At 57.3% G+C, this 56,736-nt stretch carries 57 protein-coding genes (2 of these 57 only partly in view); 36 read left to right on the forward strand and 21 right to left on the reverse strand.

The features are described 5' to 3' along the window. From rsfS to rplU, 9 genes are all read right to left on the reverse strand, one after another. Positions 1–199, reverse strand: partial view of a ribosome silencing factor gene (rsfS, locus tag IFT53_RS13525; protein ID WP_409233739.1) — the 5' portion only. The gene continues 260 nt to the left of window position 1, outside the view; only the first 199 of its 459 coding nucleotides appear in the window; it begins with the start codon at positions 197–199; its stop codon lies beyond the left edge, outside the window. A 76-nt stretch (positions 200–275) separates the two neighbouring features. Further along, positions 276–860 (reverse strand): nicotinate-nucleotide adenylyltransferase, encoded by a 585-nt coding sequence (locus tag IFT53_RS13530; protein ID WP_192065510.1) that lies wholly within the window; start codon positions 858–860, stop codon positions 276–278. Between the two features lie 41 nt (positions 861–901). Continuing rightward, positions 902–2,188: a glutamate-5-semialdehyde dehydrogenase gene (locus tag IFT53_RS13535; RefSeq protein WP_192065327.1), complete on the reverse strand. Its 1,287-nt coding sequence runs from the start codon at positions 2,186–2,188 to the stop codon at positions 902–904. Next, the gene (gene proB / locus IFT53_RS13540) at positions 2,181–3,350 is read right to left on the reverse strand and encodes a glutamate 5-kinase (protein WP_192065329.1); all 1,170 of its coding nucleotides are present in this window, start codon (positions 3,348–3,350) and stop codon (positions 2,181–2,183) included. The genes IFT53_RS13535 and proB overlap by 8 nt, the downstream gene beginning before the upstream one ends. Continuing rightward, positions 3,347–4,414: a GTPase ObgE gene (gene obgE / locus IFT53_RS13545; RefSeq protein WP_042620029.1), complete on the reverse strand. Its 1,068-nt coding sequence runs from the start codon at positions 4,412–4,414 to the stop codon at positions 3,347–3,349. The genes proB and obgE overlap by 4 nt, the downstream gene beginning before the upstream one ends. A gap of 177 nt (positions 4,415–4,591) precedes the next feature. Then, positions 4,592–5,167, reverse strand: a complete 576-nt coding sequence (locus tag IFT53_RS13550; protein ID WP_192065331.1) for a GNAT family N-acetyltransferase — start codon at positions 5,165–5,167, stop codon at positions 4,592–4,594. Continuing rightward, positions 5,164–5,796 (reverse strand): GNAT family N-acetyltransferase, encoded by a 633-nt coding sequence (locus IFT53_RS13555; protein WP_192065333.1) that lies wholly within the window; start codon positions 5,794–5,796, stop codon positions 5,164–5,166. Before IFT53_RS13555 ends, IFT53_RS13550 begins: the two co-directional genes overlap by 4 nt. A gap of 129 nt (positions 5,797–5,925) precedes the next feature. Beyond that, the gene (rpmA, locus tag IFT53_RS13560; protein WP_042620032.1) at positions 5,926–6,195 is read right to left on the reverse strand and encodes a 50S ribosomal protein L27; all 270 of its coding nucleotides are present in this window, start codon (positions 6,193–6,195) and stop codon (positions 5,926–5,928) included. Between the two features lie 41 nt (positions 6,196–6,236). Beyond that, positions 6,237–6,551 (reverse strand): 50S ribosomal protein L21, encoded by a 315-nt coding sequence (gene rplU, locus IFT53_RS13565; RefSeq protein WP_042620033.1) that lies wholly within the window; start codon positions 6,549–6,551, stop codon positions 6,237–6,239. 328 nt (positions 6,552–6,879) lie between these two features. On the opposite strand from rplU, the gene IFT53_RS13570 reads away from it, so the two are divergent. Further along, on the forward strand, positions 6,880–7,320 hold the full coding sequence (locus IFT53_RS13570) for a metallopeptidase family protein (protein WP_042620034.1): 441 nt from the start codon (positions 6,880–6,882) through the stop codon (positions 7,318–7,320). A gap of 28 nt (positions 7,321–7,348) precedes the next feature. Here the strand turns inward: IFT53_RS13570 and IFT53_RS13575 are convergent, their stop codons facing one another. After that, positions 7,349–7,555 carry a DUF1737 domain-containing protein gene (locus IFT53_RS13575; RefSeq protein WP_042620035.1) on the reverse strand — a complete coding sequence of 69 codons (207 nt, stop codon included), beginning with the start codon at positions 7,553–7,555 and terminating at the stop codon, positions 7,349–7,351. Then, on the reverse strand, positions 7,552–8,463 hold the full coding sequence (locus tag IFT53_RS13580) for an HpcH/HpaI aldolase/citrate lyase family protein (protein WP_192065335.1): 912 nt from the start codon (positions 8,461–8,463) through the stop codon (positions 7,552–7,554). The genes IFT53_RS13575 and IFT53_RS13580 overlap by 4 nt, the downstream gene beginning before the upstream one ends. A 111-nt stretch (positions 8,464–8,574) precedes the next feature. Here IFT53_RS13580 and IFT53_RS13585 point away from each other — a divergent pair, with 111 nt between their 5' ends. Both IFT53_RS13585 and ppa read left to right on the forward strand, forming a co-directional pair. Next, positions 8,575–8,811, forward strand: coding sequence for a hypothetical protein (locus IFT53_RS13585; RefSeq protein WP_192065336.1), 237 nt, complete (start codon positions 8,575–8,577; stop codon positions 8,809–8,811). A 159-nt stretch (positions 8,812–8,970) separates the two neighbouring features. Beyond that, positions 8,971–9,504 (forward strand): inorganic diphosphatase, encoded by a 534-nt coding sequence (gene ppa / locus IFT53_RS13590; RefSeq protein WP_192065338.1) that lies wholly within the window; start codon positions 8,971–8,973, stop codon positions 9,502–9,504. A gap of 83 nt (positions 9,505–9,587) precedes the next feature. On the opposite strand, the gene IFT53_RS13595 is transcribed toward ppa, so the two are convergent. The 6 genes from IFT53_RS13595 to hemC all read right to left on the reverse strand — a co-directional run bounded on the left by IFT53_RS13595 (position 9,588) and on the right by hemC (position 15,312). Further along, positions 9,588–9,878: a YggT family protein gene (locus IFT53_RS13595; RefSeq protein WP_244656326.1), complete on the reverse strand. Its 291-nt coding sequence runs from the start codon at positions 9,876–9,878 to the stop codon at positions 9,588–9,590. Between the two features lie 176 nt (positions 9,879–10,054). Next, positions 10,055–10,546 (reverse strand): tellurite resistance TerB family protein, encoded by a 492-nt coding sequence (locus IFT53_RS13600; protein WP_042620039.1) that lies wholly within the window; start codon positions 10,544–10,546, stop codon positions 10,055–10,057. 18 nt (positions 10,547–10,564) lie between these two features. Further along, positions 10,565–12,172 carry a heme biosynthesis protein HemY gene (locus IFT53_RS13605; protein WP_192065342.1) on the reverse strand — a complete coding sequence of 536 codons (1,608 nt, stop codon included), beginning with the start codon at positions 12,170–12,172 and terminating at the stop codon, positions 10,565–10,567. Between the two features lie 3 nt (positions 12,173–12,175). Beyond that, a complete protein-coding gene (locus IFT53_RS13610; RefSeq protein ID WP_192065344.1) occupies positions 12,176–13,564 on the reverse strand; it encodes a COG4223 family protein in 1,389 nt (462 codons plus the stop codon). 72 nt (positions 13,565–13,636) lie between these two features. Beyond that, positions 13,637–14,380 carry a uroporphyrinogen-III synthase gene (locus IFT53_RS13615; protein ID WP_192065345.1) on the reverse strand — a complete coding sequence of 248 codons (744 nt, stop codon included), beginning with the start codon at positions 14,378–14,380 and terminating at the stop codon, positions 13,637–13,639. A gap of 2 nt (positions 14,381–14,382) precedes the next feature. Further along, the gene (gene hemC, locus IFT53_RS13620; RefSeq protein WP_192065347.1) at positions 14,383–15,312 is read right to left on the reverse strand and encodes a hydroxymethylbilane synthase; all 930 of its coding nucleotides are present in this window, start codon (positions 15,310–15,312) and stop codon (positions 14,383–14,385) included. Positions 15,313–15,384: 72 nt separating this feature from the next. On the opposite strand from hemC, the gene tsaD reads away from it, so the two are divergent. The 21 genes from tsaD to lpdA all read left to right on the forward strand — a co-directional run bounded on the left by tsaD (position 15,385) and on the right by lpdA (position 36,430). Next, on the forward strand, positions 15,385–16,482 hold the full coding sequence (gene tsaD, locus IFT53_RS13625; RefSeq protein WP_192065349.1) for a tRNA (adenosine(37)-N6)-threonylcarbamoyltransferase complex transferase subunit TsaD: 1,098 nt from the start codon (positions 15,385–15,387) through the stop codon (positions 16,480–16,482). Next, positions 16,479–17,468: an NAD(P)H-dependent glycerol-3-phosphate dehydrogenase gene (locus tag IFT53_RS13630; protein WP_192065350.1), complete on the forward strand. Its 990-nt coding sequence runs from the start codon at positions 16,479–16,481 to the stop codon at positions 17,466–17,468. The genes tsaD and IFT53_RS13630 overlap by 4 nt, the downstream gene beginning before the upstream one ends. A gap of 21 nt (positions 17,469–17,489) precedes the next feature. Beyond that, positions 17,490–17,783: a YciI-like protein gene (locus tag IFT53_RS13635; protein WP_192065352.1), complete on the forward strand. Its 294-nt coding sequence runs from the start codon at positions 17,490–17,492 to the stop codon at positions 17,781–17,783. 5 nt (positions 17,784–17,788) lie between these two features. Further along, positions 17,789–18,232 (forward strand): EVE domain-containing protein, encoded by a 444-nt coding sequence (locus IFT53_RS13640; protein ID WP_192065354.1) that lies wholly within the window; start codon positions 17,789–17,791, stop codon positions 18,230–18,232. A 5-nt stretch (positions 18,233–18,237) separates the two neighbouring features. After that, complete coding sequence (locus IFT53_RS13645) at positions 18,238–18,900, forward strand: class I SAM-dependent methyltransferase (RefSeq protein ID WP_192065356.1); 663 nt, start codon at positions 18,238–18,240, stop codon at positions 18,898–18,900. Between the two features lie 365 nt (positions 18,901–19,265). Continuing rightward, the gene (locus IFT53_RS13650) at positions 19,266–19,559 is read left to right on the forward strand and encodes a hypothetical protein (protein ID WP_192065358.1); all 294 of its coding nucleotides are present in this window, start codon (positions 19,266–19,268) and stop codon (positions 19,557–19,559) included. Between the two features lie 7 nt (positions 19,560–19,566). Next, positions 19,567–19,959, forward strand: a complete 393-nt coding sequence (sdhC, locus tag IFT53_RS13655) for a succinate dehydrogenase, cytochrome b556 subunit (RefSeq protein ID WP_192065359.1) — start codon at positions 19,567–19,569, stop codon at positions 19,957–19,959. A 12-nt stretch (positions 19,960–19,971) separates the two neighbouring features. Next, positions 19,972–20,352, forward strand: coding sequence for a succinate dehydrogenase, hydrophobic membrane anchor protein (gene sdhD / locus IFT53_RS13660; RefSeq protein WP_192065361.1), 381 nt, complete (start codon positions 19,972–19,974; stop codon positions 20,350–20,352). Between the two features lie 5 nt (positions 20,353–20,357). After that, positions 20,358–22,202: a succinate dehydrogenase flavoprotein subunit gene (gene sdhA, locus IFT53_RS13665; RefSeq protein WP_042620052.1), complete on the forward strand. Its 1,845-nt coding sequence runs from the start codon at positions 20,358–20,360 to the stop codon at positions 22,200–22,202. 16 nt (positions 22,203–22,218) lie between these two features. Further along, positions 22,219–22,998 (forward strand): succinate dehydrogenase iron-sulfur subunit, encoded by a 780-nt coding sequence (locus IFT53_RS13670; protein ID WP_042620053.1) that lies wholly within the window; start codon positions 22,219–22,221, stop codon positions 22,996–22,998. 205 nt (positions 22,999–23,203) lie between these two features. Continuing rightward, the gene (locus IFT53_RS13675; RefSeq protein ID WP_192065363.1) at positions 23,204–23,737 is read left to right on the forward strand and encodes a protease inhibitor Inh/omp19 family protein; all 534 of its coding nucleotides are present in this window, start codon (positions 23,204–23,206) and stop codon (positions 23,735–23,737) included. Positions 23,738–23,782: 45 nt separating this feature from the next. Beyond that, a complete protein-coding gene (gene zapE, locus IFT53_RS13680; RefSeq protein WP_192065365.1) occupies positions 23,783–24,961 on the forward strand; it encodes a cell division protein ZapE in 1,179 nt (392 codons plus the stop codon). Positions 24,962–25,125: 164 nt separating this feature from the next. Next, the gene (mdh, locus tag IFT53_RS13685; RefSeq protein ID WP_042620056.1) at positions 25,126–26,088 is read left to right on the forward strand and encodes a malate dehydrogenase; all 963 of its coding nucleotides are present in this window, start codon (positions 25,126–25,128) and stop codon (positions 26,086–26,088) included. A 263-nt stretch (positions 26,089–26,351) separates the two neighbouring features. Next, positions 26,352–27,548 carry an ADP-forming succinate--CoA ligase subunit beta gene (gene sucC / locus IFT53_RS13690; protein WP_042620057.1) on the forward strand — a complete coding sequence of 399 codons (1,197 nt, stop codon included), beginning with the start codon at positions 26,352–26,354 and terminating at the stop codon, positions 27,546–27,548. A gap of 202 nt (positions 27,549–27,750) precedes the next feature. Continuing rightward, positions 27,751–28,653: a succinate--CoA ligase subunit alpha gene (gene sucD / locus IFT53_RS13695; protein WP_192065366.1), complete on the forward strand. Its 903-nt coding sequence runs from the start codon at positions 27,751–27,753 to the stop codon at positions 28,651–28,653. A 156-nt stretch (positions 28,654–28,809) separates the two neighbouring features. Then, positions 28,810–31,806: a 2-oxoglutarate dehydrogenase E1 component gene (locus tag IFT53_RS13700; protein WP_192065368.1), complete on the forward strand. Its 2,997-nt coding sequence runs from the start codon at positions 28,810–28,812 to the stop codon at positions 31,804–31,806. 55 nt (positions 31,807–31,861) lie between these two features. After that, entirely contained in the window at positions 31,862–33,082 is a 1,221-nt protein-coding gene (gene odhB, locus IFT53_RS13705; protein ID WP_192065370.1) for a 2-oxoglutarate dehydrogenase complex dihydrolipoyllysine-residue succinyltransferase, read from the forward strand. Between the two features lie 69 nt (positions 33,083–33,151). Continuing rightward, positions 33,152–33,565: an MAPEG family protein gene (locus IFT53_RS13710; RefSeq protein WP_192065372.1), complete on the forward strand. Its 414-nt coding sequence runs from the start codon at positions 33,152–33,154 to the stop codon at positions 33,563–33,565. Positions 33,566–33,575: 10 nt separating this feature from the next. Next, positions 33,576–34,220, forward strand: a complete 645-nt coding sequence (locus IFT53_RS13715) for a LysE family translocator (RefSeq protein ID WP_192065373.1) — start codon at positions 33,576–33,578, stop codon at positions 34,218–34,220. A gap of 25 nt (positions 34,221–34,245) precedes the next feature. Then, entirely contained in the window at positions 34,246–34,998 is a 753-nt protein-coding gene (locus tag IFT53_RS13720; protein WP_192065375.1) for an SDR family oxidoreductase, read from the forward strand. A gap of 25 nt (positions 34,999–35,023) precedes the next feature. Further along, complete coding sequence (gene lpdA / locus IFT53_RS13725) at positions 35,024–36,430, forward strand: dihydrolipoyl dehydrogenase (protein WP_192065377.1); 1,407 nt, start codon at positions 35,024–35,026, stop codon at positions 36,428–36,430. Positions 36,431–36,505: 75 nt separating this feature from the next. Here the strand turns inward: lpdA and IFT53_RS13730 are convergent, their stop codons facing one another. From IFT53_RS13730 to IFT53_RS13740, 3 genes are all read right to left on the reverse strand, one after another. Continuing rightward, entirely contained in the window at positions 36,506–38,500 is a 1,995-nt protein-coding gene (locus IFT53_RS13730; RefSeq protein WP_192065379.1) for a BCCT family transporter, read from the reverse strand. Positions 38,501–38,652: 152 nt separating this feature from the next. After that, entirely contained in the window at positions 38,653–39,744 is a 1,092-nt protein-coding gene (locus tag IFT53_RS13735; protein WP_192065380.1) for a TraB/GumN family protein, read from the reverse strand. A 121-nt stretch (positions 39,745–39,865) separates the two neighbouring features. Beyond that, on the reverse strand, positions 39,866–40,801 hold the full coding sequence (locus tag IFT53_RS13740) for a tyrosine recombinase XerC (RefSeq protein ID WP_192065382.1): 936 nt from the start codon (positions 40,799–40,801) through the stop codon (positions 39,866–39,868). Between the two features lie 177 nt (positions 40,802–40,978). Here IFT53_RS13740 and IFT53_RS13745 point away from each other — a divergent pair, with 177 nt between their 5' ends. The 12 genes from IFT53_RS13745 to IFT53_RS13800 all read left to right on the forward strand — a co-directional run bounded on the left by IFT53_RS13745 (position 40,979) and on the right by IFT53_RS13800 (position 55,456). Beyond that, on the forward strand, positions 40,979–43,210 hold the full coding sequence (locus IFT53_RS13745) for a primosomal protein N' (protein WP_192065384.1): 2,232 nt from the start codon (positions 40,979–40,981) through the stop codon (positions 43,208–43,210). 66 nt (positions 43,211–43,276) lie between these two features. Beyond that, positions 43,277–43,663 (forward strand): AGROH133_08824 family phage infection protein, encoded by a 387-nt coding sequence (locus tag IFT53_RS13750; protein WP_192065386.1) that lies wholly within the window; start codon positions 43,277–43,279, stop codon positions 43,661–43,663. A 260-nt stretch (positions 43,664–43,923) separates the two neighbouring features. Beyond that, positions 43,924–44,490 carry a F0F1 ATP synthase subunit delta gene (locus IFT53_RS13755; RefSeq protein WP_192065387.1) on the forward strand — a complete coding sequence of 189 codons (567 nt, stop codon included), beginning with the start codon at positions 43,924–43,926 and terminating at the stop codon, positions 44,488–44,490. Further along, on the forward strand, positions 44,490–46,019 hold the full coding sequence (gene atpA, locus IFT53_RS13760; protein WP_042620071.1) for a F0F1 ATP synthase subunit alpha: 1,530 nt from the start codon (positions 44,490–44,492) through the stop codon (positions 46,017–46,019). The genes IFT53_RS13755 and atpA overlap by 1 nt, the downstream gene beginning before the upstream one ends. Before the next feature lie 28 nt (positions 46,020–46,047). Further along, positions 46,048–46,926 carry a F0F1 ATP synthase subunit gamma gene (locus IFT53_RS13765; protein ID WP_042620072.1) on the forward strand — a complete coding sequence of 293 codons (879 nt, stop codon included), beginning with the start codon at positions 46,048–46,050 and terminating at the stop codon, positions 46,924–46,926. Positions 46,927–46,950: 24 nt separating this feature from the next. Further along, positions 46,951–48,408, forward strand: coding sequence for a F0F1 ATP synthase subunit beta (gene atpD / locus IFT53_RS13770; RefSeq protein ID WP_192065389.1), 1,458 nt, complete (start codon positions 46,951–46,953; stop codon positions 48,406–48,408). 69 nt (positions 48,409–48,477) lie between these two features. Next, entirely contained in the window at positions 48,478–48,888 is a 411-nt protein-coding gene (locus IFT53_RS13775) for a F0F1 ATP synthase subunit epsilon (protein ID WP_192065391.1), read from the forward strand. Positions 48,889–49,102: 214 nt separating this feature from the next. Continuing rightward, positions 49,103–49,927, forward strand: a complete 825-nt coding sequence (gene fdhD, locus IFT53_RS13780) for a formate dehydrogenase accessory sulfurtransferase FdhD (protein ID WP_192065393.1) — start codon at positions 49,103–49,105, stop codon at positions 49,925–49,927. A 114-nt stretch (positions 49,928–50,041) separates the two neighbouring features. Further along, positions 50,042–51,427, forward strand: a complete 1,386-nt coding sequence (locus tag IFT53_RS13785) for a sigma-54-dependent transcriptional regulator (RefSeq protein ID WP_192065395.1) — start codon at positions 50,042–50,044, stop codon at positions 51,425–51,427. Further along, complete coding sequence (locus tag IFT53_RS13790; protein ID WP_192065397.1) at positions 51,420–53,438, forward strand: sensor histidine kinase; 2,019 nt, start codon at positions 51,420–51,422, stop codon at positions 53,436–53,438. The genes IFT53_RS13785 and IFT53_RS13790 overlap by 8 nt, the downstream gene beginning before the upstream one ends. Before the next feature lie 146 nt (positions 53,439–53,584). Next, positions 53,585–53,785: a hypothetical protein gene (locus IFT53_RS13795; protein WP_192065399.1), complete on the forward strand. Its 201-nt coding sequence runs from the start codon at positions 53,585–53,587 to the stop codon at positions 53,783–53,785. Positions 53,786–53,800: 15 nt separating this feature from the next. Continuing rightward, positions 53,801–55,456 carry an OFA family MFS transporter gene (locus IFT53_RS13800; protein ID WP_192065400.1) on the forward strand — a complete coding sequence of 552 codons (1,656 nt, stop codon included), beginning with the start codon at positions 53,801–53,803 and terminating at the stop codon, positions 55,454–55,456. Positions 55,457–55,525: 69 nt separating this feature from the next. Here the strand turns inward: IFT53_RS13800 and IFT53_RS13805 are convergent, their stop codons facing one another. Next, positions 55,526–56,736, reverse strand: partial view of a methyl-accepting chemotaxis protein gene (locus IFT53_RS13805; protein WP_192065402.1) — the 3' portion only. It continues 550 nt past the right edge of the window; only the last 1,211 of its 1,761 coding nucleotides appear in the window; its start codon lies off the right edge, out of view; it ends in the stop codon at positions 55,526–55,528.

Consider the following 56,736-nt stretch of genomic DNA (forward strand, 5'->3'; position numbering starts at 1 on the left):
TTCCGGCAATGTTCAGGTAAACGACGTCTTCTGCTTTGGAGTCCTCGACACTGGTCAGGACGGTTCCGAGGGCACGACGGGCGGCATCAACGCCACTCTCCATGCTCTTTGGGATAGCGCTGAAAGCTCTTCCCTTGGTGTGCACTGTTGTCAGTTGTTTTCCTCTCAAAATGACAAACCAGATACTGTGGCATGCGATTCTGTGCGCCACAGAATAAAGGTGGCATCAAAGCGTTAACTTTTCAAGATGCGTGCAAAGGCTAGAATTTGCCTATTCAGCTTTGCGCGTTGCGCAGTGCCGTGGAGCTTAATGTGGAGCGCGGACCATGGATGAACATCCATGCAGGCGCTGTTTTCGTCCACAGAATGCCAGCATCGTCTTCATCCACCCGCGCCTGGCTATAGGCCTGCGCCATCGTAGAAGAGAGATAGGCGAGCGTGGCGCCCGGCCTGTCGATGACCGCGATGGGAAATGTCTCGGCGATCTTGCGCCAGTTCTGCCAGCGGTGAAAGCTGCGAAGATTATCCGCACCCATGATCCAGATAAACCGGGCAAGCGGGTTCTTCGCCTTGATGAGCCGAAGGGTATTGGCAGTATAGGTCACGCCGAAGGATTGCTCGAAGGCTGTTATCTTGATGCGCGGATCGGACACCAGCGCCTCGCAGGCCTTGATGCGCGTTGCCAGAGGCGCCAGCTCGGCCTTGTTCTTCAGCGGATTGCCGGGCGTGACCATCCACCAGAGCTGGTCGAGACCCAGACGCCGCAAGGCGATTTCTGCCACCAGCGCATGGCCCGCATGGGGTGGGTTGAACGAGCCGCCGAAAAGGCCGATCACCATGCCGCGCTCGGTGTGCGGCATGGTCAGGTAGCGCTTTTCGAGGCCATGATCCGCGGTCAATATCAGGTCCGTGTCTGGCCGGTGCCATGCACGCGGTATTTGAACGATGTCAGTTGCTCCACACCCACAGGCCCGCGCGCGTGCATCTTGCCCGTGGCAATGCCGATTTCCGCGCCCATGCCAAACTCGCCACCATCGGCAAATTGGGTCGAGGCGTTGTGAAGCAGAATGGCCGAATCGATCTCGTTAAAGAAACGTTCAACGACTTCAGGGTCTTCAGCGATGACAGCTTCGGTGTGGTTGGAGGAATAGGTGCCGATATGGGCGATGGCACCGGAGATACCATCAACCACAGCCACAGAAATGATCGCGTCCAGATATTCCGTGCGCCAGTCTTCCTCGGTTGCAGCCGTAACGCCGCTGACCGCATCCAGCACGGCCTGCGATCCACGAACCTCACAGCCGCCGTCGATCAGCACCTTGACCAGCGGCGCAAGATGCGTGGCGACAGCTGCGCTATCGATGAGCAAGGTTTCCGCCGAGCCACAAATACCGGTGCGGCGCATCTTGGAGTTCAGCACCACCTTGCGCGCCATGTCCAGATCAGCCGATTTATCGACATAGACGTGGCAGATGCCCTCAAGATGCGCAAAGACAGGTACCCGCGCTTCCGACTGAACACGAGCAACGAGGCTCTTGCCACCACGGGGCACGATGACGTCCACCGTGCCGCCAAGCCCGCCCAAAAGGCTGCCGACAGCGGCGCGATCGGTTACCGGCACGAGCTGGATGGCATGCTCTGGAAGGCCTGCAATCTTCAGACCTTCCACAAGGCAGGCGTGGATGGCACGCGATGAATATTGCGAGTCCGAACCGCCGCGCAGGATCACCGCATTGCCGGCTTTGAGACAAAGCGCACCTGCGTCAGCCGTTACATTCGGGCGGCTTTCATAGATGACGCCGATAACGCCGAGCGGCGTGCGAACACGCTCGATCTTCAGACCATTGGGCCGATCCCATGCCGCAATCACCTCACCAACGGGGTTTGGCAGTGCTGCGATGGAGCGAATGCCGTCGGCAATCGCGGCGATGCGCGAAGCATCCAGTTTCAGACGGTCGATGAAAGAGGCGGCAACGCCCGCAATTTCTGCGGCTGCGACATCCTTGGCATTGGCGTCGAGAATCTTCGCCTCGGACGCCTTGATTGCAGATGCCATAGCCAGCAAAGCCCGGTTTTTCTGATCGGTGCTGGCAATGGACAACGGTCGGGAAGCAGCTTTTGCCTGAGCGCCGATGGACATCATCAGCGTTTCGATATCATGGCTCTGCTTCACGGCCTGTTCAGGCATCGACCTCATCCTTATTTGCATATTTCACTTTGACGGACGCACCCGTCATCACAAGATCGTCGCGATGGATCATCGCGGCACGACCGACATAGCCGAGGATCGCTTCGATCTCGGTGGACTTGTGGCCATTGATCTGCCGTGCTTCGTCATCATCATAGCCTGCCAGACCACGCGCGATTTCCCGGCCTTGCGATCCGATAATGACAACTGCATCACCGCGACCGAAATTGCCCTTCACCAGCGTTACACCGGCGGGCAGGAGGCTTTTGCCATCATAGAGCGCCTTTTCAGCGCCGGCATCCACATGCAACTCGCCGACAGGCTGAAGCTGCCCGGCAATCCACGTCTTGCGGGCCGTAACAGGCGTCCCCGAAGGTGCAAACCATGAAGAACGTGTTCCGCTTTCAATAGCTTTCAGCGGGTTGAGCGTCTTGCCGGAGGCGATGATCATGCCGCAACCGGCAGCCGTTGCAATCTTGCCCGCATCGATCTTGGTGCGCATGCCACCACGCGACAGTTCCGACGCTGCGCCACCAGCCATGGCTTCGATGTCGGGGGTGATTTCGGCAATCGTTTCCAGAAACTGCGCATCGGGATCAAGATGCGGCGGTGCCGTATAGAGGCCGTCAATATCCGAGAGCAAGATCAGGAGGTCTGCGCCCGTCATGGTCGCCACGCGTGCCGCCAGCCGGTCATTGTCGCCATAGCGAATTTCCGTGGTCGCGACCGTATCGTTCTCGTTGATGATCGGGATAGCGCCGATTTTCAGCAGCTGGTTGATCGTCGCACGGGCGTTGAGATAGCGGCGGCGCTCTTCGGTGTCGGAAAGGGTCAGCAGGATCTGACCTGCGACAATCTCGTGCTTCGAAAGACTTTCAGACCATGCGCGGGCCAGAGCGATCTGACCCACTGCCGCTGCGGCCTGGCTTTCCTCAAGCTTCAGTGCGCCGGAGGGAAGGCCAAGCACGGTGCGACCAAGGGCGATGGCGCCTGACGATACGACCTGAACATCGGCACCATTGGCTTTCAACGCTGCAATATCTTCGCAGATCGCGTCGAGCCATTCCTTTTTCAGGCCACTCGCACGGTCAACAAGAAGGGCAGAGCCGATCTTGATGACAATGCGGTGATGGCTACCGAGCGGTTTTCGCACCGGTGTCATAGGCGGTCGTCTCCATCCTCTAGCTCGTCTTCAACCGGCATGGAGCGGTCTGGCATGGCGGTATCACCGCCACGGCTATCGGACACTATGATATCGCGCAGCTCGCGAAGAGTTTCGACCATGCCGATATGGGCAGCAGCAGACAGAAGAAGCGGCGGGCGGCCACAGGCCTTCTCCAGTTCCTTCGCCTTCTTCTTCAATTCCTTTTCGTCCAGCACATCGATCTGGGAAAGGGCTACGATTTCGGGCTTGTCGGTCAACCCACCGCCATAAGCAGCCAGCTCACGCTTGACGGTCTTGTAAGCCTTACCGACATTTTCTTCCTGAGCGGAAACCAGATGCAGCAGAACACGGGTGCGCTCAACGTGACCGAGGAAACGGTCGCCAATGCCCACGCCTTCATGCGCGCCTTCGATCAGGCCTGGAATATCGGCCAGCACGAACTCGCGCCCGTCAATGGTCGCTACGCCCAGATTGGGATGCAACGTGGTGAAGGGATAATTCGCTATTTTTGGCCGCGCCCGGGTGACCGTAGCCAGAAATGTGGACTTTCCCGCATTGGGAAGGCCGACCAGACCCGCATCGGCAATCAGCTTCAGGCGAAGCCATATCATCTTCTCCTCACCGGCAAGGCCCGGATTGGCGTGCGTGGGCGCTTGGTTGGTGGAGGACTTGAAATAGGCATTGCCGAAGCCACCATTACCGCCGGCGGCCAGGCGAAAACGCTGGCCTTCCTTGGTCAGGTCAATAATCAGCGTTTCATTGTCTTCTTCAAAAATCTGCGTGCCAACGGGTACCCGCAGCACCACACTGGCACCCTTGGCACCAGTGCGTCCCTGGCCCATACCGTGCTGGCCGATGGTGGCCTTGAAGTGCTGCTGGAAGCGGAAATCGATCAGCGTGTTGAGGCCATTGACGACCTCTACCCATACGTCGCCACCGCGCCCGCCATCACCGCCATCGGGGCCGCCGAATTCGATGAACTTTTCGCGGCGGAAGGAAACGGCACCTGCGCCGCCATCACCGGATCGGATATAGACTTTTGCTTCATCGAGAAATTTCATCGTCGTGGCCGTTCTGTCAGCTTAGTGGCAAGTCCAGCAGTCAATGTGCGGGCTTGATTTTAAAAAAACGTCTGACGCTCCAAATATAGGGGCGCGTCCTCAAGGTCAAAGATTATCGTGATTTTAGAGCCTGTAGCACAAGGCCGGTTCACGAAAAACCGGCCTTGTTGATATTATCTATGCGCGTGACGATCGAAATGTCCGTGCGGTCACGGCAGTGTCGATATGTGTGACCATGGTCGAGCGGGAGGTCGCATAGATTTCATGGCAGCCGATGACCCGAAAGCCGAGCTTTTCCTGTACGCGCAGCGAGGCTGTATTATCCGCAAACACGCCGGAATAAAGAGTCTCGTCCGGCATGTGCTGGAAGAAACGCTCCGTCACGGCCGATGCCGCTTCCGTCATATAACCCTTGCCCCAATGCGCAGGGTTCAACCAGTAACCGAGTTGCCATTCGCCATCCCGTTCTTCCACGGAAACAACGCCGATCAGGGTATCATCGGCGCAGGTTATTGCGAAATCCCACCCCGGCGCGGTGCCGACCGTTCGCATGATCAACCATTCCAGCGCGTCCTGCCTATGGTAGGGTGCGGGAATGCGTCTCAACATCCGTGCGACCTGAAAGTCGCTCAGTGCCTCGGCAATGCTTCCGGCGTCGGAAAGCTGTTGTGGACGCAGCACGAGCCGACGGGTTTTGATCGTCTGACCATTGGTCGCCGGGTGTTGTGGCTGTGTCGCGTGAACCATACTCATCGTGTGTCTCCCCAGCTTCGCAGCGAAACCCATGTCTTGCGGTCCAGCCGGTACCATTCAACCGGCATCATGCCGCCAAGCGCCAATGAGGCGACCATGCCGGAACCTTGAAGCTGGAAACCGCACTTTTGTATGACGCGGCGCGAGGCAATGTTGGTGACGCGGCAACGCGCATCGATCTGCTCGATGTCGCGTGTGCGGAAAGCCATGTCGATCAGGGCATGGGCGGCTTCGGTGGTGTAGCCCTTGTTCCAGTGGGGTTCGCCTAGCCAGTATCCCATTTCGAGCGTCTTCTGATCATCGTGCTGTTCAAGCCCGCAGCAACCCAGGAATTCGCCGTTGTCCATGCGGGTAATTGCATAGACGCACTTGCCAATCTCGCCCACTTTCGCACGTCGCACGAAATCCGCGGCGTCTTTGGCCGTGTAAGGATGCGGCATACGCGACACCATGGTCGCAATATTGGCGTTGTTGGCAAGATGGGCAAGAGCGTCCATGTCTTCTTCGTGAGGCGCGCGCAAAACGAGCCTTTGCGATAATAAAACAGGGCAATCGGTCCTTGACCGGTCCGGCCTTGGCCGTTCTTCGGGTGACCGTAATTGGTCTTCCCTTAACAATTCAGCTTGCATGGTTCAGTCCCTCCATGAGGTTAAGAAAAAAGGGGAGTTGGGTGGCGCCCCAACTCCCCTTTTTTATGACTGAACCTGTTACGTCTCAGCCGGGTCATTGGGACACCGGCTGCATATGACGCGACCGGCTTATTCTGCTGCTTCGGCTTTCGGTGCCACAGACACGTATACGCGGCCGTTTGCCTTCGAGCGGAAGGACACGTTGCCGGCTGTCAGTGCGAAAATCGTGTGGTCCTTGCCAAGGCCAACATTGGCGCCTGGATGCCACTGAGTTCCGCGCTGACGCAGAATAATGTTGCCTGGAATGACGGCTTCGCCGCCGAACTTCTTCACGCCAAGGCGCTTGGAATTCGAATCGCGACCGTTACGCGATGAACCACCAGCTTTTTTATGTGCCATTGGATTTCTCCTTTAAAACCTAGTTTCCCGTGTCGCGCCGATTAGGCTGCAACGATGTCCGTGATACGGACGACGGTGTGATGCTGACGATGACCGCGCGTACGCTTGGAGTTCTGACGACGACGCTTCTTGAAGGCGATGACCTTCTTGCCGCGATTGTGTTCGACAACTTCAGCCTTGACCGTTGCACCAGCAACGAAAGGAGCGCCGAACTGTGCGTCAGCGCCAACGCCGATCACGAGAACTTCGGTGAATTCTACTGTTGCGCCAGCTTCTGCTTCCAACTTTTCAATTGTGAGCACGTCGTTGGCCGCTACACGGTACTGCTTACCGCCGGTCTTGATGACTGCGAACATTTTTTACCCTTTCATGTTCGTTCCGGCTCTGCCCGCAAATGCGGTCTGGCCGTCTTTTTATCAGTCGAGTAGCCTGGATGCGAAGCTTCAATGCCTCTTGAAACCCAGGCCGGTGAAACCGCTTTTTAAAAGGCGGTGTGAACGGAAGACGGAATACGCCTTCAATTTGGTTGCGGGATACGCGAGAAGCCTATTTCTGTCAAGGTCGTCCAGAGGTTGAAAACATGGCTTTCGGGCGAGAATCTCATCGGATTTTCACAGTTGTGGCAAACAGGCCTCGAAATTTGATTGACGAGGGTTTATATGGGCCTCTCAACAAGGAGCAGAAATGGCCCGCATTGATAAAACCGACGATTGGCGGGATCGCCACGCGCCGACACTTTCAGCCTTTGAATCGCTTGCCATTGAGGCATATGGCCATTTGCCCGACGAGTTTCGCGCCCTGACCAAGGACCTGATCATCGAGATCGCGGATTTCCCGACCGATGAGGTGTTCGAGGACATGGCGCTCGAGACGCCATTCGATCTGCTTGGCCTGTTCGAAGGGCGTGGCATTTCAGAACGCTTCACCATGGACACTGGTGAGATGGTCAACCGGATCATCCTCTATCGTCGGCCGATTCTGGATTACTGGGCCGAAAATGAGGAGACGCTGGGCGATATCATCACCCACGTGCTGATCCATGAAATCGGCCATCATTTCGGTCTGTCAGATGACGACATGGAACGCATCGAGGAAGGTGCGGATGAGGAAGCGACGGATCGTTGATCCATCGCTCTTGTTGCCAGATTGAAGCCTATTGCTCGCCCAACTTCATATCCGGGTGATATTCCTTGCCTTCAACGGTCTTAATCACCGGCTGTCCGCAATGCATGACGCCTGTTGCCGCATTGAAGGCGTAGGTCGGTGATCCCGCAAGTTCCCAACCCTTGTTGAGCGCTTCGGTGACGCGATGACAAAACTTGGAGTCGTCAGGGCCGGTGATGAAACGATAGACTTTCATGCTTTCTCTGCCTTTCTTCGGGCGATGATCTCAGCCATCGCCACCAGCCGTTCAGCCGGCTCGACATGCAGTCGCTCGATCATCCGTCCATTGGAGTTGATGACGTTCAATCCCACAGATTCGGGATCTGCGAAAGCCGCAATCACCTCGCGCGCCTCCGTCAATGCCTGCTCATCGGGCGCAAATGCCCGGTTTGCCGCCTCGATCTGGGCCGGATGGATCAGCATCTTGCCATCAAAACCCATGGCGCGGCCCTGCTCGCATTCTGCGGCGAAGGCATCGAGGTCCCGGAATTCGTTGCAAACGCTGTCGATGACCTCAAGCCCGTAGGCGCGGGCGGCCAGTACCGTCTGCATCAACCAGGGCACCAGATAGGTGCGGCCAGGATCGAGGGGAACGCGGGTTTCCTTGCGCAGATCATTGAGGCCAACCACGAAGCCACCAAGCCGTGACCCTTGCGTGTGGGAGGCTTCGGCTATGGCTGCGACGTTCAGCACGCCTTTCGGCGTTTCGATCATCGCCCAGATCTTGAGGCCTTCGGGGGCGTCGGCTTCTGCCAGCGCATCGGCCACATCCTGAATGTGCGAAAGCTGCTCCACCTTAGGAAGCAGGATAGCATCCGGCGCGCAAGTGAGAGCCACCATCAGGTCACTTTTCCCCGCCTCAGTGGAGAGGGGGTTGATGCGTATCATGGTCTCATAGGCTGGACCCGGCGTTTGCGCAAAGACCGTCAGAAGATTGGCGCGAGCCTCATCCTTCATGTCAGGTGCGACGGAATCTTCCAGATCGAAAATCACGCCGTCGCAATCAAGCGAGGTCAGCTTTGCAAGTGCGCGCAGGTTTACAGCGGGCACTGACAGAAGCGATCGGCGTGGGCGGACAGTATTGCTGAAATAAAAATCGGCCATGCCGCACTTGTGTCAACCTTTTGTGACAATCGCAAGCAGATAGGCGGTGTGCATCCTCTTGCAAGCAGCGCAAAGAAGGGCCACATTCGTCTGGACAGAAAGGTTTGGATCATGCAGGGCATTCGTACATTCTTCTTCGCGGCTTCCAGCATCGCAATTCTGGCTTTGGCCGCACTCTTCACCGCCTCCTTGACGGTCGCGCTCGTTGGTGTCCTCGCAGTGTTCAGCGCGGTGCGCCTGTTCTCTGCGCGCCTCAAACCGGCCCCCATCCGCGTCAACCCGCGCCACCGCGAACAGCAGAACATGCGCGTGTGGAATGACGGTCGCGGTACCATCATCGATCTTTGATATCTCTCGATTGTTGTCGCTCGACGGGCTCTTAACAGAGCCCGTTTCAGAAGCGTGAATCATGCAATAATCGTGCTCTTAGTTGACGCTTATGTTGCAAAGCGTCGACTTTCCCAGTATCGACATGGCAGTTCAACCCACCTAATCGAGGGAAACCGAATGCGTATCGATGCTATTTCTATCGGCAAGAACCCGCCAGACGATATCAATGTGATCGTGGAGGTTCCTGTTGGTGGCCACCCGATCAAGTACGAGATGGACAAGGAAGCTGGCGCGCTCGTCGTTGACCGTTTCCTCTACACACCGATGACCTATCCGGGTAACTATGGCTTCGTGCCGCACACCCTGTCTGAAGATGGCGATCCAATCGACGTGTTGATCTGCAACACCCGTCCTCTGGTTCCTGGCTGCGTGATCAACGTCCGCCCAATCGGCGTGATGATCATGGAAGACGATGGCGGCAAGGACGAGAAGATCCTGGCCGTTCCTGCGCCAAAGCTGACGCAGCGCTACGACAAGGTCCAGAACTACACGGACCTGCCTGAAATCACGCTGAAGCAGATCGAGCACTTCTTCGAGCACTACAAGGATCTGGAGCCCGGCAAGTGGGTGAAGATGGGCGGTTGGCAGAATGTCGACGTCGCCAAGAAGCTCATCGTTGAAGCCATCGAGCGCTACAAGGCGCAGGCTTGATTTAAGCCTTCAAACATCAGTTCAAATGACAAATCCTCCGGGTCGTATCGATCCGGAGGATTTTTTATGTCGATAGGGACGAATTAGGCGACCAGCGGATAGATCGTGTTCCACATCAGCGAGCGGATGAAGAAAATCAGAAGCAGCAGGATGATAGGCGAAATATCGATGCCACCGAGGTTCGGCATGATGCGGCGGATAGGTCTCAGCGCGGGTTCAGTGACATTGTAAAGAAAGCTGCCAATCGCGCTGACGAATTGGTTCGAAGAATTGATGACATTGAAGGCATAGAGCCAGGAGAAAATGGCACTGAGGATCAGCACCCAGGTATAAAGGTTCAAAGCCAGATCGATTGTCTGAAACAGGGCAAGCATCAATGTCTCCATATCGTTGTTGGATGACATTTAGTCATTCGCACGCCAACCGGCAAGTGGCCGTTGGTCGGCAAGGCTTTTCATGCCTTTACACCGTTACGAAATCGTCAAGCTATAGACGCAGGCGCGCTCGCCTCTGCAGCAGCCGTCGTTAGCAAATCACAGTGCTTGCACGGTCAGACGGTATCTTTCTGATGTTCATTTTCGTCTGAAATGTTCACATGGGTTGCGGCTTGCTGGCGTTGCAAGACGCGGTCCCTGACGGACACGCCCAGAAGGTCGGCCACGCGCCAGATGACGTGATCTTCCATCTCGTTGCGCTCACCATCGGCATAGACGATATCCCAGAGAATGCCGATGAGTTCGATGCGCTGGTCTTCGTCAAGGTGGCGGTTGATGTCGGCTGTGAAGCGGTAGTAATCGACCGCCTCGCTTCCTGCCTCACGTCCGGCATCCATTAAGGCATCGAGGTTGCCGGCGCTCAGCTTGTAGTGCTCCTGAAGCAGTTCGCGCAAACGCCGACGCTCGACATCGGACACCGTGCCATCGGCTTCCATCACCTGATAACAGAGTGCGGCAACTGCGACCCTCAAATCGTCAGGAGCGAAGTCCTTTGACGATCCGCTCTGGCCAAGGTTCTGGAAAAATGACTGGATGCGATCGAACATGATTTTCCTTGAAATCGATCAAAACAAATTGAGGCGGGTTTTCTCGTCCGGCTGGCGACCTGGCTTCTTGACGCCGGGATCATCCGGTAGCCCACCAAAGAAGGGTACTGGCTCCGTCTTTGGCTTGGGCTTTGCCTCGCCAGTGAGGGGCTGAACCTCTTCCGCACGATCAGTTGTGACCACTGTAACGGGTTTGCCTTTCGCGGCCTCTGCAACAGGGACGGCGGGCTTGGCCACAACGGGTACTTCCGAGATGCTATCGTGTTTTTCATTGATGACGATCTCAGGCAGGGATGAGAGCGCATGGTCTACCGTCACTCCTTCAACCGCACCATCGAGTTGGCCGAAGGGTATTTTCCACTCGAACGCATCAAGACGACCGTTGACAGGTGAAACTGCCAGCCATTTTTCCGATACGACGCCATCCGCGACCCAGGCGTGGTCTTTCGGAGCGCGCAGCGCCTGCGCCATCCAGTGGCGTATGCGGCCCTGATCGCCAGTTTCCGCTTCTTCAATATCGGCAAGCAGCAGGAAGGTGCTCTCGCGCGGTTCTATGCGCGCTGCGGCCTCGGCCTTTGCACGGGCGCGGGCAAAGTCCTGCGTGTCGAGTGCAGCCTGTGCAACGATGAAAAGTGCTTCGACATTGTTGGGCTTCAAGCTTTCAAGGCGCTCGGCCCGCTTCAATCGGTCAACGGCGGTATCACCGCTGCGGGCGCGCACGTAAAGCTGGGCAATCTGCGGGTGAGGTGCGATTTTCCAGACGGGCTCAAGCACGGAAGCCGCTTTGCGCAGATTATCTTCACGCAGATAGGACTTTGCTGCCACAAGCGCGGCGGGGACCAGCCCCTTGGCGAGTTTCAGTGCATGCTTTGCGTCCTCGCGGGCCGCTTTCGGGTCGCTTTCGAATTTCTCTTCCGCTTTCGCCGTCAACAGCACGGCCTTAAGCCGCTCAGCATCGCCACGTTCCAGAACGCCCGCTGCCTTTTGTTGATCGAGCAGCCGGATCGCATCGTCCCACTCACCATTGCGGGATTTGCTTTCCAGCGTGGCCTGTGCTGCCCAAGGCAGGTATGGCGCATTTTCTGCGGCGGTCGCGGCATATTCCAGTGCGGCCTCATTGGCGCCCTGGCGGCGGGCTTCCATGTAGAGGCCACGAAGTCCAAGCTCGCGGGTTTCCGGATCCTGCGCCATGGCTTCGAATTTGCGGCGGGCAGCGTCGTACTTGCCTTCGATGAGATCGGCCTGCGCTTCCAACAGATGGATCAGCGGTTCCTGATCTGCATTCAAAAGCCCTTGGGTGCGCGCTGTCATCTTGCGGGCCAGAAGGGCATTGCCTGCGCCAGCTGCTATCAAGCCGGTTGACAGTGCCTGATATCCGCGATCCCGTTTACGGGAACGGAAATAGCGCCGTGCGGCGTGCGGCGAATTCCAGACGGTGTTGAAAAGCCACCAGCTAATCATCACGGTTGCGATGAGGGCTGCAACGATCGAGGCGGCCACCATAAGGCTCATCTCGATCAGTTGGCCTTGCCAGACGATGGAAAGCACGCCGGGGCGATCTGCCAGCCAAGAGAAGCCGAAGCCGATCACTAGGACGATGACGACGAAACTGATGATCTTTGCCATGTCTTACCCCTGCTGCCCGGTGCTGTTGATGGCGCGCGTCAGCGTGCCGCCCACCAGGTCTTCGACCTGAATACGGGCATCGAGCGATGTCTTGAACTTCGCTGCTGCGACTTTGGCAGGTTCAGCTAGTCCATCCCATTCGAGTGCTGCCCCCTTCAGGTCGCCATTGCGGAGCTTGTCTTCGATGCGCGCAATCTTGGCGTCTGCGCCTTCACCTTCAACATTTCCCACGGGCCGGACCTTGACGAGCGACAGCGCACTTTCCGCGAGACGATCGATAATGCCCTGATTGGGGTCTGTCTGGTCGAGCGAAGCGAGCATGGCGTTGGCAACATCAGGAAATTCGCGCGTCAGCTCCGACCGCGAAGGAACGCCCGTAGCGGCAAAAGGCTTGAGTGACTGGATGGCCGGATCATCCGGCGTGACGCGAGAGAGCGTGTCGAGTTCGGTGAGGAACGGCCCACCGCGATCAATGGCCGCTTTCAGGCCAGCTGAGGCAATGGCGCGGGCAACCTCAATATCGTCGCGGGGCTCGTTGATCTTGGTTTCCGCTTCGCCCAGACGGCGCGTCAGGTCGGCATTGGCCGTATCTTGCGCTGCCTTCTCAGATTGAAGTGTCGAAACCGTCGATTCAAGCGATGCCAGCTTGTCCGCGACATCGCTGCCGCCGGATGCGATAGAGCTTTCCAGCGCTGCAAGGCGAGTCTCTAGAGCAGATGTGTCTGCTGCGGCGGGCTGTGCGCTCGCCATTTGCTGGCGCAGATTGGCAACCTCTGCCTTGAGAGACGTCAGTTCGTCTGACGAACCAGTGTCTGACGTAGCCGAAGGAAGATAGCCAGCATATTGCATGCTGCCAGCCGCCAGAAGTGCAATCAGTCCTCCGACGATGCCGGCAGCGAGGAGGCCGGAGCTGCCGCCGCTGCGGCTTGTGTCGCTGCGTTTAGTGTCGGAGGATGGCGGTGTGAATGGCTTGCTGTCTGCCGCAGGCTTCTGCGCTTCGGCTTTGGGGGGCTGAGCGGTCGTCTTGTCGGATTTGAAGGACGCACCTGTCACGGGTGGGACAGTGCTCTTCTTCTCAGTGGGTTCCTTGGCAGGCGGTTCTGCCTTCGTCTCGCCAGACTTTGGAGCGTCAGAAGTCTTGGGGAGATTGGGTTCTGGCTCTATCGGTTTTTTCGCGGCATCATCCCAGACCGGCTTGGGAGCCTGCGTTTCAGACCCGGCATTTGCTGGTGCCGGAGGTGTCTTGTCCGCCTCAGATCCAGTTGTAACCGGAGCTTCCAGAGATGCTGTGTCTTTTTCCTTGCCGATATCCTTCACGTCCTTTGCGTCCAGGTCAATGGTGACCGGCTCAGCGGTGGACTTGGAGTGGCGTGGCGGTTTTCCCGTTACCATGACAACCTCATTCTGCCTGCATTTCATTAAACCTAGTCAGTGATAACGGCAAAGGAAAGGGGCTCGAGGGAATTAGGTTCCCGCTTTTCGTTCAAGAAGATCAAACATCTGAGACTCGTTCGGCTCAGCGCTGGCATATGCGCAGCTGCGGAATGCCTCAGGGACGTGGGAAAGGACCTTAGCGCTGATGCAGATCATTCGTGATTGACGCAATGGGGCGAGACGTCCCTCATTCTCCAACAGCGCGAAAAATATCCGCACTGCCTCGCTTGAATAGAACAGGACGGCGTCGATTGGCTGGTCGGTCAGCCGCGCCTTAAGCTGTGTTGGCTGCCATGCTATCTGCCGCATCTGGTAGATCTCAGCGGTCTCAAACGGCACATTCAAAGCATTCAGCGCCTGTTCGAAGCCCGCGTCTCGCGGCGAGCCTGCCAGATAGCAAATCGTACCGGGCTGGCTCACATCGTTTCGGGTTTTCTCCGCGATCAACTGCGCAAGTGCTGCGCCGTCACTTTCGCCTGCGATGATGGTTTGAAAGCCCGCGTCGCGTGCTGCCAATGCGGATGCTTGTCCAACAACGAAGATAGGCTTTTGCAGACTTGCCGAGAGATCAGCGCCAGCGTTCACAAGTGCCCGAATGGCCTCTGCACTTGTGACGGCCAGATAAGCCGGTTCTCTGGCCAAAGCCGCAGTCGCGGCTTCGGAGTCGTAAACGGGGGCTGTCAACGGCAACAGGATGGGGTTATGGCCACGTGCGCGCAAAAGCTCTGCCGTCTTCAGCCCCGATTTTTCCGGGCGGGTGACGACGACGCGCATGGTCAGGTCCAGCTTTCGAAGAAACCACTGCCAGCCGCTGCACGCACCTTTTCTCCTGCCGTAAAGCCAAGGGTTTCGGCATCTGCGCGTTTGCCGGAAACCTCCACGCCATGCTCGGTCTGGCCGTCTGGGGTCAGGATCAGGCCGTGGAAGTGCAGCATATCGCCGTCGCAGGTAGCATAACCGGCAATCGGCGTGCGGCAGGAACCATCCAGTGCGGCCAGAAAAGCCCGTTCACATGTCACCGCATCGCTGGTTTCGCGGTGATCGATGGGAGCCAAAAGTTTCTCGATACGCGTATCGCCAATGCGGGTTTCGAGCGCGATGGCGCCCTGGCCGGGTGCGGGCGGGAATTCTCTGGCATCCAGCACCTCAGTCGGGACCGTCTGCTTTCCAAGCCTGTTGAGGCCAGCCAGCGCCAGCAGGGTTGCATCAGCCATGCCATCTTCCAGCTTGCGCAGGCGGGTATCCACCAGCCCTCGGAAAATGATGACGTTGATATCAGGCCGCAGGCGGCGGATGAGCGACTGGCGACGAAGCGAGGCCGAGCCGACGGTGGCTGCGTGGGGCAGTTCCAGCAATTTTGGTGCGGTCCGGCCGATGAAGGCATCGCGGACATCTTCGCGTGGGAGATAGGCGGAAAGATGCAGGCCGTCGGGCAGCCGCGTCGACATGTCCTTGGCGCAGTGGACCGCAAAATCGAGATCTCCCGACAGAAGCTGGTTTTCCAGCTCTTCTGTAAACAGGCCCTTGCCGCCGATTTCAGACAGAGGGCGGTCCGTTACGCGGTCGCCTTTTGTGGAAAGCGGCACGATTTCGAACATATCCTGCGGCAGACCGTGGGCAGCCATCAGCCGGTCACGGGTCTCGATGGCCTGCACCAGCGCAAGGGGGCTGCCGCGTGTGCCGATTCGGAAAGGTTTTGTTTGCATCCGCTTCTATCCATTGTTACCGGGTGTGTTCGTACCCAAGTTTCTGAAACACCGCAATCAACGAACCGACCGATGACCCCCTTTCTTCGAATCCTTGGCATTGAGACCAGTTGCGACGAAACCGCTGCATCCATTGTGGTTCGGCACGCTGACGGCCGGGGTGAGATCATCTCTGACGTCGTTTTGTCGCAGCTGGAAGAGCACAGCGCCTATGGTGGCGTGGTGCCGGAAATTGCCGCGCGTGCCCATGTGGAAGCGCTCGATACGCTGGTTGAGGAAGCGCTGGCAGAGGCGGGTGTTACCCTTGCCGATGTTGATGCCATTGCCGCCACCTCCGGCCCCGGGCTCATCGGTGGGCTGATTGTCGGGCTGATGACGGGCAAGGCCATTGCTATGGCTGCGGGCAAGCCGCTTTACGCCATCAACCATCTGGAAGGCCATGCGCTGACGGCGCGGCTGACGGATGGCCTGTCCTTCCCCTATCTGATGCTGCTCGTTTCCGGTGGGCATACGCAGCTCATTCTGGTGCGTGGTGTCGGCCAATATGAACGGTGGGGCACGACGATAGATGACGCCCTCGGCGAAGCCTTTGACAAGACCGCCAAGCTGTTGGGCCTGCCTTATCCCGGCGGCCCTGCGGTCGAAAAAATGGCGGCCGGTGGCAATGCGAACCGTTTTGCGCTTCCACGCCCGATGGTGGGTGAAGCGCGGCTCGATTTTTCGTTTTCCGGCCTGAAGACGGCTGTGCGCCAGGCGGCCACGGCCATTGCGCCGCTCTCCGATCAGGATATTGCCGATATCTGCGCGTCTTTCCAAAAGGCCGTGTCGCGGACCTTGAAAGACCGGATAGGTCGCGGCCTGCAACGCTTTCTGGAGGAATTTCCAGCGGTTGAAGGCGGTCCTGCACTTGTCGTTGCGGGTGGTGTCGCCGCTAACCAGGAAATACGCCGCACGTTGCAGGAGCTTTGCGACCATCACAGGTTCCGCTTCATCGCGCCACCCCTGCAGCTTTGCACTGACAATGCGGCCATGATTGCCTGGGCGGGGCTTGAGCGCCTGGCGCTTGGCATGGAGCCGGATAGTTTCGATGTGCAGCCGCGCTCACGCTGGCCACTGGATGCGCAGGCGCAAACGCTGGTTGGATTTGGCAGGCGGGGGGCAAAGGCATGACAGAGCGGGCAAAGATCGTCGTCATCGGTTCCGGCGCTTTCGGCACAGCCATTGCCGTGGTTGTGGCGCTGGAAGACCGCCACGCTATAACGCTGCTGGGCCGCAACGCCGGATTGATGGCTGATCTGGCCGCTGATGGTGTGCATGACGCGGCACTTCCCGGCATTTCCCTGCCGGATGCCCTGCAATATTCTGCTGAGCCGGATGTGCTGCGGGATGCCGACATCGTGCTCTTCGCCATGCCATCCCAAGCGCAGGCCGATGCGGCGCGCCACTATGGTCCTTATCTGGCTAAGGATGCAGTCGTTGTCACCTGCGCCAAGGGTATCGACCGATCATCTGGCCATCTGCTGACCTATGTGCTGGAGCGCGAACTGCCGCATCATCCGGTTGCTGTTCTCTCCGGTCCGGGTTTTGCAGCCGATATTGCCAAGGGATTGCCAACCGCCATGGCCGTTGCTGCTGCCGAGGCAGGCGTGGCCGAGCGGCTGGCGCAGATGGTCTCCGGGCGCACCTTCCGGCTCTATGCGTCGACGGACCGAACCGGCGTCCAGCTGGGCGGTGCCTTGAAGAATGTTCTCGCCATTGCCGGGGGCATCGTCGAAGGCGCAGGGCTCGGCGATTCGGCGCGGGCTGCGCTAATTTCTCGGGGTCTCGCCGAAATGTCACGGCTGTGTGTTGCCATGGGCGGCGAGGCGGATACGGTTCGCGGCCTCTCCGGTCTTGGTGATCTGGTCTTGACTGCAACCAGCCATCAATCACGCAACCTGCGTTTCGGTATCTTGCTGGGGCAGGGGCAAGACCCGGCCTCTTTCCATGGCGGGCTGGTTGAGGGTGCCTATGCGGCATCCGTCGCCTCACGCCTTGCCGACAGCCTTTGTGTCGATATGCCTATAACGGATGCGGTCGCAGCCATTATCGACGGCAAGCTCGATATCAAAACCGCCATTCAACAATTGATGTCACGGCCTATCACCACGGAATAGGCCCTTAGAGAGGAAACGAAAATGCTGTTTGCCTTCATCTGCAAAGACAAGCCTGATCACCTGCATGTGCGCATGGAAACTCGCCCTGTTCACCTAGAGCATCTGAACAAGCTCAACGCCGAGGGTACCTTGAAGATGGCCGGTCCGTTCCTGGACGCCGACGGCAAGCCCAATGGCAGCCTTGTGATCGTTGAGGCAGCCGACATCGACGCGGCCAAAGCGCTGGCCGATGCCGACCCTTACGCCAAGGCCGGCCTGTTCGAGAGCGTTGATGTGAAGCCCTATAACTGGGTCTTCAACAATCCTGGAGTGTGAGCAGCATGGCGAATTACTGGCTTTTCAAATCCGAACCCTTCAAGTGGTCCTGGGAGCAGCAGAAGGCGAAGGGTGAGGCGGGCGAGGAATGGACCGGCGTTCGCAACTATCAGGCGCGCAACAACATGCGTGCCATGAAGATTGGCGACAAGGGTTTCTTCTATCATTCCAATGAGGGCCTTGACGTTGTCGGCATTGTCGAGGTGTGCGAATTATCGCAGCCAGATACGACGGCTGAAGGCGATGCGCGCTGGGACTGCGTGCACATCAAAGCCGTTTGCGATGTGCCACAATCTGTTTCGCTGAAGGATGTGAAGGCCAACCCCAATCTTGAGAATATGGCGCTGGTCACCTCCATGCGGCTCTCGGTGCAGCCGGTTACTGAAGAGGAATATCTAGAGGTCTGCCGCATGGGCAAGCTCGATAAGCCACCCCGTTCCCCGGACTGACTGGATTGAAAACCGATCCGAAGGTCTTTATCCGCAGCAATACGAGCATCATGACGCCGCCGCATGTGCCTGAGATACGGCTGCATCTGGCAAGTGAAGCGCATGAACTCTGGCTGAAGACGGAAGACGAGTTGCAGGAGATTGGTCTGCCGCCGCCATTCTGGGCCTTTGCCTGGGCTGGCGGGCAAGGTCTTGCCCGTTACATCCTCGATCATCCCGAGGTGGTCGCTGGAAAACGCGTGTTGGATTTTGCCAGCGGCTCCGGTCTGGTTGCCATCGCGGCTGCGAAGGCCGGAGCTTTGAGCGTGCTCGCTGTCGACATCGACCCATGGGCGAAGGCCGCCATCGCCCTCAATGCGGCTGAAAACGATGTCGAGATTGGATTTTACGGCAATGATATCGTCGGCACCGAGATCGATGCAGATGTGATCCTGGCGGGTGACGTGTTCTATGACCGAGCCTTCGCCGAGGTTCTAACCCCCTGGTTTTCAAGACTAACGCAGAATGGCAAGGCTGTTCTGGTGGGAGACCCGGGGCGAGCCTATCTCCCAAGAACGCAGCTGCGAAACTGCGCGACCTATGAGGTGCCGGTAACGCGCGCGCTGGAAGACAGCGATGTGAAGAAAACAACCGTTTGGCGGTTTGTTTCGCCAACGAGCGCTCTGTGATCACGGCCGGATGGACGCAGACACCGGCTTCATAAGAGCAGGCCTCATCCATCGTTCTCGCATTGATGCGAATGATCGCCGGGCTTGTCCAATTGCCTGTAGTTTGCGCGGTATTGTGGATGGCGCCGTCTGCGCTCACATAGGTGCCGTTTCTGCGTGCGCGCATGGCGTAGGCGCTGCCCGCATAGGTTCCCACGTCGCGGATATGTGACGGCACTCCGTTGCCGCCGTAATAGGATTGTTGCTTTTGCCTGCTACTATGACCACTCTTCTCATACTCGACATTATCACTCGCTTGGGCGTGATTTGCGACCATGATCGGGCCTAAGACAGCTAGGACGATCGGGGCGATTCGGATTGATAACATGAATTTCAATCTCCGGATTTTCGTGCTCATGACGCCAGAAAAATCGCAAATTATTTTACGTAAACGTAAGAAAAAATCCGCGCCTTCGACTGGAAATGCTGATAAATTGTTTTTGGGTCCATCAAATTTCAAAGATTCTTTAAGCCACAATCGATTAAATTCGTTTCGGCCCTCCGATTGCGCTTGTGGTGATGGCGCGGTGCTATTAAAGGTCGCGACTGGTGCAATGCACATTATTCCGTCATGTGCGTTGTTTGGGGCGCCCGAGTTTCGTGGTGCAGGAACGCCGTGAGGATTATATGGCGAATACGACAAACAATCGGCCATTGTCGCCGCATCTTGAAATCTACCGGATGATCCCGACAATGTTGGCGTCAATCGTGCACCGTATTACGGGCGCGGCGCTCTACTTCGGCACAGTTCTGGTTGCCTGGTGGCTGATCGCCACGGCGTCTGGCGTGGATGCCTATAGCTGGGTGCAGTGGGCGATAAGCTCCATCATCGGAAAAATCATACTGATTGGGTATACCTGGGCGCTTGTGCATCACATGCTGGGCGGTCTTCGCCACTTCATGTGGGACCTGGGCCATGGATTTGAAAAACACTTTACCACAAGGCTTGCCAAGGCATCCTTCGTGGCCTCGATCTGTCTGACCGCGCTGATCTGGGCGATTGCCCTGATCGTGCGCTGAGGAGATATTACCATGGATATGCGTACACCTCTCAACAAGGTTCGCGGCCTCGGCTCTGCCAAGGAAGGCACCGAGCATTTCTGGCGTCAGCGCGTGACGGCAGTTGCCAACGTTCCCTTGATGATCTTCTTCGTCGTGTTTCTCGTCATGTATGGCGGCGCACCCTACGAAGAGGTTGTCTCGGCCCTGTCGAATCCGCTTGTTGGCGTGATCATGGCTCTTGTCGTCGTCTCCGGCATTATCCACATGAAGCTGGGCATGCAGGTCATCATTGAAGACTATGTGCACGCGGAAATGATGAAGCTGGGTCTTTTGATGCTCAACACCTTTTTCTCGGTGATCATGGCCGGCCTCTGTCTCTTCGCCGTTCTGAAAATCGCATTCGCAGGATAACCGTCATGGCATCGATCAGTTCACCTTCTCAGAACGGCAAGGCCTATACCTACGTCGACCATTCCTATGATGTGATCGTCGTGGGCGCAGGCGGCGCCGGTCTTCGCGCGACGCTGGGCATGGCCGAGCAGGGCTTCAAAACGGCCTGCATCACCAAGGTCTTCCCGACCCGTTCTCACACAGTTGCGGCGCAGGGCGGCATTGCCGCATCGCTCAACAACATGACGCCTGACAGCTGGCAGTGGCACCTTTACGATACCGTCAAGGGTTCCGACTGGCTGGGCGACGTGGACGCCATGCAGTACCTTGCCATGGAAGCTCCAAAGGCTGTCTATGAGCTTGAGCATTACGGCGTGCCTTTCTCGCGTAACGCCGAAGGCAAGATTTACCAGCGCCCATTCGGCGGCCACATGCAGAATTACGGCGAAGGCCCGCCAGTGCAGCGCACATGCGCTGCTGCCGACCGTACCGGCCACGCCATTCTGCACACGCTTTACGGCCAGTCGCTGCGCCACAATGCCGAATTCTTCATCGAATATTTCGCGCTCGACCTCATCATGTCCGAAGATGGCAGCCGCTGCACGGGCGTTGTCGCCTGGAACCTCGATGACGGCACCATCCATCGCTTTTCGGCCAAGATGGTTGTTCTGGCGACCGGCGGTTATGGCCGCGCCTACTTTTCTGCGACATCGGCTCACACCTGCACGGGTGATGGCGGCGGCATGATTGCCCGCGCTGGCCTGCCGCTTCAGGATATGGAGTTCGTTCAGTTCCACCCCACCGGTATCTACGGCGCTGGCTGTCTGATTACCGAGGGCGCACGCGGTGAGGGCGGTTATCTCGTCAACTCCGAAGGCGAACGCTTCATGGAGCGCTACGCGCCGTCCGCCAAGGATCTTGCCTCGCGTGACGTTGTCTCACGCTGCATGACCATGGAAATCCGTGAAGGCCGTGGCGTTGGCAAGAACAAGGACCACATCTTCCTTCATCTCGATCACCTCGATCCGGCCATCCTGCATGAGCGTCTTCCCGGCATTTCCGAAAGCGCCAAGATTTTCGCAGGCGTGGACGTGACGCGCGAGCCGATCCCGGTTCTGCCAACGGTTCACTACAATATGGGCGGCATTCCGACCAACTATTGGGGTGAAGTGCTGAACGCTGACAGCGAAAACCCGGAACGCATCATCCCTGGCATTATGGCCGTGGGTGAGGCCGGTTGCGCATCCGTTCACGGTGCAAACCGTCTGGGCTCCAACTCGCTGATCGACCTTGTGGTGTTCGGTCGCGCTGCCGCCATCCGTGCCGCTGAAGTGATTGACCGCGCAAGCGCCATTCCGTCGCTCAACGTTGCTGCCTGTGACAAGATCATGGAGCGCTTCGATCGTCTGCGCAATGCGAATGGTGGCACGCCAACCGCCGTGTTGCGTGACAAGATGCAGCGCGCCATGCAGGACGACGCTGCCGTGTTCCGCACGCAGGAATCACTGGAAAGCGGTTGCAAGCGCCTTTCCGCCATCTGGAAAGAACTGCCGGACCTCAAGGTTACCGACCGTTCGATGGTGTGGAATTCCGATCTGGTCGAAACGCTCGAACTCGAAAACCTCATGGCAAACGCCATCACTACGGTTTACGGCGCTGAAGCCCGTAAGGAAAGCCGTGGCAGCCATGCGCGTGAAGACTTCGTTGATGGTCCATTTGGTGGCCGTGACGACGTCAACTGGCGCAAGCACACGCTGGCATGGGTCAATGCCGAAGGTGACGTGAAGCTGGACTACCGGCCGGTGCATACCGAACTGATTGCCGATGGCATCGATCTTCAGAAGATCGCGCCAAAAGCACGCGTCTACTGATTGAGAGGAATTGGACATGGTTGAACTGACTCTCCCCAAGAACTCTCAGATGACCGAAGGCAAGGTCTGGCCTAAACCGGCAGGCGCGAAGAACGTTCGCGAGTACCGCGTTTACCGCTGGAACCCTGACGATAACGCGAATCCACGCATCGATACCTATTACATCGATGTGGACGATTGCGGCCCGATGGTTCTCGATGCGCTCTTGTACATCAAGAACAATATCGATCCGACCTTGGCGCTGCGTCGCTCCTGTCGCGAGGGTATCTGTGGCTCCTGCGCCATGAACATCGACGGCACCAATACGCTTGCCTGCACCAAGGGCATGGATGACATTACGGGCACCGTTAAGGTTTACCCGTTGCCGCACATGCCAGTGGTGAAGGATCTCGTTCCTGATCTTTCCAACTTCTATGCGCAGCACCGTTCCATCGAGCCATGGTTGAAGACAGTGTCTCCGACCCCTGCCAAGGAATGGAAGCAGAGCCATGACGACCGCCAGAAGCTGGACGGTCTTTACGAGTGCATTCTATGCGCCTGCTGCTCCGCCTCCTGTCCGAGCTATTGGTGGAACGGCGACCGTTACCTCGGCCCCGCTGTTCTGCTCCAGGCCTATCGCTGGTTGATTGACAGCCGCGACGAGGCAACAGGCGAGCGTCTGGACAATCTTGAAGATCCGTTCCGCCTCTACCGTTGCCACACGATCATGAACTGCGCACAGGCTTGCCCGAAGGGCTTGAACCCTGCCAAGGCCATCGCCGAAATCAAGAAGATGATGGTCGAGCGCCGGGTCTGAACGCGCAACATATTGAATACCCATCAACAGGCCGCGATTTCCAATCGCGGCCTGTTTGACAATCGCAAAGCTAAAAGTTTCCATAAAAATTGAATGAAATTGCAATTTTTACGGTACCAGCCCGTGCTGGATAATGTTTTGGTAATAATTCAGCCGTTTTGTGTAGACATGTACTTGCCGGACGACAGAGAATCGGGAGCTTGAGATGCAATTCAGATATGTGGTGACGGGTCTTGCGGTCGTTATGAGCCTGGCCGGTTGCCAACGTACCTCCTATGATTACAACAGCAATAGCGGTGCGAGCGGCAATCCTGGCTATACACCGCCGCTTCAGGCGCAGCCCGTGCCGTCGGTTCAGTCGGGCACCTTGCCGCCTCCAGGCGGATCGACCCAGTTCCCAACGGCCCCTGCCAACTCGGCACCTGTTAATGTCGCATCGGCTCCGCCTGCGGCGGCAATGGATGTGACCAAGGAAGCCATGGTCGGCAACTGGCGTGTGTCCAATGGCGGCGCCACCTGCGACATGTTCCTGACGTTGACGAACCTGGGCAGCGGCTCGCGTGGCGGCACCCGCGGTTGCAGCGGCGAACTGTCCTCCATGGGATCATGGGAAGTGTCCAACAAGATGGTTCAGTTCAAGAACCGGGCAGGCGACACGATTGGTCGCGTCTACAAGACCGGCGAAACCCGTTATGACGGCACGACGAACAGCGGTCAGCCGCTCAGCCTCAGCCGATAATTTGATCACGCGGATGCCGCTGGTGTCCGCGCATGAGGCGCGTTGATGAAGCCATTGCCCGATTACCATCACAGTGTCGTTGAGCAACTCAACGCATTGATCGCATCTGGTACCCTCAAAGCCGATACGGCACAGATGGATGTGGCAACGCGGCTTGATCGCATTCTGACCGATCTTAAAATTCGCAAGCCCGCCAGGAAGAAAAGTGCTCTTGGCTGGCTGTTCGCCAAGAACGCGGGCCCTGCCGCGTCGGTGAAAGGCCTTTACGTTCACGGCAGCGTTGGGCGTGGCAAGACCATGCTCATGGACATGTTCTTCCATCTGGCGCCGGTAGAAAAGAAACGTCGCTGCCATTTTCACGAATTCATGGCCGATGTGCACAATCGCGTCCATGCGCACCGTCAGCAACTCAAAAACGGCGAGACGAAGCAGGCGGACCCTATTCCGCCCGTCGCTGCGCAATTGCTGGCTGAGGCGGAACTGCTTTGCTTTGACGAATTTTCCGTCACCGATATTACCGATGCGATGATTCTCGCGCGCCTGTTCACCGAGTTGTTCGCCAATGGCTGCACACTGGTGACGACATCCAACGTGTTGCCGGACAATCTCTATAAGGAAGGGCTGAACCGCAGCCTGTTTCTGCCGTTCATCGATCTGTTGCAGCAACATGTCGAAGTGGTCACGCTTGATAGCCCTACCGATTATCGGATGGAGAAGATCAAGAGCCTGCCCGTCTATGTCACGCCACTGGGGCCTGAGGCCGATCAGGCGATGGATGACGCCTGGGATCATCTGACCGAGGGGCATGTTACCTCTCCCACTGAGATCAAGGTGAAGGGCCGCTCCGTCCGCGTGCCAGCAGCTGCGGGCCGTGTTGCGCGGTTTTCCTTTTCGGATCTGTGCGAAAAGCCGCTCGGGGCGTCTGACTTTCTGGCGATTGCCCACCGCTTTGACACGGTTTTTCTCGATCACGTGCCCTTGCTCAGCGCCGACCGGCGCAACGAGACAAAGCGGTTCATCATCCTGATCGACGCCTTCTACGACCAGACAGTGCGCCTGATCGCGTCTGCCGCTGCAATGCCTGAAGACTTGCTCGGCAAGCGCAAAGGCACCGAGGGTTTCGAATTTGACCGTACTGCTTCGCGCCTATTTGAGATGCGCAGCGCTGATTACCTTGCGCTGCACAATGAGAAACGCCAACAACATGACGATTTGGTAACATAATTTCTTACGTTTACGTAAGTTATTTATGATCTAAACGATTGAAAATGTTACACTCGAAAGTATCTATTGCCATTTATGGCCAATAACGATAAGTCGAGTGCGACAATTTAGAGCTGTCATGCATTGACGGCGAAATTAAATTGAAGCTTGAGAGGAAGCATTCGATGTCTCGCAAAAAGATTGCACTTATTGGTTCTGGCATGATCGGCGGCACACTGGCCCACTTGGCCAGCCTGAAGGAGCTGGGCGATATCGTCCTCTTCGATATCGCTGACGGCATTCCGCAGGGTAAGGGTCTGGATATTGCCCAGTCCGGCCCAGTCGAAGGTTTCAATGCCAAGCTGACCGGCGCGTCCGATTATGCTGCCATTGAAGGCGCGGATGTTTGCATCGTCACTGCTGGCGTGGCGCGCAAGCCTGGCATGAGCCGCGACGATCTTCTCGGCATCAACCTCAAAGTCATGGAACAGGTCGGCGCCGGCATCAAGAAATATGCTCCAAACGCTTTCGTCATCTGCATCACCAACCCGCTCGACGCGATGGTTTGGGCTCTGCAGAAGTTCTCTGGCCTGCCGAAGAACAAAGTCGTCGGCATGGCTGGCGTTCTCGACAGCGCGCGTTTCCGCCTGTTCCTGTCTGAAGAATTCAACGTTTCCGTTCAGGACGTGACGGCATTCGTTCTCGGCGGCCATGGCGATACCATGGTGCCTTTGGCGCGTTACTCCACGGTCGGCGGCATTCCTTTGACGGACCTCGTCAAGATGGGCTGGCTTACAGCTGAGCGTCTTGAAGAAATCGTTCAGCGCACACGCGATGGCGGTGCGGAAATTGTCGGCCTGCTCAAGACCGGTTCCGCCTACTACGCACCTGCAGCGTCCGCGATCGAAATGGCTGAGTCCTACCTCAAGGACAAGAAGCGCGTTCTGCCAGCTGCGGCCTACCTCTCGGGTCAGTATGGCGTCAACGACATGTATGTCGGCGTACCAACGATCATCGGTGCAGGCGGTATTGAGCGCATCATCGAAATCGAACTCAACAAGGACGAGGAAGCTGCCTTCCAGAAGTCCGTCGGCGCGGTTGCTGGTCTTTGCGAAGCCTGCATCAACATTGCTCCGTCGCTGAAGTAAGGGGCGGAAGTTGGCTCGAGCCGTTGGCGCAATAGGGAATATTCTCCTTTGGGCAGGAGTTTTGTTTATTGCGTTTGGCTGTGGGGCGGTTCTGTATTTCGAAGGGTTCGCGAAGCTCCAAGAGGTCATGAGTCCGTTTAATGTTTGGAACTGGATATCGGTGTGCGCGACTTTGGCCCCCGGCTTCTTGTTGATAAAATTAAGCGAAAAACTTCGAAGATCAGAGTAAGTTAAACAAGTTTGCAGTTCAAAAGGAAGACTTTATGAACATTCATGAGTATCAGGCCAAGGCGCTTCTTAAGGGCTATGGTGCGCCAGTGGCCGAAGGGGTTGCTATTCTCAAGGTTGAGGAAGCCGAAGCTGCCGCAAATCAGCTTCCTGGCCCGCTTTACGTCGTCAAGAGCCAGATCCACGCTGGTGGCCGCGGCAAGGGTAAGTTCAAGGAACTCGGCCCTGACGCAAAGGGCGGCGTTCGACTTGCCAAGTCCATCGAGGAAGTCGTTTCTCACGCCAAGGACATGCTGGGCAACACGCTGGTTACCGCTCAGACCGGCGATGCCGGCAAGCAGGTCAACCGTCTCTACATCGAAGACGGCGCCGATATCGACCGCGAACTTTACTGCTCGCTGTTGGTAGACCGCTCGGTCGGCCAGGTCGCATTCGTGGTTTCCACGGAAGGCGGCATGGACATCGAAGCTGTTGCGCATGACACGCCTGAGAAGATCCACACGATTGCGATCGAGCCTGAAGCTGGTGTGACGGCTGAGAACGTTGCTGCGATTTCGAAGGCTCTCGAGCTTTCCAGCGCTGCCGCCGAAGACGCAAAGGCGCTCTTCCCTGCGCTCTACAAGGCCTTTGTTGAAAAGGACATGGCGCTTCTGGAAGTGAACCCGCTGATCGTCATGACGGACGGCCACCTGCGCGTTCTCGACGCCAAGATGTCTTTCGATGGCAACGCGCTTTTCCGCCACGATGACGTCAAGCTTCTGCGTGATGAAACCGAAGAAGATGCCAAGGAAATCGAAGCCTCCAAGTGGGACCTCGCCTATGTGGCTCTCGATGGCAACATCGGCTGCATGGTCAATGGTGCCGGTCTTGCCATGGCAACGATGGACATCATCAAGCTGTACGGCAAAGAGCCTGCAAACTTCTGTGACGTCGGCGGTGGCGCTGGCAAGGAAAAGGTTGCGGCTGCGTTCAAGATCATCACTGCTGACCCGAAGGTCGAGGGCATCCTCGTCAACATCTTCGGCGGCATCATGAAGTGCGACGTTATTGCCGAAGGCGTTATCGCTGCGGTGAAGGAAGTCGGTCTGACGGTTCCGCTCGTCGTGCGCCTCGAAGGCACCAATGTCGAACTCGGCAAGAAGCTCCTGAACGAATCGGGTCTTGCGATTACGGCTGCTGACGACCTGGACGATGCAGCCAAGAAGATCGTTGCGGCCATTCAGGGTGCTTGATGAATTCGGAGTCTTTCGGGTCCGCGTCGGCCCTCATCCCTTTGCTGCTTATTATGGTCATCTACGTGATGTCCATAAGACGTTCGAAGAGGAACATGGGGGAAATGATGCGGATCAATGAGGCTTTGCTCAATGCAAATTTAGAGATGGTCAAACGGCTTCAGAACATTGAAGCTTTGCTCCAAAAAGATAGGCAAGATTGATGTCGATTATCGTCAATAAAGACACCAAGATCCTCGTTCAGGGTCTGACCGGCAAGACCGGTAGCTTCCACACCGAACAGGCGCTTGCTTATTACGGCACGCAGATGGTCGGCGGTATTCACCCGAAGAAGGGTGGCGAGACATGGTCCGGTTCCAACGGTGAAAGCCTGCCGATCTACGCGACCGTTGCTGAAGCCAAGGAAAAGACCGGCGCTGACGCGTCGGTGATCTATGTGCCGCCAGCAGGCGCTGCAGATGCGATCATCGAAGCCATCGAAGCGGAAATTCCGTTCATCACCTGCATCACCGAAGGCATCCCGGTTATGGACATGGTGCGCGTCAAGGCACGGCTGGACCGTTCCAACTCGCGTCTGCTCGGCCCTAACTGCCCAGGCATCATGACACCGGAAGAATGCAAGATCGGCATCATGCCGGGCTCTATCTTCCGAAAGGGTTCGGTTGGTATCGTTTCGCGCTCCGGCACGCTGACTTACGAAGCCGTTTTCCAGACATCGAACGAAGGCCTCGGCCAGACAACGGCTGTTGGCATTGGCGGCGACCCGGTCAAGGGCACCGAGTTCATCGACATCCTGGAAATGTTCCTTGCTGACGAAGCCACACAGTCGATAATCATGATCGGCGAAATTGGTGGTGCTGCGGAAGAAGAAGCGGCGCAGTTCCTGATCGACGAAGCCAAGAAGGGCCGTAAGAAGCCAATGGCAGGCTTTATCGCTGGTCGTACCGCACCAAAGGGCCGCACGATGGGCCACGCCGGTGCTGTCGTTTCCGGCGGCAAGGGTGACGCGGAATCCAAGATCGCTGCCATGGAAGCAGCTGGGATCAAGGTTTCGCCATCCCCAGCACGCCTTGGCAAGACACTGGTCGAAGTCCTCAAGGGCTGAGATATCACGAATTTGGCAGCGGGCAGGGGTCGTTAACGACAGCCTGCCCGCTCCCGCAGGAAGGACTGGCGCGGAAGCGTCAGAGAATAAAGCGGCAGGCCGAAAACGGTCATCAACGGGATTGAGGAGGCGGGCGAATACGTCCGCGAAAACACCATGGCAAGGCAAGACGCCAACGAGCAGTTTCAGATCACGTCGTTTCTAGACGGCGCGAATGCAGCCTATATCGAGCAGCTCTACGCCCGGTACGAGGAAGATCCTTCCTCCGTTTCTCCAGAGTGGCAGAGCTTCTTCAAAGGGCTTTCCGACAATCCTGAAGATGTGAAGAGAGCCGCACAGGGTGCATCCTGGCAGCGCTCCAACTGGCCGATCGCCGCCAATGGCGAGCTGATTTCGGCGCTGGATGGCAACTGGGCCACCGTTGAAAAGGCTATCGAGAAGAAGGTTCAGGCCAAGGCGGAAGCCAAGAGCGCTGAAACCGGCAAGGGCGTGAGCGAAGCCGAGGTTCTGACAGCGACACGCGATAGCGTGCGCGCCATCATGATGATCCGTGCTTACCGCATGCGTGGTCATTTGCACGCCAAGCTCGACCCACTCGGCATTGCCAGCGCCGTTGAAGATTATAATGAATTGTCTCCGAAGTCCTACGGCTTTGAAGAGAGCGATTACGACCGCAAGATTTTCATCGATAACGTTCTAGGTCTCGAATACGCGACCGTTCGTGAGATGATCGAGATTCTCGAGCGCACCTATTGCTCGACGCTCGGCGTCGAATTCATGCATATTTCAAGCCCCGAAGAAAAGGGCTGGATTCAGGAACGCATCGAAGGCCCGGATAAGGGTGTTGCATTCACCGCCGAAGGCAAGAAGGCGATCCTGTCTAAGCTGGTTGAAGCCGAAGGCTACGAGCAGTTCCTCGATGTGCGCTTCAAGGGCACCAAGCGCTTCGGACTAGATGGCGGCGAATCACTCATCCCGGCTCTGGAGCAGATCATCAAACGTGGTGGTCAGGATGGTCTCGAAGAAGTCGTGCTTGGCATGGCGCACCGTGGCCGCCTCAACGTTCTAACCAACGTCATGGGCAAGCCGCACCGCGCGGTGTTCCACGAATTCAAGGGCGGTTCGTTCAAGCCTGACGACGTTGAAGGTTCCGGCGACGTGAAGTACCACCTTGGTGCTTCGTCCGACCGTGAATTCGATGGCAACAAGGTTCACCTGTCGCTGACGGCCAACCCGTCGCACCTTGAAATCGTCAACCCTGTTGTCATGGGCAAGGCCCGCGCCAAGCAGGACCAGCTTGCCAAGGTGTGGGATGGCGATACCATTCCGCTGTCCGAGCGCGCCAAGGTTCTGCCATTGCTGCTGCATGGCGATGCGGCCTTTGCAGGTCAGGGCGTCGTGGCCGAAATTCTTGGTCTGTCCGGCCTGCGCGGTCACCGCGTCGCTGGCACCATGCACTTCATAATCAACAACCAGATCGGCTTTACGACGAACCCCGGCTTCTCGCGGTCTTCGCCCTATCCATCAGACGTTGCAAAGATGATCGAAGCTCCGATCTTCCACGTGAATGGTGACGATCCTGAAGCTGTGGTCTATGCGGCGAAGGTTGCAACCGAATACCGCATGAAGTTCCACAAGCCTGTCGTCATCGACATGTTCTGCTACCGCCGCTTTGGCCACAATGAAGGCGATGAGCCGTCCTTCACGCAGCCAAAGATGTACAAGGTCATTCGTGCCCACAAGACGGTCGCGAACCTCTATGCGGAACGCTTGATTGCCGAAGGTCTGTTGACCGACGGTGAATTCGAAAAGATGAAGGCCGATTGGCGCGCCAATCTGGAGCAGGAATTCGAAGCAGGCCAGAGCTACAAGCCAAACAAGGCCGACTGGCTTGATGGTCAGTGGTCGGGTCTGCGCGCTGCTGATAACGCAGATGAGCAGCGCCGTGGCAAAACCGGCGCTCCGATGAAGCAATTGAAGGAAATCGGTCGCAAGCTGTCGACCATTCCGGAAGGTTTCAAGGCGCACAAGACCATTCAGCGCTTCATGGAAAACCGCGCCAACATGATCGAGACCGGTGAAGGTCTTGACTGGGCGATGGCTGAAGCCATGGCATTCGGTTCGCTCGTGGTGGACGGACACAAGATCCGTTTGTCCGGTCAGGATTGCGAGCGCGGCACCTTCTCGCAGCGTCACTCGGTTCTCTACGATCAGGAGAGCGAAGAGCGTTACATTCCATTGGCAAACCTCGCGCCAACGCAGGCCCGCTACGAAGTCATCAACTCGATGCTATCAGAAGAAGCCGTGCTCGGGTTCGAATACGGCTACTCACTGGCGCGTCCGAATGCGCTGACGCTTTGGGAGGCCCAGTTCGGTGACTTCGCCAATGGTGCGCAGGTCGTGTTTGACCAGTTCATCTCGTCCGGTGAACGCAAGTGGCTCCGCATGTCCGGTCTCGTCTGCCTTCTGCCGCATGGCTATGAAGGTCAGGGTCCGGAACACTCGTCTGCCCGTCTGGAACGCTGGTTGCAGATGTGCGCCGAGGACAATATGCAGGTCGCAAACGTGACCACGCCGTCCAACTACTTCCACATCCTTCGCCGTCAGGTGAAGCGCGACTTCCGTAAGCCGCTGATCCTGATGACGCCGAAGTCCCTGTTGCGCCACAAGCGTGCGACGTCTTCGCTGACGGAGCTGGCTGGCGAATCCTCGTTCCACCGCCTGCTGTGGGATGATGCGGAAGTAATCAAGGACGGTCCGATCAAGCTGCAGAAGGATTCCAAGATCCGTCGCGTCGTGCTGTGCACCGGCAAGGTCTATTACGACCTTCTGGAAGAGCGCGAGAAGCGTGGCATCGACGACATCTACCTGCTGCGTATCGAGCAACTCTATCCATTCCCGGCCAAGGCGCTCATCAACGAGCTGTCCCGCTTCCGCAACGCCGAGATGGTCTGGTGCCAGGAAGAGCCGAAGAACATGGGTGCGTGGTCGTTCATCGACCCTTATCTGGAATGGGTTCTCGCCCATATCGATGCCAAGTACCAGAAGGTCCGTTACACGGGTCGTCCGGCTGCGGCATCGCCAGCAACGGGCCTGATGTCCAAGCACCTCGCGCAGCTCGCGGCATTCCTGGAAGACGCGCTGGGAGAGTGAAAGCTCTCCCGCCTGCACCCTTCACAACCGATATTTGATGAAACGGAACTAGATCATGGCCACTGAAATCCGCGTACCAACCCTCGGCGAGTCCGTCAGCGAAGCAACTGTCGGCACCTGGTTCAAAAAGGTTGGCGATACCGTCAAGGCTGACGAGCCGCTGGTAGAGCTGGAAACCGACAAGGTTACCGTTGAAGTCCCAGCGCCTGCTTCCGGCGTTCTCACAGAAATCGTTGCACAGAACGGCGAGACCGTCGGTCTTGACGCGCTGCTCGGCCAGATCGCTGAAGGTGCAGCCGGCGCTGCTCCATCCGCACCTGCGGCTGCACCGGCAAAGGCTCCAGAAGCTGCACCTGCCGCTGTTTCTTCTGCACCAAGCTCCATGCCACCAGCACCTGCTGCTGGAAAGCTGCTGGCTGAAAACAATCTGTCGGCCGATCAGGTTGACGGTTCCGGCAAGCGTGGTCAGGTTCTGAAGGGTGACGTTCTGGCAGCTGTTGCCAAGGGCACATCCGCTCCTGCAGCAGCACCTGCTGCCGTTTCCGCGCCACGTCCCGCCTCTTCCGAGGGCGATGCTGTTCGCGAAGAGCGCGTGAAGATGACCCGCCTGCGCCAGACCATTGCGCGCCGCCTGAAGGACGCACAGAACACAGCCGCGATGCTGACCACCTATAACGAAGTGGACATGACTGCGGTCATGGAACTGCGCAATCGCTACAAGGACGTGTTCGAGAAGAAGCATGGCGTCAAGCTGGGCTTCATGGGCTTCTTCACAAAGGCTGTGACACATGCCCTGAAGGAACTGCCTGCCGTTAACGCTGAAATTGATGGCAATGACATCATCTACAAGAACTATTGTCACGTCGGCATGGCCGTCGGCACGGATAAGGGCCTTGTCGTTCCTGTTATCCGCGATGCCGATCAGCGCTCGATTGCTGGCGTTGAAAAGGAACTGGGCCGTCTTGCCAAGGCAGCACGCGATGGTTCTCTGGGCATGGCAGACATGCAGGGCGGCACTTTCACCATCACCAATGGTGGTGTCTATGGTTCGCTGATGTCCTCGCCGATCCTCAACGCTCCACAGTCCGGTATCCTGGGCATGCACAAGATCCAGGATCGTCCGGTTGCCATTGGCGGTCAGGTCGTGATCCGTCCGATGATGTATCTCGCGCTCTCCTACGATCACCGCATCGTTGATGGCAAGGAAGCCGTGACATTCCTCGTTCGCGTCAAGGAAAGCCTTGAGGATCCAGAGCGTCTGGTTCTCGATCTCTGATCGAACTTGCTTTTTCCATCAGCGGGGTTTCAACTGGAGTCCCGCTGATACTGTTTCAGGAGCTTGCATATGCAGCCCACGTTTCTTGCCGCGTCACCTTTTTTGCCCCTCATCGGGATAAGCATCCTTATTCTGATCGCCCATATCGTCTTGCAGGCCATGGCCGCGACGAAGGAGTTTGGTTCGCAATGGAATGCCGGTCCCCGGGACGAGGGTAAAAAAGTAGAGGGCAAGCTGGCGGGCAGAGCCGAACGTGCCAGTGCAAACTTCCGGGAAACCTACCCGGCATTCATCGCATTGGCCTTTGGTGTGGTCATGGCGGGCGATCCCGCCGGACTGGCGCTGATCGGTGCTTGGCTGTGGATCATCTGCCGTATCATCTATATCCCACTCTATCTGGCAGGCATTCCTTATATCAGGTCGTTGGTCTGGATCGGCTCGATGATCGGACTTTTGCTGATGCTGTTCGTATTGCTGTTCTAGGGGACGTTTGATGCATCCATATCTGATCGAGCTCGCATCCCTGATGGCGATCTTCTCGTTTGCTATCGTGTCTCCGGGGGCTGACCTTGCCATGGTCATGCGTCAGGCCATCGTGCATGGACGCCGCCAGGCCATCATCACGAGCTTTGGCGTCGGCACATCGTTGATGTTCCATGTCACCTATACCATCCTTGGCCTCGGACTGATCATTTCCCAATCCGTCTACCTGTTCAACATCGTGAAATGGTTCGGCGTTGCTTACCTGATCTATATCGGCGTCAAGTCGCTGCGTGCCAGCAAGACCGATATGACAGTCGCAACGAATGAAGGTGATGAACCGCGCTTGAGCGAGCAATCTGCCGTCAAGGCGTTCACGCTGGGCTTCGCTGCCAATGCGCTCAACCCGAAGCCGGTCTTTTTCTTCCTGTCCATTTTCTCGACAGTCGTTGGTGCTCACACGCCCATCGCCATCAAATTCGGTTATGGCCTTGTCATGGCCAGTTGCCTGATCGTCTGGTTCATCGCTGTCAGCATGTTCATGACGACGCCGCGGATGCGTGCCGCTTTCGGTCGCGCCAGCCAATGGATTGATCGCACCAGCGGCGTGGTGTTCATTGCTCTTGGCATCAAGCTGGCAACGGAAAAAGCTGCCTGATATTGCGGCCCGGAGGATTGAACACATGATCGATGGACCCGTTCTCGTTGTCACCGGTGGCAGCCGCGGCATTGGCGCGTCCGTCGCTTTGAAAGCGGCTGAGCGCGGCTGGCGTGTTCTGATCAATTACGTGTCCAACGAAGCCGCGGCGCAAGCTGTTGCCGCCGAGATTGCCGACAAGGGCGGAATTGCCCGCATCGTGCAAGGCGATACGGGCCATGAAGACGGCATTGCTGCTATTTTCAATGCGGTTGACACGGAATTTGGCCGCATAGACGGGCTGGTCAACAATGCTGGCGTGGTCGATGTGACAGCACGTGTCGACGAATTTTCGCGTGAGCGATTGGACCGCATGTTCGCCATCAATGTGATTGGCAAGATTCGCTGCGCATCCGAGGCGGTCAAGCGCATGTCCACGCGGCATGGTGGGAAGGGCGGTTCCATCGTCAACATATCCTCCGCCGCAGCGGTGCTGGGCAGCCCCGGGCAATATGTGGATTACGCTGCCTCGAAGGGCGCGGTGGATACGTTCACAATTGGTCTTGCACGCGAAGTCGCCAATGAGGGCATTCGCGTCAATGCGATCCGTCCCGGCATCATCGATACCGACATCCACGCATCCGGCGGATTGCCGGATCGCGCCAGAGATCTGGCCCATCTGGTGCCTATGCAGCGCCCCGGAACGGCCGGTGAAATTGCAGATTCGGTTTTATACCTGCTCTCGCCAGAGGCATCTTATGTCACTGGGGCAATATTGAATGTGAGTGGCGGCAGATAGACGCCAATTAACGAAGGAAATTACAATGGCTTATGATGTAGTTGTTATCGGTACAGGCCCCGGCGGATATGTTTGCGCCGTCAAGGCAGCGCAGCTCGGACTGAAGGTTGCCGTAATCGAAAAGCGTGCGACCTATGGCGGCACTTGCCTCAATGTCGGCTGCATTCCGTCCAAGGCCCTGCTGCACGCATCCGAGGTCTTCGCGCATGTTGCCCACGGTGTGGACAGCCTCGGCGTTGAGGTCTCTCCTCCTACGCTGAACCTCGACAAGATGATGGCGCACAAGGACGGCGTGGTGAAGGCCAATGTCGATGGCGTCGCATTCCTGTTCAAGAAGAACAAGATCGATACATTCCAGGGTCTCGGCAAGGTTGTCGGCGCTGGCAAGGTTTCGGTCACGAGCGACAATGGCGATGTGCAGGAAATCGAAACCAAGAACATCGTGATCGCAACCGGTTCCGACATTGCAGGCATTCCGGGCGTTCAGGTCGATATTGATGAGCAGGTCATCGTATCCTCCACTGGTGGCATTGCGCTGACCAAGGTGCCGGAAAAGATGATCGTTGTTGGCGGCGGTGTTATCGGCCTGGAGCTTGGCTCGGTCTGGTCGCGTCTGGGCGCGAAGGTAACGGTCGTTGAATATCTCGACAACATCCTTGCCGGCATGGATGGCGAGCTTTCCAAGCAGGCGCAGCGTCTGTTTGCCAAGCAGGGGATTGATTTCAAGATGGGTGCGAAGGTCACTGCCGTCGAAAAGTCTGGCGATGGCGCCAAGGTCGTGTTCGAGCCGGTCAAGGGCGGCGCTGCTGAAACGCTCGACGCCAATGTCGTGTTGATTGCCACAGGCCGCAAGCCTTACACCGAAGGCCTTGGTCTGGCCGAAGCGGGCGTTGTTCTCGATGGCCGTGGCCGCGTTGAAATCGACGGTCACTACAAGACCAATGTCGAAGGCATTTATGCCATTGGCGACGTGGTCAAGGGTCCGATGCTGGCGCATAAGGCAGAAGACGAAGGCGTGGCGCTGGCAGAAATTCTTGCCGGTCAGCATGGTCATGTGAATTACGATGTCATTCCCGGTGTCGTTTACACCCAGCCGGAAGTCGCCTCTGTCGGCAAGACGGAAGAAGAACTGAAGGCTACGGGCATTGCCTACAAGGTTGGCAAGTTCCCGTTCACAGCCAATGGTCGCGCACGCGCCATGCAGGTCACGGATGGTTTCGTGAAAATCCTCGCCGACAAGGAAACAGATCGCGTGCTGGGCGGGCATATTGTCAGCTTCGGCGCTGGCGAACTGATCCAGGAAATCTCCGTGCTGATGGAGTTTGGCGGTTCTTCGGAAGATCTGGGCCGCACCTGCCACGCACACCCGACCATGTCTGAGGCAGTGAAGGAAGCAGCACTCGCAACCTTCTTCAAGCCAATCCACATGTAAGCTTTGATGCTAACGAAAAGGCCGCAACTCCCTCGGGATTGCGGCCTTTTTTATGCGCGATTTTTATCGTCAGCGTCAGCTTCTGATAGCGTGAAGATACTGGAAGTGCCGGTCATATTGCAGCAGCACGTCCTGAATGAGCTCTTCTTTTGTGAAGCCCATCACATCGTAATCCTGCCCGCCATCCGAAAGGAAAACTTCCGCCCGGTAATAATGCTCAGCCTTTTTGCGGCTGGATTGGCTTTCGAAGAAACTATAACCCGGTGTCGCATACCGGCGCAGGCGAATGCCATAGATGAACTCCTCCGTCTCACCTGGCATGACGGTCAGTCTTAGCCGGTCCTCTCCCTTGTCCACGGTTGAAACCAGCGAACGCTTCTCAAGCTCAAGCGCCACAGCTTCCAGCGCCGGTGTGACGGTATTGGTCAGGAAGGTTTCGGTCTCAGCCTTGCCCGGATGGTTGAGAATACCCTGCAACTGCCTCTGCCAGCTCGCTGACTGGCGAGGACGCAGGCTCTGGACCAGTGCGTTCTGGCGCAGACCTTCACGTTGCAGCCCCTTCCACAGACCCCAGCACATCAACAGCATGACAAAGGTGAAAGGCAGAGCACCGGCAATGGAGGCCGTTTGAAGTGCATCAAGGCCGCCGGTCGACAACAGGATCGCGCCAATGACACCTGAGACAATGGCCCAGAACACGCGCCGTGCCGTTGGTCCGTCCTCGCGTCCACCCGATGTCAGTGTATCGATAACCAGTGCCGACGAATCAGCGCCGGTGACGAAGAAGAACACGATCAGCACCATGGCAAACCACGAAACGTAAACGCCGAACGGGAATTGTTCGAGGAACACGAAGAGCGCGAGTGTCACGTCCTGTCCGACAGCGTCGGATACTGCAGTGGTTGCTCCGGTCAAGTGCATGGAAATTGCCGTATCGCCGAAAACCGTCATCCAGGCGAAACTGAAGCCAGCTGGAACGAGCAAGACACCGGATATGAATTCCCTGATGGTGCGTCCACGCGAAATGCGGGCAATGAACATGCCCACAAAAGGCGACCAGGCAATCCACCAACCCCAATAGAACAAGGTCCAGTCACCCAGCCATTCGCTCGGACCCGTATTCGGCGCATAGGCGTACATGTAGAAGGTGCGCAGAACGAACTGGTCGAGATAGGCACCGAGGTTCTGCACGAAAGCGCGCAGAAGGAAGGTCGTCGGTCCCATGACGAAGACGAACAGCATGAGGGCCACAGCCATCATCATGTTCAGGTTGGACAGAAACTTGATGCCCTTATCAAGACCTGTCGCGACGGACAGTGTTGCCATGCCGGTAATCACGACAATCAGCGGCAACTGGATCCAGAAACTGATCGGCCAGCCGAGGATGTGGTTGAAGCCCGCATTGACCTGGAGCACGCCGAGCCCGAGCGATGTCGCGACGCCAAAGAGTGTGCCGATAACGGCGAAGATATCCACCGCGTTGCCGATCGGGCCGTAAATTCGGTCGCCGATCAGCGGGTAGAGCGCCGAGCGCATGGTGAGCGGCAGGCCATGGCGAAACGAGAAATAGGCAAGCGAGAGGCCGATAACGGCATAGACCGCCCATGCGTGCAGGCCCCAGTGGAAATAGCTGATTTCCATGGCGGTGCGGGCGGCTTCAACCGTTGCAGCATCGCCGACCGGCGGTGCAGTGAAATGTTTGACCGGCTCCGCCACGCCGAAGAACACGAGGCCGATGCCCATGCCTGCGGCAAACAGCATGGAAAACCATGCGCCATAGCTGTAATCGGGTTCGGAATGGTTGGGACCGAGCTTGATCTTTCCGTGGCTGGAAAAGCCCAGATAAAGCATGAATATGAGAAAGACAGCGACCGATAGCAGGTAGACCCAGCCGAGCTCAGTGACAATCCATGACTGCGCACCGCTGAACACAGCGGCTGAGCCTTCCGGCGCAACAACTCCGGCAATGACGAAGGCCAGCGTCAGTGCGACTGACCAAATGAAAACCGGTTTGTTGACGCCCTCTGTCAAGCCTACGCGCTTTTGGGCTGACGGTTCCTCTTCTGCCATTCGTTCTTCCCCTCACAAAAAGACAAGCGTTCAGCAACGCAAAGCGCGCCGTTAGCAGGGGGAATGAATTGCGCGCGAGAAAGTTGCATGCGGCGCGAATTTGAAAAATTAGAATATTCTAATTTTACAGTGGGTTACGGAAACGTCAGACCTTACTGAACGGCAGTCAGCGTAAAGCCTTTTTCACGCAGAAGCTCCACGACACCGACCTTACCAGGCAAGTGCAGCGCGCCCACAGCCATGAAGACATTGCCTTTTTCCAGATGCGGGGTGGCCCTATCCGCCATCACGTGGTTCCGGTCATTGATCACACGCTGTTCAAAGGCATCATACTCATTCTGGCGCTCGGCAACATTGTCGTCGATGCTCTTCATCATCGGCATGATCATCGCTATCTCGCCTTTGAGGTAGAGGTCGATCATCGTCGCCATGACATCTTCCATGCGATCACCCAGTTCAAGCATGTCGATCAGCGAATGAATGTGATAGGGCATGGGCAGATCGGACAAGGCCTCAATCTGTTCCAGAATGGTCTCAAGTCCTACAAGTTTTTTGCCATCGGCAAGCGCATCATTGGCAAGCTTCATATCGAGAAAGCTTGCGCCGCGTGCCTTGCGAGCAAATTCGCAGGCTGGAAGCGCAACGAAGCTCGACAATATCCACGGCTTCATTTTCATCACGGCATTCAGCGGAATGCCGCGCTCTTTGAGGCCTGCTTCGAGCTTTGCAACATCATCCTTCGGCAGCAGGCCGGTGATGGATTTGCCATCGAGAAACATCATCAATTCGGGCTTGGCAAGAAGCTTGGCGGATGCCTGCTTCTCGTCGGTGATCTCATCGGATTCGACAATGACGGTTGCAGCCTTGTCGAAGGCGGACTGAGCGCCCTGTGGCATAGCCAGCACGCGGGGATCGGAAATATGCATGGTGCCGAGCAGCCAGGATGGCTCCACGCCCGGCTTTTCTATTTTCCAGAATGTGCCTTTGCCGTTTGGCACCGAGTTGGCCTCGGCAACAATCGCGTCATAGGCCGCGGGATTTTTGGTCTGCATGTCGCCAAGAATATCACTTCCGGCGCAGGTGATGGCTGGCTCGGAAGCGTTCGCCTCCGTCAGCGACAGCAGCGTCAGGACGAGGACGGCGATGGCAACGACGTGCACGGATGCAAACAGCCACAGCAGCGCGTCTCCAATGCGGCCCATCAGCAGCGATGTCATGTTTTGCGGTCTGGAAAGAACAATCATCGAATCACCCACATTTGCTGCCGTCGCTTATAAGAGGGTGTATTTGCATGGACGGTTAACGTGCTTGGTTAACAATGGGTTGCCACTCGTTTCATCTTAAGCATCGCCAGTAAAACTCGCCTTAAGCGCGTGGGTGGGCGTTATCATAAATCTCCAGCAACCTTGCTGTATCGACGCCGGTATAGATTTGCGTTGTGGAGAGGCTGGCGTGGCCCAACAATTCCTGAATGGTGCGCAGATCGCCGCCACCCGCCAGAAGATGGGTGGCGAAGGAATGGCGCAGGGCATGCGGCGTGGCATTGTCCGGAAGGCCGAATGCGCTGCGCAATTTCTGCATCTCCCGCTGGATGATCGCTGGCTGAAGCTTGCCGCCTCGCGCGCCAAGAAACAGCGGTTCGTTTGGTGCCACGTGATAAGGGCAGAGTTTGCTATAGGTTTCCACAGCCTCCAGAACCACCGGCAGAAGCGGCACGATGCGCATCTTGTTGCCTTTGCCGGTCACGCGCAGGCTGCGGGTTCCTGAGGTCAGATCGGCGGGTGTCAAATTGAGTGCTTCTGAAATGCGCAGGCCGCAGCCATAGAGCAGCGCCAGAACGGCGGCGTTGCGCGCTGCAATCCATGGCTCTTCGGCCAATTGTGCATCCGCTGTGGTGATTTTCAGCGCCTGTCTGTCCGTCAGCGGCTTGGGCAAGGATTTGGGCTGTTTTGGCGAGCGCATGGCGGTGGCGCCCGCAGCATTCACAATACCCTTCTTTTCCAGATAGCGCAGGAAAGACCGCAGCCCAGCGAGATGGCGGCCGAGTGAGCGGGCGCCCGCACCTTCCTTTCGCCGGGATGCCAGAAAAGCGCGAAGATCGACAGGGCGCAGATTGGCAACATCCTTGATGCGCGTCGGATGGCCAATATAGCCCGTCATGAAGATGAGATATTGGCGTGTGTCGCGCTCGTAGGCTTCCAGCGTATTGTCCGCCAGCCGCCGTTCGCCCTCCAGCGATGACAACCAGGCTTGCCGCTCGCTTAGGAGTTCCGGATCGGCAAAGGTGAGGATTTCTTCCAAGGCGTATATCCCATCATGTCAAACAGACCCTATATGATCCTTGTCTGCATTTGGTTAAAAGCATGAGGTGGGCTCATCCAAGGGGAAGATAGCGCTCTTTGAAAATCGATTCCGATTTCGGGTTCGTTGCGCTAAAGGTTCCCTTTTCCACCTCCAGAGGGCATTGTCGCCAGCATCATGGCAAAAGAATCGACCGATCTGTTCGGGGCGCTGTTTGATCAGCGCAAGCCCGCCTTGGCTGACCCTGTGTCGGCTGTACCCGTTCTGGTGCCATTGCCCGCGCCCGGACCCTACAGCTATGCGGTGCCAGCAGATATGGTCGTCGAGCCCGGTTCTATCGTCCAGGTGCCATTGGGCCCGCGGCAGGTCATCGGCGTGGTCTGGGATAAGAGCGATGGGGCAACCGTCGATCCAAAAAAGCTTCGACCCATCACAAAGACCTTCGATTGCCCGCCCATGCGCGCGGAAATGCGCCGCTTCATAGACTGGGTTGCGGCCTACACACTGTCACCGCCGGGTCTGGTGGCGCGCATGGCGCTGCGTGCGCCTGCAGCCTTCGATCCCGAACCGATGATCGAAGGTCTGCGGTTGACGGAAGCCCGTCCCGAACGCTCGACGCCCGCGCGAGAGCGGGTGCTTTCCCTTGCGGCTGAAGGGCATGCCTGGACCAAAAGCGGTCTTTCCAATGCCGCCGGTGTATCAGCCAGCGTCATTGATGGTCTGGCCAAGCAGGGCATTTTCGAGACTGTTTTTCTGCCAGCTCCTGCCGTCGTGGCAGAGCCGGACCCTGACTATACCGAACCCAGGCTGGAAGGTCCTCAGAAGCAGGCGGCATCCGAAATTCTGGAGGATGTGAGAAAGGGCGGGTTTGCCGTTTCGTTGATTGATGGCGTTACGGGCTCCGGCAAGACCGAGGTCTATTTCGAGGCCGTTGCCGAGACGTTGAGGCAGGGCAAGCAGGTGTTGATTCTGCTGCCGGAAATCGCGCTAACGGCATCGTTTCTCGACCGCTTTCAGGATCGCTTCGGTTCCAAACCGGCGGAATGGCATTCGGATATTTCCCCGCGCATGCGTGAGAAGGTCTGGCGGCAGACAGTGACGGGTGAGGTGCGTGTGGTCGCCGGTGCGCGCTCGGCTCTTTTCCTGCCCTTCGATAATCTTGGCCTCATCATTGTCGATGAAGAGCACGACCCTGCCTACAAGCAGGAAGACCGCGTCTATTACAATGCGCGGGACATGGCGGTGGTGCGTGCGCGCATAGCCGATTTCCCCGTGGTGCTGGTGTCTGCCACGCCATCGGTGGAAAGTCAGGTCAACGGCACTTCGGGCCGCTATAATACCATCCATCTGCATACGCGGTTTGGCGATGCGGCAATGCCGGATCTTCATCTGGTCGATATGCGTCGGCACCCACCGGAGAAAGGTGGATTTCTATCGCCGGTGCTGTTGCGCGGCATTACCAAGACCCTGGAAAAGGGCGAGCAATCCCTGCTGTTTCTGAACCGCCGTGGTTATGCGCCGCTCACGCTGTGCCGGGTCTGCGGCCATCGCTTCCAGTGCCCGCAATGTTCCAGCTGGCTGGTGGAACACCGGTTTCGCAGCCAGCTTCAGTGCCACCAATGCGGCCACAACCAGCCAACGCCGGATCATTGCCCGGAATGCGGCACCTTCGATCATCTGGCAGCCTGTGGTCCCGGCGTGGAGCGTATTGCCGAGGAAGTGGAAAAGCACTTCCCGGAGGCGCGGACAATCGTGCTCTCTTCCGATCTCATGGGCGTCAAGCGCCTGCGGCTTGAACTGGAAGCCATCGTCAAAGGCGAGGCGGATATCGTTATCGGCACCCAACTTGTCGCCAAGGGGCATAACTTTCCTTTGATGACGCTGGTCGGCATCGTCGACGCGGATATTGGACTTGCCAATGGTGATCCACGGGCTGCCGAGCGCACGTTCCAGCTTCTTTCGCAGGTGACCGGGCGCGCTGGCCGAACCGGCCTCAAAAGCCATGGTCTTTTACAAACATACCAGCCACAGCATCCCGTCATGCAGGCCATCGTTTCGGGTGATGCCGCCGCCTTTTATGAGCGGGAGGTGATCGAGCGGGAAAAGGCTCTGTTGCCGCCATTCGGCAGGCTCGCATCTGTCATTGTGTCAGCCGATACGCGTGGCGAGGCCGAAACCCATGCCCGAGGCTTGCGCGCAGCGGCGCAGCCCGCCACCGGCATCATGTTGCTTGGGCCCGCCGAAGCGCCGCTTGCGCTGATCCGGGGGCGATACCGGTTCCGCCTGCTTGTGCATGGCAAGAGAAATTCTGACATGCAGTCCTTCATGCGCGCCATGCTGGGCAGCGGACCGAAAGAACGCGGCTCGATCCATGTCCAGGTTGACATCGATCCACAAAGTTTTCTCTAGGATTCTTCCGATCATCCATGCGGCATGCCATAAGGCGGCAGGAAAACGCTGATTTGGGGAGACCACATGGAATTCTATTTTCCGACCGAGTTTGGTGAGCAACTGGCATTTTGGGCGGCTGCCATATCTGCGGTCATCGGCCTTGTCGTGATGTTTGCGCCGGGGCTGACCTTTCGGATGTTTGGTCTGAGCTACCTGTCTGACCGCCGAGACGGTCTCGTGCTCCTTCGCTCGTCACTTGGTGGATTCTATCTGGGCTTTGGCGCAAGTGCGCTTCTTCTCGCGCAGCCCATGGTCTACCTGGCATTCGGAGCGACTTTTGCGCTGGCGACCTTTGGAGCAGTGTTGTCGATTCTGTCTGACGGAGGCCCAACTCTGCGCAATTGCCTACTAATGGTTGTACACCTTTTCCTCGCTGCACTGCCTTTGGTCTACGTGTTTGGACTGGTCTGAGACGCTGACTGACGAGAACTTGTCTTTATTCACGCGCTTTTTTGCCGGAAGTCAGAAAATTAAGCGCCAACCCTCTTGCCCAAAAGACAGTTTCCGTTACTACGCGTGTTGCGAGTCCCGGCGTCCTATGCTAGACGGACCGCGAAATCGAGATAAGGCAGGGGGGAATTCCGGCCTTTTTCGGGGAAATTGAAACGATTTCAAGAATTTGGAAAGCTGATGAATCAGCCCTCCTTTCTTGGACGATTAGCAGGGAAAGAGTGCCCGTGGCAGATACCTCCCATGGAACATCCGGTGTAGCGGAAAGGTATGCGTCGTCGCTTTTCGAGCTTGCCTTGGGAGCTGGTGTCGTAGAACCGGTTGGTGCCGACCTCGACAAGTTTCAGGCCATGCTCAATGAGAGTGATGATCTGAAGCGACTGGTCACGAGCCCGGTCTTTTCGGCAAAGGAGCAGTCGAGTGCGATTGCTGCCATTACAGAGAAGGCTGGTATCTCCGGCCTGGCTGCAAATTTTCTAAAGGTCGTTGCTGGCAATCGCCGTCTCTTTGCCATTCCCGGCATGATCGTTGCCTATCGTGAATTCGTTGCCGCACATCGCGGTGAGATTACAGCCGAGGTTACCTCGGCCCATGCGCTGGATGAAGCGCAGGAAACTGAACTGAAGGCGGCGCTGAAGAGCGTTACTGGTAAGGATGTGAAGGTCGCTCTGACCGTCGATCCATCCATTCTTGGCGGTCTTATCGTCAAGGTTGGTTCACGCCAGACAGATACGTCTCTTCGCACCAAACTTTCCACCCTTAAGCTTGCACTGAAAGAGGTTGGCTGATGGATATCCGCGCCGCGGAAATTTCCGCAATTCTAAAAGACCAGATCAAAAATTTCGGCAACGAGGCAGAAGTCTCGGAAGTCGGCCAGGTGCTTTCCGTCGGTGACGGTATTGCGCGCGTTTACGGCCTCGACAATGTCCAGGCCGGTGAAATGGTCGAATTCCCAGGCGGCATTCGCGGCATGGCCCTCAACCTCGAAAACGACAACGTCGGTGTTGTTATTTTCGGTTCTGACCGTGACATCAAGGAAGGCGACACCGTTAAGCGGACCGGCGCTATCGTTGACGTTCCTGTTGGTCCAGAGCTTCTCGGCCGCGTTGTCGACGCTCTCGGGAACCCGATTGACGGCAAGGGCCCAATCAACGCCACGCGCCGTTCGCGCGTTGACGTTAAGGCTCCAGGTATCATTCCGCGTAAGTCGGTTCATGAGCCAATGTCGACAGGCCTCAAGGCTATCGATGCTCTCATTCCTGTCGGTCGTGGCCAGCGCGAGCTCGTCATCGGTGACCGTCAGACCGGCAAGACCGCTATCATTCTGGACACGATCCTGAACCAGAAGGCCATTCACGACAATGGTCCTGACAGCGAAAAGCTGTACTGCGTTTACGTTGCCATCGGTCAGAAGCGTTCGACAGTTGCGCAGTTCGTGAAGGTTCTGGAAGAGCGTGGCGCTCTGCAGTACTCCATCATCGTTGCTGCTACGGCTTCCGATCCTGCTCCAATGCAGTATCTGGCACCATTTGCCGGTTGCGCGATGGGCGAATATTTCCGTGATAACGGCCAGCACGCGCTGATCGGTTACGACGACCTTTCCAAGCAGGCTGTCGCCTACCGTCAGATGTCGCTTCTTCTGCGTCGTCCTCCGGGCCGCGAAGCTTATCCTGGTGACGTTTTCTATCTCCACTCGCGCCTTCTCGAGCGCGCCGCCAAGATGGGCGACGATGCTGGTAATGGTTCGCTGACAGCTCTGCCTGTCATCGAAACGCAGGGTAACGACGTTTCCGCGTTTATTCCGACCAACGTGATCTCGATCACCGACGGCCAGATCTTCCTTGAAACCGACCTGTTCTATCAGGGTATCCGTCCGGCTGTTAACGTCGGTCTGTCGGTGTCTCGCGTTGGTTCTGCCGCTCAGATCAAGGCCATGAAGCAGGTTGCCGGTTCGATCAAGGGTGAGCTTGCCCAGTATCGCGAAATGGCAGCGTTCGCCCAGTTTGGTTCCGACCTTGACGCCTCCACACAGCGCTTGCTGAACCGTGGTGCACGTCTGACAGAATTGCTCAAGCAGCCACAGTTCTCTCCGCTCAAGACGGAAGAGCAGGTTGCGGTGATCTTCGCTGGTGTGAACGGTTACCTGGACAAGGTCGCTGTTTCCGATATCAGCAAGTTCGAGCAGGGTCTGCTGTCTTACCTCCGTTCGGAAGGTAAGGACATTCTCGACACAATCCGCACGGAAAAGGCTGTCAGCGACGACACCAAGGGCAAGTTGAAGACTGCTCTTGAGAACTTCGCCAAGTCTTTCTCCTGATTAGACTCGTGACTGGGACGGATAACGGATGCCTTCACTAAAGGATCTGAAAAACCGCATTGCCTCCGTAAAGGCGACGCAGAAGATTACCAAGGCGATGAAAATGGTCGCCGCGGCGAAGCTTCGGCGCGCCCAGGAAGCTGCGGAGGCCGCCCGGCCTTATTCGCAGCGCATGGGCGCCGTTCTTGCCAATATCGCTCAGGCGGTTGAGGCAGATGTTGCTCCGCTTCTGATGACCGGTACGGGCAAGGACGACGTGCATCTGCTCGTCGTCTGCACTGCTGACCGTGGCCTTTGCGGTGGTTTCAATGCGCAGATTTCTCGTTTTGCCCGTGATCGTGCTCGTAAGCTGATTGCAGAAGGCAAGACGGTCAAGATCATGACTGTCGGCAAAAAAGGCTACGATAGCCTGCGTCGCGAATTCGCATCCAACATCATCGAGCGCATTGAACTGCGTGAGGTGAAGCGGGTTGGTTTCGAGAATGCTGATGGCATAGCAAAGAAGATCATCGCGCGTTTCAACGCCGGTGAGTTCGATGTCTGCACTCTGATCTATTCCGAGTTCAAGTCGGTCATCAGCCAGATCCCGACGGGTCTGCAGCTCATTCCTGCTGCGGCACCTGCGGTCGAGGCTGAACAGTCTGCAAAGACAGCGATTTACGAATACGAGCCGGATGCGGCTTCCATTCTGGAAGACCTGATTCCGCGCAACATTTCGGTTCAGGTTTTCCGGGCTCTGCTCGAAAACGTTGCTGGCGAAATGGGTGCCAAGATGAGCGCGATGGATAACGCCACGCGCAACGCCGGTGAAATGATCAACAAGCTGACGCTTTCCTATAACCGTCAGCGTCAGGCTCAGATCACCAAGGAACTGATTGAAATCATTTCGGGCGCGGAAGCGCTCTGAGGTTAAGGAAAGAGGGTAAGGATAATGGCTAAGGCAGCTACCCCAAAGAAAACCACAGCGATCACTGGCGCGACCGGCAAGGTTACGCAGGTTATCGGCGCTGTTGTCGACGTGGCGTTCGAAGGCGACCTGCCTGCGATCCTGAACGCGGTTGAAACTGACAACAACGGTAACCGTCTGGTTCTCGAAGTCGCTCAGCACCTCGGCGAAAACGTCGTGCGTACAATCGCCATGGACTCGACCGAAGGTCTGGTTCGCGGTCAGGCCGTCCATGATACGGGCGCTCCGATCACGGTTCCTGTTGGTCCTGAGACGCTCGGCCGTATCATGAACGTCATCGGCGAGCCGGTTGACGAAGCAGGTCCGCTGGTCACATCCGGCATGCGCGCTATCCACCAGGAAGCGCCTTCCTATGTTGAGCAGTCCACCGATGGCCAGATCCTGGTAACGGGCATCAAGGTTGTCGACCTTCTCGCTCCTTACGCAAAGGGCGGTAAGATCGGTCTGTTCGGCGGCGCTGGCGTTGGCAAGACGGTTCTGATCATGGAACTGATCAACAACGTTGCCAAGGCGCACGGTGGTTACTCGGTATTCGCTGGCGTGGGGGAACGTACCCGCGAAGGCAACGACCTTTACCACGAAATGATCGAATCCGGCGTGAACAAGCACGGCGGCGGCGAAGGCTCCAAGGCTGCTCTCGTTTACGGCCAGATGAACGAACCACCAGGTGCGCGCGCTCGCGTTGCTCTGACCGGTCTGACCATCGCTGAAGACTTCCGCGACAAGGGCCAGGACGTTCTGTTCTTCGTGGACAACATCTTCCGCTTCACGCAGGCTGGTTCCGAAGTGTCGGCTCTCTTGGGTCGTATTCCTTCTGCTGTGGGTTATCAGCCAACGCTGGCAACCGACATGGGCCAGATGCAGGAACGCATCACCACAACGACCAAGGGTTCGATTACCTCGGTTCAGGCCATTTACGTCCCTGCCGACGACTTGACCGACCCGGCTCCTGCAACCTCGTTCGCCCACTTGGACGCAACGACGGTTCTGTCGCGTTCGATCGCTGAAAAGGGTATTTACCCTGCTGTTGACCCGCTCGACTCCACGTCGCGCATGCTTGACCCGATGATCGTTGGCGAAGAGCACTATGAAGTTGCCCGTAAGGTTCAGATGACCCTGCAGCGCTACAAGGCTCTCCAGGACATCATCGCCATCCTTGGCATGGATGAACTGTCTGAAGAAGACCGTCTGGCCGTTGCGCGCGCTCGTAAGATCGAACGCTTCCTGTCCCAGCCGTTCTTCGTGGCCGAAATCTTCACAGGCGCGCCTGGTAAGCTGGTTGCTCTCGAAGACACGATCAAGGGCTTCAAGGGTCTCGTCAACGGCGAGTATGACCACCTGCCAGAAGCTGCCTTCTACATGGTCGGTTCGATGGAAGAAGCCATCGAAAAGGCAAAGAAGATGGCTGCTGAAGTCGCCTAATCTAACAAAAGGGCGCGAGGCCAGCCACGCGCCCTTGTCTGTCGCGCAACAAAGAAGAAGTGAATAGCCATGGCCGACACTTTCAAATTCGAACTTGTTTCTCCCGAGCGTCTGCTCGTATCCGAGACGGTCACTGAAGTTGTCATTCCGGCCACGCTTGGCGAAATGACAGTTCTGCCGAACCACGCGCCTGTGATGACAACGATCAAGCCAGGCCTCGTGACGGTGAAGACTGCATCCGGCGAAACGCATAAATACGTTGTTTTCGGCGGCTTTGCAGACATCGTTCAGAGCGGTTGCACGCTGCTTGCTGAATCTGCTACGGCTGCAGACGACATCACGCCTGGTGATTTGCAGAAGCGCATTGATGCGGCCCGTGCTGAAATTCAGGACGGCGGTCATCATCACGAGCACCTGACCAAGCTCGAGAAGCATCTTTATGAATTGACGAACCTGCATGAGGTCCTCGTCGCCGCTTGAAAGCACCGGACGGGTTCTTAAGAACGCCGTCCACAAGCGAATAAACCTCAAGCGGCCTTAGGGCCGCTTTTTGCATTTTTGGTCGGCCATTGGTTTCAGTTCAATTGAGCTGCCAGTTTTCGAACAATAGATACACATACTGGTTCGTCGCACCGCATGAGGATCAGCGAAAGCGACCTTCACTCCCTTTCTACCAGCCAACAGAGGTTTGAACATGTCGGTTTTATCAGCCTATCGACCGGTGAAGCGGATATCCAGGCGCGATGGTCTGGTAACGACGAGTGACCGCAATGTCGCCGAAGAAGTGCCTGTAGCCTTCTCCTATGGTGGCTCCACCCATGCTGTGATGATGGCATCGCCTGTCGATCTTGAGGATTTTGCGGTCGGATTTAGTCTGACGGAAGGAATTATCGTTGAGGCCAGCCAGATTGAGGCCATCGATGTCATCCGAAGCGAGAAGGGGTTTGATGTCCAGGTTACTCTCTTCGATGAGCAGGCGGACGCCTTGCGAACGCGCCGCCGCCAGATGGCGGGTCCGGTAGGCTGCGGATTGTGCGGGATAGAGTCGATAGAGCAGGCGGTTCGGACTGTCGCTGATGTGTCAAACCATCAGATGTCGCTTAGTGTAAGTGATCTGGTTGCTGCCATGGATGCGCTGCAAGGAGCGCAGCCCATCTTTCGCCAAACAAGGGCGGTGCATGGCGCTGCCTTTTACAGCCCTGCTAAGGGTCTTATCGCAGCGCGGGAGGACGTTGGCAGGCACAATGCGCTGGACAAGCTGGCAGGCGCGGTTTTGCGCCAAGGACACAGCGGTAGCGAGGGAGCGGTTGTCGTAACAAGCCGTATCTCGGTCGAGATGGTGCAGAAGGCGGCCATCCTCGGCAGCCCCGTTCTGGCCGCAGTTTCGGCGCCAACGGCGTTGGCCATTGAAACGGCGCAAGAGGCGGGAATGACATTGGTGGCACTGTTGCGGGGTGAAGATCTGGAGATTTTCACACGGCCTGACCGAATCAAGCTGGATTGTGCTGAAAGCCTATAGGTGGACGCGACCCATCATTCATTTTGCAAACCCGTCGAGCTTTGATATTCGTCAATTCGAAACGGTCCTTCGGCCCGGCCAACGAACCCCCGCGCGGGTTGTCGGGAGAGCACAATGCAGCATGACGTCAACGCGGAGATGAGGGTGGCATTGTCTGAGACTGATTTTGGGCCGTGGCTTGCCAAAGCCTCCATTCTCATCGTCGATGATGAGCCGGGCATGCGCAATTTTCTGATGCGGACACTCGAGGTCCGTTGCGCTTTCGTAGATGAGGCCGCCGATACGGCTGAAGCGACGAAGAAAATGGATGAGCGGCATTTCGATATCGTCATTCTCGATAATATAATGCCGAAAAAGACCGGGTTGGAATGGCTGGCTGAACAAAGGGCCGTCGGCTTTTACGCAGATGCCATACTGATGACGGCCTATGCCGATCTCGACACCGCCATTCAGGCCATCCGTGCCGGTGCAGCAGATTTCGTGCTGAAGCCGTTTCGTTCCAATCAGATCCTCAATGCAATCTCACGTGCTTTAGATAGGTCCAATCTGCAGCGTGAGAACTCTGCATTGAAATATCAATTGAAAACGGCCTCGGATCATCTTTTCCTGCGTGATCGGCTGGTCGGCAGTTCCGCAACCATTCAGCAGACGCGTGATATGATCAGCCGCGTGGCACCGCTTCCGACATCGGTTCTGCTGACTGGCGAATCCGGCACCGGCAAGGAGGTGCTGGCGCGCTCCATTCATGAATTATCCGACCGCGCCGGCAAGCCTTTCGTGCCGATCAACTGCGCGGCCATTCCGGCCGATATGCTCGAAACCGAATTGTTCGGTCACGTCAAAGGTGCTTTCACCGGTGCTGACACGCGCCGTGAAGGATTGTTTTTGCACGCGCAGGGCGGAACCCTCTTTCTGGATGAAATCGGTGAGATGCCGCCTGCCTTGCAAAGCAAGCTCCTGCGTGTGATCGAGGATCGCAAGGTGCGCCCCGTCGGTGCCGAGCGCGAAGTGCCCGTCGATATCCGCTTCATCTTCGCCACCAATGCGGATCTGGCTGGGGATGTGGAAAAGGGTCGTTTCCGTGCGGATCTGTTTTACCGGATCAACGTGATGGAAATCTATCTCGCACCACTTCGTGACCGTGAGCGCGATGTCATCGAGCTGACCGACCTCTTCATGCACAAGCTCTCGCGGCAGCTCGGCATGCCGCCGGTTGCGCTTGATGATACGGTGCGTGCCACGTTGCTGGCTTATCATTGGCCCGGCAATGTCCGTGAACTTCGTAACTTCATCGAACGCAGCCTCATTCTCGGTCGTTTCCCGATGGATTTGCGGGGTGTGGCACCTGTGGCTGCGCCAACCGGTACGTTGGAAGATGTCGAGCGCCGCCATATTCTGGCTGTCCTGAGCGACGTGGCGGGCAACAGGGATGAGGCATCGCGCCGTCTCGGCATCTCCCGCAAGACGATCGATCGGAAGATGTCGTCCTGGCATGGCTAGAAAACACGGGATCTCAACCCTTTTTGAAACGTTGAAGTCGGTTCGTTTCCGGCTTCTCGCGATTGCCCTGTTGCCGACGCTCGTCATTTTGCCTCTTCTCCTAAGTGTTACAATGTCGCGGTGGAGTGGCAAGTTCGACGCGCTGTTGATCACCAAGGTCAGCAGCGATCTCACGCTCGCGCATCAATATCTGGCAACAATTCTCGAAAATACGGGAGAGCGACTGGAGGCCATTACCAATTCCGCCGAGCTGCGCGATGTCGTCGGGACTGGCGACGCGGCGCGGCTTGCGAGCCTTCTTGAAGGCAAACGTCAAAAGCTGGGGCTCGATTTTCTGCTTGTTGTGGATGGCAATGGCGATGTGTCTGCAAGCGCCGGAACTGAGGCGCAGAAGACCCGCGTGGATTGGCCGGTGCGGGCAACTGCACTTGGTGGCAAGGCATCCTATGCACTGGATGTTTTTTCAGGGCAGGATATGGCCGCACTCTCTCCGCTGCTGGCGGAGCGTGCGCGTATCGAGCTTGTGGCTGGGCCACAGGTGCAAGGTGGCGGAACGTTTGAAACTCGCGGCATGATGATCCATGCCGCAAGCCCGCTGCGTCTTGGCGGCGCGCAAGCGCGCGCGCTGGTTGGCGGCAAACTTCTCAATCAGAACCTTGATTTCATCGATACGATCAATGACCTCGTCTATCGGCAAGCCAGTTTGCCCGAGGGAAGCCAGGGAACGGCCACGATGTTTCTGGATGATGTGCGCATCAGCACCAATGTCCGGCTTTTTGAAAATCGCCGCGCTCTGGGCACGCGCGTGTCGGAGGCCGTGCGTAGCGCCGTGCTGGGTGCCGGTGAGGTTTGGCTCGACAGCGCTTATGTCGTCAATGACTGGTATATCTCCGCCTATGAGCCGCTGATGGATAGCTACGGCAAGCGCATCGGCATGCTCTATGTTGGCTTTCTGGAGGCACCCTTTGCCAGTGCAAAATATGAAACCTTGAGTTCGGTCATTGCTGCGTTTCTTGGCATAACCATCATCAGTATTCCGGTTTTCCTCCGATGGGCGCGCGGCATTTTCAAACCGCTGGAGCGCATGACGCAGACAATCTCCAGGGTTGATGACGGCGACCTAGGAGCTCGTACCGGTTTGGCCCCGACGGGCGATGAAATCGGGCAGGTTGCGGTGCATCTGGATGAGTTGCTGGCACGGCTGCAACAGCGCGAGGGCGAGCTGAGGGCGTGGAACGAGGAGCTGAACGAACGCGTGGGAGAGCGAACGCAGGAGCTTGAGCTTGCCAATCTGCGGCTTGAAGCGACGACGAAGCAGCTCGTCATGTCGGAAAAGCTGGCGACGATTGGCGAGATTACCGCAGGCGTGGCGCATGAAATCAACAATCCCATCGCCGTCATTCAGGGGAATCTGGAAGTTGCACGCAGCATGCTGGGCGGGCAGGCAGATGTTGCCAGGACCGAGTTCAATCTGATCGACGAGCAGGTCGATCGCATCAGTCGTATTGTTGGCAAATTGCTGCAGTTTGCACGACCTGAAGAGTTTGCCGGCTATGTAGAGCGGCAAAGCCCTGAAACGGTCATTTCCGATTGCATGCCACTGGTGAAGCACGTGCTGGGTCGCGCAGGTATAGATGTCGTGAGAAACGACGAAGCGAGCGGGCTTCTGGCGATGAACCGCACGGAGCTTCAGCAGGTGCTGGTCAACCTCATCGTCAATGCGGCCCATGCCATGCCGCAGGGCGGGACACTGACGCTTGGAAGCCGGGATGAGGAACGTCATGGCTCTCGCGGCGTGGCGATCACTGTGACCGATACGGGCGTGGGCATGGCCGAAGACGTTGTGAACCGGATTTTCGATCCCTTCTTCACGACCAAGCAACAGGAAGGCACCGGCCTTGGTCTTTCCGTCAGCCAGATGCTGGTTGCGCGCCAGGGCGGGGAGATCAGCGTGGAAAGTGCGCCTGGCTCCGGCACATCGTTCACCGTCTGGCTCCCTCAGGCCATTTGACTCAGGACGCCCGGTTCTAGCCTCGTAAAATACGGCGAAATCCAAGCGGAATTATGGACATTTTGTCGCGGCAGCGTGGACAAGTTGTCTGACGGCTTGATGGCTCTGTTCTCATCTCATTGAAATGTATGACTTTATAATCTGGCATGCAATTTGCTGTGTCGTTGTTGGCAACACAAATGGCCTTTGCGTGTGAGCGTCCCGAAGAAGGAGCCGCCGCGCAATCCGGTCTGTGGGCTTGGGACATTGTTTCGGAAGGAAAACCGCGTGGCCTGCTTGTTCTTGCAGGCCACGCGGCCGACCACGAGACGAATAACAACATCGAAATTCACGGCTTCGCGTCGTGAATGGAGGGACACACAATGACTGCGACGAACGAAACATTCGCGCCGGGGGCTGCGGGTGCAGGTCTTCTGGACCGCGAAAGAATTATCGCAAAACCTGGCTTCAACCGCTGGCTGGTTCCACCGGCAGCGCTTGCCATTCACCTTTGCATCGGCATGGCTTACGGTTTCTCGGTTTTCTGGCTGCCATTGACGAAGGCCATCGGCATTACCTCGACCGTGGCCTGCGCCGACCTTAACCTGGCATCTGCACTGTTTACGACGACCTGCGATTGGCGCGTCAGCGACCTTGGCTGGATCTACACGCTGTTCTTCGTTCTGCTTGGCTGCTCGGCTGCCATCTGGGGCGGCTGGCTGGAACGCGCTGGCCCGCGCAAGGCCGGTTTCGTATCGGCTATCTGCTGGTGCGGTGGCATGGCCATTGCATCTGTCGGTATCATGACGCACCAGTTGTGGCTGATGTGGTTCGGCGCTGGCGTCATCGGCGGTATCGGCCTTGGTCTGGGCTATATCTCCCCCGTATCGACCCTGATCAAGTGGTTCCCTGACCGTCGCGGCATGGCGACCGGCATGGCCATCATGGGCTTCGGTGGCGGCGCGATGATTGGTGCACCGCTTGCGGATGCGCTGATGCGCCATTTCCGCACCGATGTGTCCATCGGCGTGTGGGAAACCTTCCTCGTCATGGCGGCGATCTATTTCGTCTTCATGATGGCTGGTGCATTTGGCTACCGTATTCCTCCTGCTGGCTGGAAGCCTGAAGGTTGGACTGCACCGGCTGCCAAGAACTCCATGATCACGACCCGTCACGTGCACCTCAAAAACGCGCACAAGACGAAGCAGTTCTGGATGATCTGGCTTGTTCTCTGCCTCAACGTTTCGGCGGGTATCGGCGTTCTCGGCATGGCATCGCCCATGCTGCAGGAAATCTTCGCTGGTTCGCTGATCGGTCTTCCAGACGTGAAGTTTGCAGATCTGACGCCGGAGCAACTGGGTCAGATCGCAGCGATTGCGGCTGGCTTCACTGGTTTGCTGTCTGTCTTCAACATTGCTGGCCGTTTCTTCTGGGCGTCGTTGTCTGACCGCATCGGCCGCAAGGCAACCTACTTCACGTTCTTTGCACTTGGCATCTTCCTTTACGCCCTGTCGCCATGGGCTGCAGGTCTCGGCAACAAGGCGCTGTTTGTCGGCATGCTTTGCATCATCGTTTCGATGTATGGCGGTGGCTTTGCGACGATCCCGGCTTACCTTGCCGATATCTTTGGCACGCAGTTCGTGGGCGCGATCCACGGTCGTCTGCTGACGGCATGGGCAACAGCGGGTATCATTGGTCCTGTCGTCGTCAACTATATTCGTGAAGCACAGATCGCTGCGGGCATTCCGCGCGCCCAGGTCTACGATTTCACGATGTATATTCTGGCGGGAATGCTGGTGCTGGGTCTTATCGCCAACCTCATGGTCAAGCCCCTGGAAGACAAGTGGTACATGTCCGACGAGGAAGTCGCAGCCCTTCAGGCCAAGACGAGTGCTGCCAGCAGCGGTCCAACAGGCTCCTTCGGCATCGGCAAGGGCGGCTTTGACGCCAAGGCCCTGATTGCCTGGGCAGTCGTCGGTATTCCGATCGTCTGGGGTATCTGGATCACCCTGCAGAAGACATTCGTTCTGTTCACCTGATCGCACAGGCACTTTAAAACGGGAAAAGGCGGCTTTAGGGCCGCCTTTTTTCATGGGTTCGGTCGATGCTCAGAACTCAGACCATTGCGGAGCCGCCGCAGCAGATCCCCGGGAGGCAGCAGCCACTCTGGGCCTCGATGGCGCCTTTGGTTGCGCAACCGGCGTCGATTGTGAGGCACGCGATGTGTCGTTGCCCACATTGAACTGGAGCAGCAACTGACGAAGGCTTTCTGCTTCACGCGCCAGGCCATGGCTTGCCGCATTGGTTTCTTCCACCATCGCAGCGTTTTTCTGTGTCGCCTGGTCCATCAAGTTGACCGCTTCGTTGATCTCAGCCAAGCCATTTGCCTGTTCTTTTGATGCGTCGACGATAGCGGAAACATTCATTTCAATGAGCCCGACCTGATTGACAATGTCTTTGAGGGCATCGCCTGTCTGGCCAACAAGATTGACACCGTTGGCAACTTGCTGGCGCGAGGTGTTGATGAGGTTCTTGATTTCCTTAGCGGCACTTGCCGAGCGTTGCGCGAGCTCACGCACTTCCTGTGCAACCACAGCAAAGCCCTTGCCAGCCTCACCTGCTCTTGCTGCTTCTACGCCAGCGTTCAGTGCCAAAAGGTTGGTCTGAAAGGCGATGTCGTCGATAACGCCAATGATATTGGTGATCTGGCCAGAGGATTGGGAAATCTCGTCCATAGCGCCGATAGCGCGGTGCACGATAGAACCTGACACTTCAGCGCTTTTCTTGGTGGAGACCACAAGCTTTCCAGCCTCATCGGCCCGCATACTCGAATCTTTGACCGCGGTGGTAATCTCTTCCAGCGCCGCCGCCGTTTCTTCAAGCGAAGCTGCTTGCTGCTCTGTGCGGGTGGCGAGTTGGTCTGCGCCTGTGCGGATTTCGGCCGAGCCGGAGGCAATGGTTGCGGAGTTTTGTGCGACGGTCTGCATGGTGGAGCGCAGTTTTTCGATCACGTCGTTGAAATCCCCCCTCAGCTTTTCCATGCTGGGAACGAAGGGCTTGTCGAGGTGCTGGCGCAACTCACCGTCTGCCAGCATGCGCAGCGCATCGGCCAATGTGGATATGGCGCTCATGCGTGGGGTGACATCGGTGGCGAATTTGACGACCTTGACGACTTTCCCGCTGCTATCGAGAATCGGATTGTAAGCGGCCTGAATCCAGACCTCCTGACCGTTTTTCGCGAAGCGCACAAACTCATCGGAGATGAATTCGCCCTTTGCCAGTCGCTCCCAGAAATCCACATATTTACTGGAGGCCGTGT

The sequence above is a fragment of the Rhizobium sp. CFBP 13644 genome (assembly GCF_014842165.1).
In the GTDB taxonomy this organism is placed as follows: Bacteria; Pseudomonadota; Alphaproteobacteria; order Rhizobiales; family Rhizobiaceae; genus Agrobacterium; species Agrobacterium tumefaciens_C.

Bases quoted from the DNA above. Each gene is read 5' to 3' on its own strand.
- IFT53_RS13530 (WP_192065510.1), bottom strand. From the start codon at position 860: ATGCCGCACACCGAGCGCGGCATGGTGATCGGCCTTTTCGGCGGCTCG.
- IFT53_RS13535 (WP_192065327.1), bottom strand. From the start codon at position 2,188: ATGCCTGAACAGGCCGTGAAGCAGAGCCATGATATCGAAACGCTGATG.
- proB (WP_192065329.1), bottom strand. From the start codon at position 3,350: ATGACACCGGTGCGAAAACCGCTCGGTAGCCATCACCGCATTGTCATC.
- obgE (WP_042620029.1), bottom strand. From the start codon at position 4,414: ATGAAATTTCTCGATGAAGCAAAAGTCTATATCCGATCCGGTGATGGC.
- IFT53_RS13550 (WP_192065331.1), bottom strand. From the start codon at position 5,167: ATGAGTATGGTTCACGCGACACAGCCACAACACCCGGCGACCAATGGT.
- IFT53_RS13555 (WP_192065333.1), bottom strand. From the start codon at position 5,796: ATGCAAGCTGAATTGTTAAGGGAAGACCAATTACGGTCACCCGAAGAA.
- rpmA (WP_042620032.1), bottom strand. From the start codon at position 6,195: ATGGCACATAAAAAAGCTGGTGGTTCATCGCGTAACGGTCGCGATTCG.
- rplU (WP_042620033.1), bottom strand. From the start codon at position 6,551: ATGTTCGCAGTCATCAAGACCGGCGGTAAGCAGTACCGTGTAGCGGCC.
- IFT53_RS13570 (WP_042620034.1), top strand. From the start codon at position 6,880: ATGGCCCGCATTGATAAAACCGACGATTGGCGGGATCGCCACGCGCCG.
- IFT53_RS13575 (WP_042620035.1), bottom strand. From the start codon at position 7,555: ATGAAAGTCTATCGTTTCATCACCGGCCCTGACGACTCCAAGTTTTGT.
- IFT53_RS13580 (WP_192065335.1), bottom strand. From the start codon at position 8,463: ATGGCCGATTTTTATTTCAGCAATACTGTCCGCCCACGCCGATCGCTT.
- IFT53_RS13585 (WP_192065336.1), top strand. From the start codon at position 8,575: ATGCAGGGCATTCGTACATTCTTCTTCGCGGCTTCCAGCATCGCAATT.
- ppa (WP_192065338.1), top strand. From the start codon at position 8,971: ATGCGTATCGATGCTATTTCTATCGGCAAGAACCCGCCAGACGATATC.
- IFT53_RS13595 (WP_244656326.1), bottom strand. From the start codon at position 9,878: ATGCTTGCCCTGTTTCAGACAATCGATCTGGCTTTGAACCTTTATACC.
- IFT53_RS13600 (WP_042620039.1), bottom strand. From the start codon at position 10,546: ATGTTCGATCGCATCCAGTCATTTTTCCAGAACCTTGGCCAGAGCGGA.
- IFT53_RS13605 (WP_192065342.1), bottom strand. From the start codon at position 12,172: ATGGCAAAGATCATCAGTTTCGTCGTCATCGTCCTAGTGATCGGCTTC.
- IFT53_RS13610 (WP_192065344.1), bottom strand. From the start codon at position 13,564: ATGGTAACGGGAAAACCGCCACGCCACTCCAAGTCCACCGCTGAGCCG.
- IFT53_RS13615 (WP_192065345.1), bottom strand. From the start codon at position 14,380: ATGCGCGTCGTCGTCACCCGCCCGGAAAAATCGGGGCTGAAGACGGCA.
- hemC (WP_192065347.1), bottom strand. From the start codon at position 15,312: ATGCAAACAAAACCTTTCCGAATCGGCACACGCGGCAGCCCCCTTGCG.
- tsaD (WP_192065349.1), top strand. From the start codon at position 15,385: ATGACCCCCTTTCTTCGAATCCTTGGCATTGAGACCAGTTGCGACGAA.
- IFT53_RS13630 (WP_192065350.1), top strand. From the start codon at position 16,479: ATGACAGAGCGGGCAAAGATCGTCGTCATCGGTTCCGGCGCTTTCGGC.
- IFT53_RS13635 (WP_192065352.1), top strand. From the start codon at position 17,490: ATGCTGTTTGCCTTCATCTGCAAAGACAAGCCTGATCACCTGCATGTG.
- IFT53_RS13640 (WP_192065354.1), top strand. From the start codon at position 17,789: ATGGCGAATTACTGGCTTTTCAAATCCGAACCCTTCAAGTGGTCCTGG.
- IFT53_RS13650 (WP_192065358.1), top strand. From the start codon at position 19,266: ATGAATTTCAATCTCCGGATTTTCGTGCTCATGACGCCAGAAAAATCG.
- sdhC (WP_192065359.1), top strand. From the start codon at position 19,567: ATGGCGAATACGACAAACAATCGGCCATTGTCGCCGCATCTTGAAATC.
- sdhD (WP_192065361.1), top strand. From the start codon at position 19,972: ATGGATATGCGTACACCTCTCAACAAGGTTCGCGGCCTCGGCTCTGCC.
- sdhA (WP_042620052.1), top strand. From the start codon at position 20,358: ATGGCATCGATCAGTTCACCTTCTCAGAACGGCAAGGCCTATACCTAC.
- IFT53_RS13670 (WP_042620053.1), top strand. From the start codon at position 22,219: ATGGTTGAACTGACTCTCCCCAAGAACTCTCAGATGACCGAAGGCAAG.
- IFT53_RS13675 (WP_192065363.1), top strand. From the start codon at position 23,204: ATGCAATTCAGATATGTGGTGACGGGTCTTGCGGTCGTTATGAGCCTG.
- zapE (WP_192065365.1), top strand. From the start codon at position 23,783: ATGAAGCCATTGCCCGATTACCATCACAGTGTCGTTGAGCAACTCAAC.
- mdh (WP_042620056.1), top strand. From the start codon at position 25,126: ATGTCTCGCAAAAAGATTGCACTTATTGGTTCTGGCATGATCGGCGGC.
- sucC (WP_042620057.1), top strand. From the start codon at position 26,352: ATGAACATTCATGAGTATCAGGCCAAGGCGCTTCTTAAGGGCTATGGT.
- sucD (WP_192065366.1), top strand. From the start codon at position 27,751: ATGTCGATTATCGTCAATAAAGACACCAAGATCCTCGTTCAGGGTCTG.
- IFT53_RS13700 (WP_192065368.1), top strand. From the start codon at position 28,810: ATGGCAAGGCAAGACGCCAACGAGCAGTTTCAGATCACGTCGTTTCTA.
- odhB (WP_192065370.1), top strand. From the start codon at position 31,862: ATGGCCACTGAAATCCGCGTACCAACCCTCGGCGAGTCCGTCAGCGAA.
- IFT53_RS13710 (WP_192065372.1), top strand. From the start codon at position 33,152: ATGCAGCCCACGTTTCTTGCCGCGTCACCTTTTTTGCCCCTCATCGGG.
- IFT53_RS13715 (WP_192065373.1), top strand. From the start codon at position 33,576: ATGCATCCATATCTGATCGAGCTCGCATCCCTGATGGCGATCTTCTCG.
- IFT53_RS13720 (WP_192065375.1), top strand. From the start codon at position 34,246: ATGATCGATGGACCCGTTCTCGTTGTCACCGGTGGCAGCCGCGGCATT.
- lpdA (WP_192065377.1), top strand. From the start codon at position 35,024: ATGGCTTATGATGTAGTTGTTATCGGTACAGGCCCCGGCGGATATGTT.
- IFT53_RS13730 (WP_192065379.1), bottom strand. From the start codon at position 38,500: ATGGCAGAAGAGGAACCGTCAGCCCAAAAGCGCGTAGGCTTGACAGAG.
- IFT53_RS13735 (WP_192065380.1), bottom strand. From the start codon at position 39,744: ATGATTGTTCTTTCCAGACCGCAAAACATGACATCGCTGCTGATGGGC.
- IFT53_RS13745 (WP_192065384.1), top strand. From the start codon at position 40,979: ATGGCAAAAGAATCGACCGATCTGTTCGGGGCGCTGTTTGATCAGCGC.
- IFT53_RS13750 (WP_192065386.1), top strand. From the start codon at position 43,277: ATGGAATTCTATTTTCCGACCGAGTTTGGTGAGCAACTGGCATTTTGG.
- atpA (WP_042620071.1), top strand. From the start codon at position 44,490: ATGGATATCCGCGCCGCGGAAATTTCCGCAATTCTAAAAGACCAGATC.
- IFT53_RS13765 (WP_042620072.1), top strand. From the start codon at position 46,048: ATGCCTTCACTAAAGGATCTGAAAAACCGCATTGCCTCCGTAAAGGCG.
- atpD (WP_192065389.1), top strand. From the start codon at position 46,951: ATGGCTAAGGCAGCTACCCCAAAGAAAACCACAGCGATCACTGGCGCG.
- IFT53_RS13775 (WP_192065391.1), top strand. From the start codon at position 48,478: ATGGCCGACACTTTCAAATTCGAACTTGTTTCTCCCGAGCGTCTGCTC.
- fdhD (WP_192065393.1), top strand. From the start codon at position 49,103: ATGTCGGTTTTATCAGCCTATCGACCGGTGAAGCGGATATCCAGGCGC.
- IFT53_RS13785 (WP_192065395.1), top strand. From the start codon at position 50,042: ATGCAGCATGACGTCAACGCGGAGATGAGGGTGGCATTGTCTGAGACT.
- IFT53_RS13790 (WP_192065397.1), top strand. From the start codon at position 51,420: ATGGCTAGAAAACACGGGATCTCAACCCTTTTTGAAACGTTGAAGTCG.
- IFT53_RS13795 (WP_192065399.1), top strand. From the start codon at position 53,585: ATGCAATTTGCTGTGTCGTTGTTGGCAACACAAATGGCCTTTGCGTGT.
- IFT53_RS13800 (WP_192065400.1), top strand. From the start codon at position 53,801: ATGACTGCGACGAACGAAACATTCGCGCCGGGGGCTGCGGGTGCAGGT.